The sequence below is a fragment of the Senimuribacter intestinalis genome (genome assembly GCF_943192965.1).
GTDB lineage: Bacteria > Bacillota > Clostridia > Peptostreptococcales > Anaerovoracaceae > Senimuribacter > Senimuribacter intestinalis.
This window is the reverse complement of the sequence record NZ_CALPCF010000003.1, coordinates 1-57,671: the sequence shown is the minus strand read 5'-3', so window position 1 is coordinate 57,671 and position 57,671 is coordinate 1. Positions and strand designations below refer to the sequence as shown.

The following is a 57,671-nucleotide window of genomic DNA, read 5'->3' as shown; positions in this document are numbered from 1 at the left end:
CTCACATGAAGAACATCGTAAAAATTGTGGGTAAGGCAGACCGGCATTCCTTGGTGTTGGTAGACGAACTGGGCGCGGGTACGGATCCGACAGAGGGCGCAGCCCTTGCTATTGCGATTTTGGAAACCCTGTACAGGCAGGGAGCGGTAACGGTTGCCACGACCCATTACAACGAAATTAAAAAATATGCCCTTTCTACAGAGGGAGTAGAGAACGCTTCTATGGAATTTGATGTGGAAACCTTAAGTCCGACTTACAGGCTATCCATCGGCATTCCCGGTAAGTCCAACGCTTTTGAAATTTCAAAGAAGCTGGGGCTTTCGGACAGTCTCATAGAAAGAGCCTCTAAGCTGATTGAGCGAGGCGATATCGAGTTTGAAGACGTCATCGGCGCCATTGAAGCAGATAAGAAAAAAGCTGAAGCTGAGCGTGACGAAGCTATTGCCATTCGCATTACAATGCAAAAACAGCAGGAAGAGGCGAAAGCAAAGCTTGATGAAATCAATAGAAAAAAAGACAAAATTATTGCAGACGCAAGGCAAGAGGCAAGGGAGATGCTCAAAGATGCCAGAGAAACGGCAAGCGAGGTACAGAAAGAGCTGAAAGAGCTTGCTAAGCTTGAAAGCATGGGCGAGCGTAGCAAGCGCTACGATAAGAGCAGGAAGCGTTTGCGGGAAAAAGAAGATAAATATGCAGAGCGAATTGTTGCCAAGGTCAACAGCAACCCGGTCAGTGCTGCAGAAATCAAAGTAGGCGACAGGGTCAAAGTGGTGTCTCTCGATCAGAACGGCGAGGTTTTATCCCTGCCAGATGAAAAGGGAGATTTACAGGTAAAAATCGGTATCATGAAAGCAAACCTGAATGTGGATGATTTAATGCTGATCAATGATGGCACCAAGAAGAAAAAGAAACCGAAAGCCACTGGCTACGGCAGTCTTTATAAGAAGAAAGCCCAGAATATTTCCATCACTATCAATGTACAAGGAAAGTATCTGGACGATGCCATTGTGGAGGTGGACAAATACCTGGACGACGCTTATGTAGCAGGACTTTCCGAGGTGACCGTTATTCACGGCAGAGGCGAAGGTGTTTTACAAAAAGGTCTGCGAGACATGATGAAACGACACAAACATGTGGTCAGCTTCCGCAAAGGAAACTATAATGAAGGCGGCGAGGGCGTGACCATTGTCAGGTTAAAAACGGAGTAAAGAATATGTATGTAATCAGCGGATGTCTTCTTGGACACAATTGCAAATATAACGGTGGCAATAACCGAAATGAAGCGGTCATTGAGTTTTGTAAAGGACGCAGTTTCTGTGTTGTCTGCCCGGAAGCTTTAAGCGGGCTTCCCGTGCCGAGACCGCCTGCAGAGTATATAGGCGGCCATATTGTAGACAAAGAAGGCAGTGATGTTACGAAGGCTTTTGAGAAAGGGGCGCAAATCTCCCTTGAGAAGGCCATAAAAGAAGCCGAAAAGCTCGGCGAACCAATAGATGGAGCAATCCTGAAGGCCAACAGTCCTTCCTGCGGCAGCGGGCAGATTTATGACGGCACCTTTACAGGAACATTAACAGCAGGCTATGGCTGCTTTGCAGGAAAGCTTCGGGACAGAGGAATCAAAGTCATTTCAGAAAAGGAGATTATGGATGGTAAATTTTAAAGAAGAAATTGCAAAGATCATTGCGAAACACGTAGATGGTCTGGAACTTGCAGAAATTATGGATATGGTCGAGGTGCCGCAGGATACCAAAATGGGTGACTATGCGTTTCCTTGTTTTAAACTGGCCAAGGTGCTCAGAAAGGCGCCGCCGCTCATTGCAAAAGGAATCGCTGAGGGAATCAGTGCAGAGCCTCTCTTTGAAAAGGTTGAGCAGGTTAACGCCTATGTGAACATGTTCATTTCCAAAGAAGAATTTGTGAAAGATGTGTTGGATGAAGTTTTGACAACTGGCGAAGATTTTGGAAAATCCAACGTGGGCGAAGGCAAGAAAGTCATCGTGGAGTACTCTTCCCCGAACATTGCAAAGCCGTTCCATATCGGTCACATCAGAAGTACCGTAATCGGTAACTCCATCTACAAAATTTATGATGCCCTCGGCTACGATGTAGTCAGAATCAACCACCTGGGCGACTATGGCACCCAGTTCGGCAAGATGATCTGTGCTTATAGACATTGGGGCAACAAAGAAGATGTCATCAAAGAGCCGATTAAGACTCTGCTCAGCTACTACACTAAGTTCCACGTAGAAGTAGAGGAACACCCGGAACTGGACGATGAAGCCAGAGAAATCTTTACAAAGCTGGAACACGGTGAAAAGGAAGAAACCGAGCTATGGCAGTGGTTCAGAGACGAATCACTGAAGGAATTCAGCCGCGTATACGACATGCTGGGCATTACCTTCGACTCCTACGCCGGCGAAAGTTTTTACTCCGATAAGATGCCGCGTTTTGTAAAGGAATTAGAAGAAAAAGGTCTTTTGGAAGAATCTCAGGGCGCTCACATTGTAAATCTGGAAGAAGAAGGTCTGGGAGTTGCGCTGATTACAAAGTCGGATGGTTCCACCCTTTACATTACCCGAGATATTGCGGCTGCCGTTTATAGAAAAGAAACCTACGATTTTTATAAAAACATTTATGTTGTTGCGTCTCAGCAGAATCTCCACTTCCAGCAGTGGTTCACCATTTTAGGCAAGATGGGCTATGCATGTGCTAAGGACTGCGTTCATGTTCCGTTTGGTCTTGTCAGCCTGGAAGAAGGCACGATGTCCACAAGACATGGTAGAGTGGTATTCCTGGAGGACGTGCTGAACAAAGCTGTAGAAAAGACCAGAGAAATCATCGCAGAGAAGAACCCGAACGCTTCCGAGGAGGATATCGACGAAATTGCAAAGACTGTCGGTATCGGCGCTGTTATTTTCCAGGAACTGTCGAACAACAGAATCAAAGACTATGTTTTCAAGTGGGATAAGGTCCTTAACTTCGACGGTGAAACTGGTCCTTACGTACAGTACACTCACGCAAGATGTGCTTCTGTACTGCGCAAAGCCGGTGATGAAGTTACAGAAAAGGCAGCCGCTCTTGAAGACATCGACTGCAAATATCTGTGCAGCGAAAGCGCATATGAACTTGCTAAGCTGTTATACAAATTCCCAGAAGTTGTTGCTGACGCAGGTGAAAAATATGAACCGTCTATCGTAACCAGACATATTGTAGATATTGCGCAGAGTTTCAACCGCTTCTATCACGATGAGCATATTCTCACTGACAACGAAGCAGAAAAGACTGCCAAGGTAGCGTTGGTACTGGCTGCGAAAAATGCAATCAGAAATGGACTTGCGCTTCTCGGCATGAAAGCGCCTGAACGTATGTAATTTTGAAAAGTCGGAAAGGAAAAGATAAACTATGAGATATGAAGGGGATATTTACAGACCGCCAAGTGAAGCCTACAGTTTGCTGATTCAGGTGACGATAGGCTGTTCTCACAACAAATGTACCTTCTGCAGTATGTTCAAGGACAAAATGTTCCGCGTGCGGGAGGTTTCAGAGGTTATGGAGGATTTGGAAACGGCGAGAAAGACCTATCGCAAGGTAGAAAGAATTTTCCTCTGCGACGGGGACGCCCTTTGTCTGTCAAACGATAAGCTGTTAGTCATCTTGGACAGAATCAGAGAACTGTTTCCGGAGTGCAAAAGAGTCAGCGTATACGGTTCTGCCAAAGACGTACTGCGCAAGACGTCTGCTGAACTTAAAACCCTTCGTGACCACGGCATGGGCATGGTTTATCTGGGGGCAGAGTCGGGCAGCCAGAAGGTGCTGGATATGATTTGCAAAGGTGTCAGCCGCGATGAAATGATTGAGGCTGTTTGCAAAATCGAGGATGCTGGAATTCCCGCATCGGTAACCTTTATTTCCGGTCTTGCCGGAAAAGAGGACTGGGAAGAGCACGCAGTCGAGACAGGCAAGATGATTAGCGAGATGAACGCTTCCTACGTGAGTCTTCTGACACTGATGTTAGATAATCGTGCGCCTATTGTGGGGCAGATTAATAGAGGTGAGCTTACTCTGCTTTCTGCGGAGGAAGTGGTGGCGGAGGCTTATCTTCTCTTAAAGCACGCAAATCCGACAAAACCTTGCATATTTAGAAGCAATCACGCCTCCAACTATGTGTCCCTTAGAGGTAATTTGCCGGCTGATAAACCGAGATTGATGGAGCAGCTGGAGCGAGCCATGGCAGATACCGGACTTCTCAAAGACGAAAGATTCAGGATGCTGTAATGAAAATTTTACTGACGACGCTGAATTCAAAATATGTCCATTCCAATCTGGCGCTGAAATATCTCTACAGTGTGGCGGTTGGCTCCGGGCTTGACATTGCCCTTAAGGAGTTTACCATCAACAACGAGATGGGCTACATCTACGGTGAAATTTTGCGAGGCGGCTATGATTTAGTGTGTTTTTCTACTTACATTTGGAATGTGGAGAAAATCTGCCAGCTGGGCAGGCAGCTGAAACAGGCAAATCCATCAATTCGAATTATGCTGGGTGGACCTGAGGCTAGTTATGAGGCGGCATCCTTTATGGAAGAGAACCCTTGGTCAGACTATATTCTACGCGGCGAGGGAGAACTGGGATTTTTCCAGTTCTGCAAAGAACTGGTTCTTGGCGGCAGCGTGCTTTCTGGACTCAATCCGGAAAAGGTCTGCGGGCTTACCTATCGCAAGGACAAAGAGGTGCGGGAGACTGCAGACGGTCCTGTGCTCGCTATGGAGAAACTCCCTTTTCCTTATGAGATTTTGGAGATGGAGACGGACAAAGTGGTCTACTACGAATCGGCAAGAGGATGTCCATATCGGTGCAGCTACTGCCTGTCGTCCTTAGAAAAGACTATCAGAGCCCTGCCCCTTGAGAGAACTTTTAAGGAACTGGATTTTTTTCTTGCTGAGAAGATCAAGCAGGTTAAGTTTATCGACAGAACCTTTAATTATGATAGAAATCGGGCGAGGGAAATCTGGAAACATCTCATTGAGCAGGATAACGGAGTGACCAACTTTCACTTTGAAATCTGTGCGGAACTTTTGGACGAGGAAACTTTTGCGCTGCTTGGGATGGCGAGGGACGGTCTGTTTCAGTTTGAAATCGGCATTCAGACGACCAATGAGAAAACGCTTACCGCCATCCAGCGAAGCAGCAACATACCGAAACTGCTTTCCAATGTGGAGCAACTGATCGCTCTTGGAAACAGTCATATCCATGTGGATTTAATCGCAGGGCTTCCCTTTGAGGGATATACTTCCTTTGGACATTCCTTCAATGCAGTCTATGCCTTGGGTGCGGACAACCTGCAGCTGGGATTTTTGAAGCTTTTGAAAGGCACAAAGGCACGCAGTAAGGCGGAAAGCTATGGCTATGTGTACCGTAGTGAAGCGCCTTACGAGGTGATTGCAAATGATTTTATATCTGCTGGCGAACTGGTGAGGCTGAAGATGATTGAGCACGTACTGGACCTGTATGCAAACAAGGGCGGATTTTCACAGAGTTTGCACTACCTTTGCAAAGCTTCTTCTGCGACTGCTTTTCGGTTTTATGAGAAATTGTCGGCATTCTTCTATGAGGAAGGCTACCAGCACAGATCGCACAAAAAAGAAGATTTGTACCGTATTTTGTTTCGCTTTGCTTTGCATCTGGAAGAAGATTTTCCGGGCATTTCCGAAAAGACAAAAACGCTGCTTTCTGCCGATTTAGAGCAGACCATGAATTTTGACGCAGTAAAGAAATTTCATAAAAAAGGATGGGAATTTTAATGGATTTTGAACATAAAGAACCGCAAATTTTGCAGGACCGTATCGGTGAATATCTGCTGCCCCATGCAGACCAGTTTATCTTTGATGAACTGTCGGACAGCTACCTTGAAAAAGCAGGCATTGCAGATATTCTGACCGGTGTTCCGGTGCCAATTCGCAAAACTGCCATGACAGGACTTTCGACCTTGGTAATTGCTAAGAATATGGCATTTATTATCGGCTGTGACATCAACTTCAAATATAGAGATCATTATGTGGCATATATTACCAGAACCTTTACCAAGGAGTTTGTAAAGCCTTTGATTAACGAAGGTGTGGAATCTGCTGCTAAAAATGATTTTGACTATGCCTGTATCTGCTTTCGTAGCGCTCTCTTAATTGATCCTGAGTCCGCTGACGCGCTGTACTGCTACGGCAGAGCCTGCAAGGACTCCTATGAAATCGGAGAAGGGGAAGAGTATGTCGGACGCTATAAGGCAGAGTCCCTGGAAGCCTTTGAAAAACTGACCCTGATGAAACCGGACTTCGACATGGGATTTTACTTCTTGGGTTATGGTTATCTGAATATGGGACTTTACGTAAAAGCGAAGCTGACCTTTGATACCTTTATGGAACTTTCGGATAACAAGGAGCAGAAAGAAGAAGTCAGCGGCTGGCTGGAAAAACTGGCTGAGCCTGTAAAAATCGAAGAGGGCTATAATCATGTGCTGGCAGGCCGCTTTGCAGAAGGAATCACCATTCTGGCTGGCTACAAGGAGGACGAACGTTTCAATACCTGGTGGCCTCTGTGGTACTATCTGGGCGTTGCCTACGAAGCAGAAGAACAACTGGAAGATGCCGAAAGCTGTTATCTTCGAGTTCTGCAGCTTTCACCAAGCAATGTAGAAGCGATGGAAAGCCTGGCCGCCTACTATACGGCCTCCGGAGAGATAGAAAAAGCGGAAAAATATACTAAGAAAATTGCAGTAGTTAAACATAACGCGCAGCTGGATAAAGCAGAGAAAAGCAGCAGCCTGTCCTAAGGATAGGCTGCCGGCTTGTGCGCCAGTCGGCGGCTGGTTGCCTGGTTTAATGAGTTGCGGTCAGCGGCTGGCAGCTGTTTGCGGGCATTGAGTCTGTCAAGCAGTCGCCCACATCCCCTCCTGCGTTGACAAAATTGACAAGAAAGCTGAAATTTGTCAATTTAGTCAAAAAATATCCGAATTTCAGTTGTCTTTTGCTGAATTTTTAAGGAAAGATTGACAAAAGTAGCGAAAAATCGAGAATTTGTCAATGCAGGAAATCTATAACCCCGAGGTCTTCTGATAATTTTTTTGGAAATCAGTAAAAAGCAGGAATAAAACCGGAATTTATTGTTATAATAGACTGTAGATGGTGAGCGGAAGCCTAAATTCGAATTGAATCTGAAAATATAAAAAAAGTAGAAAAAGATATTGACAATAACTGTGATACTGGTGTATAATAATATCTGCCGTCAGGAATGACGGAACATTGTTCCGAGATAGCTCAATGGTGGAGCAACCGGCTGTTAACCGGTAGGCTGTGGGTTCGAGCCCCACTCTCGGAGCCATTTTTTTGACAGATTTGTATTGATGTGCCGGAATGGCGGAATTGGCAGACGCACAGGACTTAAAATCCTGCGATCCTTACCGATCGTACCGGTTCGACCCCGGTTTCCGGCACCAATTTCTTATCTGTACAACTTAATATCGCGGGGTAGAGCAGCTGGTAGCTCGTCGGGCTCATAACCCGGAGGTCGCAGGTTCAAGTCCTGTCCCCGCAACCAGAGAAAAAGAAAACACCTTTCTGATGAATGGTGTTTTTTTGTTGCTTGCGATGACAGGGCTTAAACCTTAGAAGGCTTGCGATATGAAGGAGGAAGCTCCATACTGTTTTTTCCATTCTTTTCGAATAAAGGAAATATTCTTTCCAGCGCTTCCGAAACTGGAAAAAAGTTCAATTTCGAGAGAGAAAAAAGCGGCAGCAGACGTATCAAGATAATTTATTTTAAAACTTTTTTCCCTTACATTCCAACGACTATGGGGAAATGTCAGCTTTTTTCCCTTTCTTTTTGGGAAAAAGTCGGATACAATAACGGCAAAGAAAAGAGCAGGGGAGGAATAAGTGTGATAAAAAATAAGATGCAGATGAGATTCATAGTGTGGATGATTTTTGCAATGGTTTTGCTCGTGCAGCTGCACGCCACAGCAAATGCAGCATATGCAGAAGCCGCACCAGTGCTGGAAACAGCTGATATGACGGAAACATTGACATTGGAGGCTTATGCAAAACGTTATCAAAGAGAAGCTTTGAAGCTGCTTAATGCGTATCGCAAGGCTCACGGAGTAAAACCTCTTTCTCTCAATAAGAAGCTGCAGAAAGCAGCAGATTTGAGAGCGACGGAGGCGTTGCAATATCCACAACTAAGCCACAGGCGCTATAATAAAAAAGGAGAACTTCGAAGTTTTTCCAGCGTGTATACAGATTTGAAATTGCGTATCTCTTATCGGGGCACTGGAGAAAACTTAGCATGGAGAGCTTATCAGACTTCGCCGGAAGCCGCAGCAAAGGGAATGTTTCAGCAGTGGAAGAAATCATCGGCTCACCGCAAAAATATGCTGGAATCCAGGTATGACACTGTGGCTACTGCTATCGCTTATGACATGACTGGCAGCAGAGGATACGAGTATGGTGCAGCTTCGGTGCAGCTTTTTATCAGCAGCAGGAAGTAGCGAGGATATTCTTAATAATTCTTAAATCTCAGAAATCCTATATATTTTTCCCTTAGAAAGTTGTAGAATGAATTTTACAGAGAAAACTTTGGGAAAGGGGAAAAACATGAAGAAAATAATAAAAACTATGACGTTAGTAACTTGTATTCTACTTACTATAAGTGTGCTTTGCAGCTGTAGTGAGGACAAGGACGAAGGGCGATGTAATGAGGCGGTGAAAACTGTACTGGAACAGTTTGACACCACGCCGATGGATACAACCGTCAGCTTAGGGGAAGATGTATATGCTGATAATTTTGAAAGGCTGTACAATTTCTCCATAAAGAAGATTGACGGAGGAACTATTGCCTATGCAGCAGATGGTGGTAATGCAGATGAGATTTCCATCGTTAGAGCAGGCGAAAATGCAGACGTTAGCGAAATCAAAAAATACATGGAAGCAAGGCTCGCAAAACGGCTCCATGATTTTGAGAACTACAAGCCGGATGAGGTTTATAAGCTAGAAAATGCAAGGGTTACAGTGTTAAAGAATTACGTATTTCTGGTAATTTCAGATCAGCCGGAAGAGATGATTACAGTAATTCAGGGTGTATTAAATCAGGATTAATAGGAGATGCAGAAAATGACAAAGAAGACAAAAATTTTAACAGGGATTTTAATCGGAATGCAGGCGATTTTGCTTATTTCTGTTGCGGGTGTTTTTTTGCAAAACAATGCTCTGGCAGATATGCTAAAGGAATATGTTGCTTCAAAAGGTGAAATTCACGAGATTTACGATGATACGGCAGTGGTAGAAGCCTACAAGTCAGGAACGACAGAAGGACTCAATGAACAGGATAAATATGTGCTGGAGCAGGCAAAGAAAGTCATCGACGAGAATATAACAGATGGCATGAGCGACTACGAAAAGGAAAAGGCAATCTACGACTGGCAGATGGCATATACGGCATATAATGATAATTCTCTGGCTCCAATTGCAAGCGGCGGACAATACAGCCATCTTCCATACGGAGTTTTCAAGTATCATCAGGCAATTTGCGTGGGTCATGCGACTACCTTTAAACTACTGATGGATATGCTGGATATTGAGTGTCAGATTATTCATTCTACAGAGGAAGGCGAGCATGCATGGGATTTAGTTAAGCTGGACGACGAATGGTATCACTGCGATGTAACTTTTGATGGAGGCACCGGCGAAAAACCGGGATATACATATTTTAATGTGCCTGACAGTGTTAAAGATGATGGAAGTTATCCATGGAATCACGAGGAAATTCCGGCTGCTGACGGTACCAAGTACTGTTACCTTGCAGAAAATGCCGGTGATTTAAAGGATATCTACGATATACCGGAATACGTGAAAACACAGATGGACGAAGGCAGCCGTAGAATTGCTTTTACTTTAAAGAATGCTGAAAACTATAATGAAGATGTTGCAAGCTATATTACCAGTGCGTTTAATGACGGTATGACTGAATTGTGCCAGGGTACAACTATGCAGATTGGGGATAAAACTATTTACACGATAGAAGCATATCAGGCAGATGACGGAATGGGTGGACAGCTTGATCCGGAAATTTTAGAGAAGCTGCAGGAGATCATCGATGGTCTTCAGTAGTACAGTTTTTCTGCTGGCATTTTTGCCAACTGTGATAATCTTGTATTATCTTGTGCCCAAGGGTATGCGAAACGGTGTACTGCTCTTAGGAAGCCTCTTATTCTACGGCTTTGGAGAGCCCAGATATTTACTGATTATGCTGGTGTCCATTCTATTTAACTACGGATGCGGGCTGGCAATACCGTGTTGTAAAAATTTCGGAAATAACGAGCATAGGCCAGCGAGGCTTATGCTCTGTTTCGCTGCTCTTGGAAATTTGATTATATTGGGGTATTTTAAATATGCAGGTTTCTTCTTTGGACGTCTGGGATTTCCGGAGGTGGTACTGCCTATCGGCATATCATTTTACACATTTCAGGCTATGTCCTATGTGATAGATGTGTACAGGGAAAAGGCAGCATCACAGAAGAATCTGCTTCGATTTGCACTTTATATTACTTTATTTCCGCAGCTCATTGCGGGGCCTATCGTGCGTTATGTAACCATCCAGATGCAGCTTGCTGAAAGAGAGAGCAATCTGGAAAATTTTGCGGAGGGCGCACGACGTTTTGTCATGGGTCTTGGGAAAAAAGTCCTTCTTGCCAATCAGGCGGGGCTTATATGGGACGAAATCTCGTCTATGAATATCGATCAGATGCCGGCAGCGACGGCGTGGCTGGGCGCAATTGCCTTTACCTTTCAGATTTATTTTGATTTTGGCGGTTACTCGAATATGGCAATCGGTCTTGGACGAATGTTCGGTTTTCATTTTGAAGAGAATTTCAATTATCCGTACACTGCAAAGAACATTACCGACTTTTGGAGAAGATGGCATATTTCGCTGAGCACATGGTTTAAAGAGTATGTGTACATTCCGCTGGGTGGAAATCGCAAAGGAATGAGCCGTCAGGTGGTAAATATTTTTATTGTTTGGGCGCTGACCGGATTTTGGCATGGCGCCAGCTGGAATTTTCTGTGGTGGGGTGTGTATTTCGGTATTCTGCTGATTTTAGAAAAAGTATTTTTGCTGCGGGTTTTGGAAAAGCTGCCGTGTTTTGTGCAGCATGCGTACGCGCTGTTTTTTATCGTGCTGGGCTGGGTCATTTTTGCTCTGACCGATGGTACAACGTTTTTCACCTATTTGAAGGCCATGGCTTTTTGCAGTGGTCTTTGGAACGGGCGAAGCGGGTACTTCCTTGCAACGTCTGGGATGCTACTTGTCATCATGGCTTTTGCGTCTACGCAGTTTCCATCAAAATGTGCAAGAGCGCTGCTTGGAAAGCTTCAGAGAAAGCCAGCAGTTTATCTGACTGTAAAGAATGTCACATATTTGCTGATTTTAACAGCATCTATGGCGTTTTTAGTCAGCGATACATATAATCCGTTTCTGTATTTCAGGTTCTGATAGGAGGCGTGTGGAAGATGAGAAAGAAAGATGACATTATCATGACTGTGCTGTTTGCTGGATTTCTGCTGATTCTTCTCCTGGGAGGAATCTTCCTGAAGGATAAGGTTTTTTCTGACAACGAAAACCGGATGCTGCAGCAAGCGCCGAAATTTACCGCAGAACGTGTGCTCTCAGGAGCGTTTGAGGAGGATTTTCAGCGGTATATGGACGATCAGGTACCGCTTCGCAACCAGTGGATTTCTGCAAAGACTGCCTTACAGCGGCTGTTATTGAAAAAAGATATCGGCGGCGTTTATCTGGGTAAGGATGGCTGGTTTATAGAAAAACTCACCGAAGAACAGATGGATCACCAACAGTTTTTAAAGAATCTGCAGGGGATAAAATCCTTTTATGAGGAGTTGCCTTCTGACATGGAAAAATCCGTTATGTTGGTGCCGACTACTGGCGCGGTGATGGGAGATAAGCTGCCTGGCGGGGCTGCTTGCTTTGATGAGGCGGCTTACGCAAAAGAAGCAGCGCAGCAGCTGACAAACTGCGGTTATGTGGATCTTTACGAGACCTTTAGCTTCATTGCAGGCCGCGGAAATACCCAGCTTTACTATAGGAAAGATCACCACTGGACCACAGACGGGGCGGCTATTGCCTTTGGTGTGTGGAAGCCGTGGCTGGATTTTTTGGGAACGGAAGAAAACGTGCTGACTGAGGATTTTCAGGGCACGCTGTATTCTAAAGTCCTCTGGGACGATGGTCATCGGGATACCATCAGTGCGTTTACAGCGCTGGAGCAGGATGGCTACAAAGTGACTGCAGACGGCAAGGCGCTGCCGGGAGGCATGTACCAAAGGCAGTTCCTTGAGAAAAAGGATAAGTACGCTGTGTTTTTCGGCGGAAATTACGGCAGACTTGCCATTGAAACAGGAAAGAAGGAAACCGGGCAGAATCTGCTGATTATCAAGGACTCCTTTGCCAACTGTTTTGCACCTTTGGCGGCATACCATTACGACAACGTATATATGGTAGATTTGCGCTATTTCAGTGGCAATCTGGCAGAATACGCAGCGGAACAGGGCATTACCGAGGTGCTGACGCTCTACAGTATGGAAAATATGATAAACGACAGGAACTTGTCAGCGCTTTCAGCAGGGGGAATGATTCTTTCGTAAAAAGAAAACTTCCTCTTGAAAGTCGGGCGGATTTGTCGCATAATAGAAATGATAGGACTGTTTGTCCCAAGGATAGAAGGAGACGGACAGTCCATTTTTTTAGTAGAGGAGGCGTTTGTTTATGCCAATTAAAGTACCAAATAATTTACCGGCAATTGAGACCTTGACTTCGGAGAATATCTTCGTCATGACCGATACCCGTGCCATGACACAGGATATCAGACCGCTGCAGATTTTGATTCTCAACCTGATGCCGACCAAAATAGATACGGAAACGCAGCTGACAAGACTCCTTGGAAATACACCGTTGCAGGTGGAACTGGAACTTTTGCAGACCAGTACTCACAAGGCGTCCAATGCGTCGCAGGAGCATATGATTGCTTTTTACAAGACTTTTGATCAGATAAAACATAAAAATTATGACGGAATGATTATCACAGGCGCACCGGTGGAACTGCTGCCCTTTGAGGAAGTGGACTACTGGGATGAGCTTTGCGAAATCATGGAGTGGTCCAAGCGTCACGTTCATAGCACATTTCACATTTGCTGGGGAGCGCAGGCAGGACTTTACTACCACTATGGCATTGAAAAGAGAAAGCTGCCGAAGAAGCTTTCCGGCGTGTATAAGCATACTCTGGATTACAAAAAAGGCATGCTGTTCCGCGGCTTCGACGATGAGTTTTTTGTGCCTCATTCCAGAAACACTACGGTGGACAGGGAAGATGTGGAGAGAATTTCGGAACTGGAAATCATTTCCACTTCCGACGAAGCGGGAATCTATGCTATCAAATCCAGAAATGATAAGCAGATTTTTATCATGGGGCATTCGGAATATGACGGCGATACTCTGCTGAAGGAATATTTGCGTGACAAGAATGCAGGTCTTAATCCTGATGTGCCGTGCAACTATTTTCCTGAAGATGACGACACCAAAGAACCTATCGTAAAGTGGCGCTCATCGGCCAATCTGCTTTACTGCAACTGGCTGAACTATTTTGTATACCAGACAACCCAGTATGATGTGAATCAGATTAACGATGCGACCTTGTCCGATGCATTTACGCAGAAGGCTGACTGCAAAGTTGCCAAGTTTGGAGGCACTTCGCTTGCTGACAGCGGGCAGTTCAAAAAGTGCGCCGCTATTATTGAAGAGGATACGGCAAGAAAGTATATTGTTGTGTCTGCACCGGGAAAGCGGTCTGCAGATGACGTAAAAGTGACTGATTTGCTCATCGCCTGCATCGAAAAGAAAGGCGAGCAGGCAGAAGAAATTCTTGACAAAATCCAGTCCAGATACAAGGTTTTGGTCAGAGGACTTGGTGTGAAACTCGATATTGATCAGGAGTTTAACCAGATTAGAAATGCGTTGTCAGATAATACCAAATCTGACTATATCATCAGCCGAGGTGAATATCTTAACGCTAAGATTATGGCAGCATATATCGGGGCGGACTTTATCGATGCAAAAGACCATATTTTCTTAAAGGAAGATGGGACTTTCGATGAAGAAAAAACCAAAAAGGTTCTTGGTAAAGCGCTGGCAGAAACTAATCGTGCAGTAATTCCGGGTTTTTACGGGACGCTTCCGAGCGGAGAGGCTAAGACCTTTGCAAGAGGCGGTTCTGATATTACAGGTGCTATCGTGGCTGCGGTAGCAGGTGCAGACCTCTATGAAAACTGGACTGATGTATCGGGACTTCTTATGGCAGATCCTAGGATTGTAGATAACCCACGCAGCGTGCCGGTGATTACTTATAAAGAACTGAGGGAGCTTTCCTATATGGGCGCCGCCGTTCTTCATGAGGATACGGTTTTCCCTGTAGTAAAGCTGGAAATTCCAATCAACATTAGAAATACCAATAAGCCGCAGGAGCACGGCACGCTGATTGTAAAGAATGCGGACTATTACCAGAGCAGTCTGGAAATCTCCGGCATTTCCGGAAAGACAGGCTATACTGCAATCCTAATCGAAAAGGGAAAGATGAGCGAGCAGCCGCAGCTTCGTGCAGAGATTTTGGAAATCTTTGATGAGAGAAAAATCGCTGTCAAGAATATCCTGTCCAGTATCGACTCTCTCAATATCATCGTCCATGAGTTTGACGTGAGAGATTGCATTTCTGTGCTTACCGAAGAAATCTGGGACAAAGTGCCCCAGGGAACAGTGACGGTTACCAGCGATGTGGCTTTAATTGCCATCGTCGGACGGGAGCTTGGCACTTCGCCAGCTGTTGCCGTAAAGGTGCTTGGTGCTCTGGCAAACCGCAAAATTAATGTGAAGCTTATAGACCACGGCGCACAGAAAATCAACATGATGGTCGGTGTGAACAGCGCAGACTATATGGCTGCAATTCAGGCGATTTATACAGAATTTGCGAGGGTGGAACAGTAAACAATGATTATTAAAAAAGCAATTTTACATATTATGGACTTTAACTCGGATATTTGTATCTTTTCTCAGAAAGAGCTGGAAATTGGCGATTATGGAACGGGTGAGTTTATAGAAAAACATTTGCTGCGCATTATGGAAGATTCGGCAAAGAAAAAAGGTGAGTTTTTAGAGTATAGTATTTTAAAACAGACCTTGGACCGGTATCTTTCTGGAAATATCGATTTTGCGGAGTTTTCTACGGCGGCGGGCAATCTGCTTCATGACCAGATTTCTCAGGCTGATGAGCCGGAATCCATGGATTTTCTGGTATGCCAGTTTACTGAAGAAAGCAGGGAATATATCGGACTTCTGCTGCTTCCCAACAAGACTGCTTACACGCACCAGGTAGAAAACGGTCAGGAAGGTGTTGCCAACAAAATTATCCGTTATTTCACTATGCTGCCAGGTACCAACCAGAAGATTTCCTGTTATGCGATTATCGACACAGAGGATTTGTCGGTGGTGGTTTGTGATAAAAAACGTGCTATTAACGGAGATGAAGTTATGGTGCTGCCTGATAAGGTTTTGCAGTGTACTTATGGTCAGTCGGCAAGAGAAACTGTGCGCATGATTAAAAAAATCACCAGTGAAGTGGCAGAGGAATACGGCAGCAATTCGGCTGTGGCTGTGAGCCGAGCGAAAAGCTGCATCATTGAGCGTGCGGAGCAGAACGTACCTTTTACGCCATCGGATCTTTGTGAAGAGGTGTTTCACGACAACGAGGTGATGAAAAAGACTTTCAGGCAGAAAGCAATGGAGGCGGATATGCCGCCGAAAATTTCTGTAGAAAACCCGAAAGTTGTCAAGAGTATTCGCAGCCACAAGATAAAGACTGACACTGGCATTGAAATCAAAATTCCGACGGAATATCTGGAAAACAGTAGATATGTAGAGTTTACCAATAATCCGGACGGAACCATTTCTATTGCTCTGAAAAATATCGGAAAGATTGTGAACAGATAAATGATTTTAAATACAGGAAACAGAACAGACATACCGGCCTTCTACAGCAAGTGGTTTTACCGCCGCCTCAAAGAAGGCTTTGTCTTTGCAAGAAACCCATATCAGTCTCAGCAGGTGACCCGTTATCTCCTGGATCCGACCGTCATTGACTGCATTACCTTCTGCACAAAGAATCCTGCGCCTATGCTGGAAAATTTGGAGCAGCTAGCACCTTTTCGCCAATTTTGGTCGGTGACGATTACGCCTTATGGAACGGATATTGAACCATATGTACCGCCTGCTGATGTTGTAATGGAAAGCTTTTGCGCTCTTTCTGAAAAGGTAGGAAAAAGCTGTGTCAGCTGGCGGTACGATCCGATTTTTATTACGGAAAAGTATTCAGTAGATTTTCATTTGGAAGCCTTTGAGAATATGGCAAAAAAGCTTTCCGGTTACACAGAGCATTGTGTCATCAGCTTTCTAGATCTTTATGATAAGACCAAGCGAAACTTTCCGGAAGGGAAGACCGTGTCAAGAGAAGACCGGCTGCGCCTTGGTGAAGCCTTTGTAACGATTGCGGAAAAAGAAGGCATGAAACTGTACCCTTGCGGTGAAGGTGATGAGCTTGCGCAGTTTGGCGCTGACTGCAGCGGTTGTCAGAGCCAGAAAGTGCTCGAAAAGGCCATAGGACTGCCCTTATCGGTTCCAAAATCTGCCATGACAAGAGATGGTTGCAGCTGTATTTTGGGCAGCGATATCGGTGCGTACAATACCTGCGGACACGGCTGTCTTTATTGCTATGCTAACTACGACAGGGAGACTGTGGAGTACAATATGAAACAGCACGATCCTTTTTCACCTTTTTTAATCGGGGATTTTATGGATGGGGATATTATAAAATCCTGCGAGCAGGAAAGCTGGATTCGCTGGCAGATGTCTTTGGATGAACTGCTGTAATTTTATTTCAGGAAGTTACCTCTTTGGTCAGCTGGCAAAGGGATCCCTACCCCATCTGCCGCTCTAGTGCATAGATTTGGGGAAAATCGTAAAAATATGCACATAGCTGTGCGTAAATTTAAAAGAATCATTAAAAATATGCACATATGGGGCACCTTTCAGCGCATAACTAGCCAGTATTGAGTGGATTTGTGCATATTTTTTGTGATTTACTCGAAAATCTGCATGGATTTCTGAGAAAATGTGCATATTTTGATGGAAAATTTGGATTATATGCACGTGAAGTCTTTGCTATGAAGAAGTGAACGGGCGGGCTTTTCATTGCGCCGTATTTATGATAGAATAATAAATAAGAAAGAAAAGGAGTTTGAGCAATGCAAATTACAGATAGAGTAAAAAATTGTAACGGATGTGAGGCCTGCACCGTCGGCTGCAAGTATGCCTGCATCAAAATGGAAAGAGACGAAAACGGCAATAAGAAACCGGTCATCAACGAGGACGGCTGTTCCAAGTGCAACAACTGTGTTCTTTACTGTCCGGTCTTCAACCCGGTGGATTTGCCGGAGTTTGAGAATTTTTACGAGTATAAAGATGAGTATTATGAAAGGGATATGGCAAAGGTTTATAGAGAAACCATGCGCCAGCTAAAGGCGGGCACTACTACGGAGTTTGTAGGAACTCTGTGTCAGATTGCTGCTCTGAAATCCCTGATGGGAGATAAGCTGAGCCACGACCTTCGGATTTTCCCCCTTCACTGCGATCCGGAAAATCCAAGAAGACCGGAGTGCGCAGCATGTCCTTTTTATAAGTAATGCTTAGTAATTTTATCATAGCCCTGGAAGCGGTACTTCCCATGTTCATCCTCATGGCGATTGGCGTAGCGGTCAAAGAAACAAAGCTGATGGAGCCGCCTGAAATCAAGAAGATGAACCATATGGTCTTTGTGGTATTTTTTCCAGCCATGATGTTTCACAGCCTTTACGGAAAAGACCTTGGGAAAGCCTTTAACGGAAAACTGCTTGCCTTTGGTGTCATTGCAGTGCTGGTAATCTATGCAGTAGCTATGGCGGTGACTTTTGCTGTAGAGAAGAATCCAAAGAGCAGGGGTGCTATGATTCAGGGACTCTACCGGAGCAATTTTGTCATCATGGGGCTTCCCATTGCGGTGAATCTTCTTGGCAGAGAAAACCTAGGTGTAACTGCTATGATGGTAGCGGTGATAGTACCTATGTACAATGTGATGGCGGTGATTACCCTGGAGCTGTTTCGGGGAGGAAACCCCAGCCCCAGCGAGATTGTCAGAAAAGTGTTGACCAATCCATTGATTTTGGGTGCAATGGCGGGACTGGCAACAGTGATTTTTAAGATTCGACTTCCAGAGATGCTGGAAGATGTTATCAGCGATATGGCAGCTGTAACAACCCCTCTTGCACTTGTCATTTTGGGCTCTTCCATTGATTTTAAGGAGATGGGAAACAGGGGCAAGAATCTCTTTATCTGCGTCATCGGAAGGCTGGTGGTGATTCCGGCAGTTGGGCTTTGCGCAGCGGCGCTTTGCGGATTTCGCGGTATTGAGTTTGTGACGCTGCTCGCTATGTTCGCATCCCCTGCGGCGGTATCCTCTTTTACGATGGCGCAGTCCATGGACAGCGACGGACAGTTGGCGGGAGAAATTGTAATTTTTACCACGGCATTTGCAAGTTTTACCATGTTTTTATGGATATTCCTGTTTAAAAACTTGGGAATGTTTTAAAATATGAATGAGAGATAAAGGAGAAAAAAGCGATGAGTGATTGTAATCATGATTGTGGATCCTGCAGTGCAACCTGCGGAGAAAGACAAGAAGATCCGGGCATCAAGAAAGCCCCGATGAACGATTTGTCTGATGTGAGAAAAGTAATCGGTGTTGTCAGCGGTAAGGGCGGCGTAGGTAAATCCTCCGTAACTTCCATGCTGGCAGTCGCTGCAAAGAGACAGGGCAAGAACGTTGCCATTTTAGATGCGGACATTACTGGCCCGTCCATTCCAAAGGCTTTCGGTCTTACTGAAAAAGCGCAAGGTAACGACCAGATGATTCTGCCGTCGGTAACTGGCAGCGGCATTAAGGCGATGTCTATCAACCTGCTTCTCGAAAATGAAACCGATCCGGTTGTTTGGAGAGGTCCGATTCTGGGCGGCGTGATCGAGCAGTTCTGGAGCGATGTATGCTGGGGTGATGTAGATGTGATGTTTGTCGACATGCCGCCGGGAACCGGTGATGTGGCGTTGACTGTATATCAGAGCCTGCCTGTAGACGGCATTATTATCGTAACTTCTCCGCAGGAACTGGTAGGCATGATTGTGGAAAAAGCTGTGAAGATGGCGGAACTGATGGATATTCCTGTTCTTGGAATCGTAGAAAACATGTCCTATTTCAAATGTCCAAGCTGCAATGAAAAGCACATGATTTTCGGTGAAAGCCACATTGAAGAAGTAGCTGCAAAGCACGGCATTCCAAACGTTGCCAAGCTGCCGATGGATATGGAGGTTGCAAAGGCATGCGACAGCGGCCGCATTGAAGATTATGTGAGCGAGGAAATGGAGCGGCTGGCAGCACAGCTGTAAAAGGTGAACAAAATGAAGAAAAGTCTTATAAAAAAGTTGTTGCTATATCTGGTGATTCTGGCTGGTGTTTTCGTTTTTTGTGCCTGTGGAGATGCAGAAGTGACTCTTCAGATGGGAGAGACTTCCGTCATTTCTGAAAAGGCTGAGATTACGCCCAAGAATGTGCTGGTAACGCCGCAGGTTTATGCGCCTCTTACTCAGAACTTCAGTATGGGCTGGGAAGCTGGTAAAGATGAGAGCTTTGTTGTGGTAGAAGCTACTGTAAAAAATCTGGCAGCAGAGGATATGACTCTTGCAGATATCTGCGCTTTCAGGCTGGAAAGAGACGAAGAAACCTTTACAGAACAGATGACGGCAGCCGTTGATGAAGGAGGCAAGACGCTGACATCCTACCCGACTATCAAAGCTGGGAAAGAAAGCACGGTGTATTTTGTCACAAAGCTGGAAGAATCAGAGACTAGTGCAGGCAACATGATAGCAGCATTTGCTTTCGATACCGATAAAGATAAAGCTTCATATAACTACAGACTTCCAATTGATACATCAGAGCCAGTAGCAGTATATCAGAAACTGGAATTGAAAGAGAAGGTTATTGTTGATGGGCTTTGTGAGTTGACCCCAGGTAAGCTGCGCTTTACCACAAAGATTGAGCCGGAAAACCCTGGCTATTTCTACAACTATTTTAAAGCCAGCAACAAGGACGAGAAACTTCTTGTTCTTTATGTGAAGGTGAAGAATCTTTCCAGCGAGAAGAAAGACGCTGACAGTTTTTATGGTGTTCGTATCGTGACGGAGGATGGGGAGAACTATATCGGCAATGTGGTGGCTGACGATGAAAACAAAGCCAACATCACCTCTTACGAGGATATCGGGAAAGGAAAAAAACGCGGGACTTACGGCATGGCAAGCATTCCAAAAGCTGCAGGAGACGGCAAGTGCAGTCTTTACCTGTATGCAGGCGGAAACTATTATTTGTATGAATATGAGAAATAGATGAGAAAGCCCTCGGCAGTATGTCCGGGGGTTTGCTGCTGCTTGCAAGTATGTGAAGAAAGCGCGGAAGATAATACGCAAGTAGGAAGAGGCACTTTAACCTAAATCGCTATTTTTCTAAAAAAGTGTATAAGAAGGTGGGCAATTTTTAACCGAAAAACAGAAAGCATTGAAAAAGTGTATAAGTCAGGGTAAGGTGTATTGCGGTACATCGTGAATTTTCCTTAAATCCTTATAGATTATGCAAGAATATCGAGATGTTGAGAAGTATCTTGCAGAAAATGCAAGCCATGCAGTGATGGAAGGCGAAAGTTTTATACATTTTTCAGGTAAAAATAGAAAATGGGTTAAACGAGGTACTAAAAAACAGCAAATCAACTAACGGTTCCTGTTCAAAAAAACGTATTGCCCTATAATAGAAGGGTAAGGAGGAAGGAATTTTAAATCAAGTAAAAATCGGCAGATTTATAGCAGACTGCCGCAAGGAGAAACACATTACCCAGGCACAGCTTGCGGAGAAATTGAACATTACCAACAGAGCAGTGTCAAAGTGGGAAACCGGAAAGAGTATGCCGGACGTATCCATCATGGTTGAACTATGCGGCATTTTGGGTATTACGGTCAATGAGCTTTTGAGCGGAGAAAGGATTTCCATGGAGCATTATCAGAAAAAAGCAGAAAAAAATTTAATTGAACTGCAGGAGAAAAAAGAAAAAGCAAGAAAGGCCCTAAACAGGGTGGAATTGATTTGGACTATCGCTACCGTATTGCTGGCACCTGTTCATTTTATGATTAATTATTATTATCCGCAAAATAATGGAACAGGCATCGGCCTATTAATCTTACTGATTGGTCTGTTCCTGTTCACGGGATATTTTCTGCGATATTATGAATTGCGGCTGAAGTAGTCTGGGAGCGCTAGACTTATGCATTGTCGGTCGGCTAAGTGCAGCAAGCTGACCGGCATAAACGCCTAAAATACAGCAAAAAACGCTGAGCACAGCGAAAATGATTCCGATGGGAATTTTCCTTCTTCAAACAGGGTTAGCGTTTCCAGTGAAAAAGTGGAAAAGGTTGTAAAACCGCCGCATACGCTGACTTTCAGAAAGAGCATGAGGGTCGGCGATACGTCTTTTTTGACTGAAGTCATACCGAACAGAAATCCTTACATGGTTTTCATAAAATAAATGAAAACAAAAATTACAATGAAAGCAAAAGCTAAACAGCCGTAATGGAACTCTTGATTTCTGTAAGATGACTGCGATGAATAAGATGGCTTTTTTTGAAGAGGCTCTTGCTTTGGCTTCATGCATCTCTTGCTCTGCTGCTGTTTATAAAGCAATGCCAGCGGATCAGTTTGATTTAAAATCCGCAGGTAAAATGAACGAACCCAGTCTATGTCTTCCTGATCACATAGATCTTCAGAAAATGCATCTTCTTCATGGGCCAGATAGTTTCGTATGTGGCGAAGGTGTTTCAGCTGCTTCAAATCAGAGTACCAGTTTGGAATGCCCTGACATTCCCGCGCGTAGGTTTTTTGCATTTTATCAATATAAAGCGTCACACCGTGGTTTTCACCATAGAGGTCGCCGCACAGCTTGTCCAGTCGTTTGAATTCTTCAAAGAATGTATAATTTAAATTTCTCATAACAAATCCTAACAGAAACGTTACAGCTTTTCGATATGTTTTTTAATCGCTTCAAAGCTGGTGTCGCTGATGCAGTGTTCCATGCGGCAGGCGTCTTCGTAAGCAAGGGATTCCTCTACACCCAGAAGTATCAGTGCTTTTGCCAGCACATTGTGCTTCTCATAGGTTTTTTCAGCGATAAATAGTCCCTGTTTTGTCAACTCAATCTGTCCATCACTGTCCACTGTCACAAAACCGTTTTCGCGAAACTTTTTCATGGCGACACTGACGGTAGGCTTAGAAAAACCCATTTCATTGACGATATCGATGGAACGGACCGAACCGTTTCTCTTCTTTAAAATATATATGGTTTCAAAATAATCTTCTGCAGATTGTTGGATTTTCATAACATGTCCTCATTTCATTTTTTCCTATTCTATCATAAAAAAAAAGTATTGACAAGAAGGTTAGGGTGTGCTAACCTATAAAAGCAATGAGTTAGAATAAACTAACTGGAGAGGAGGATAGGTCGATGAGTGTGGTAATTATTGGAGGACACGAGCGAATGGAGCGCAGGTATCAGAAAATATGTGAGGAATACGGGTGTACTGCCAAAGTTTACACCAAGGAAAAGGGCGCCATGAAGAAAAAAATCGGCTCACCGGATTTATTGATTTGTTTTACTACTACAGTATCGCATAAAATGGTACATGCGGCGTCTCAAGAGGCAAAGCGAGGCGGATTTCCGATTGCACATTGTCACAGCAGCAGCGGCTACGCTTTGGCAGAAGTGCTGAAGCAGCAGATACCTGCGTCTTTGAATCCGTTAGTTAGGTAGTGCTAACTATTGCAGCAAGAACACATGTAAGGAGGAATTATGATGCCTTTATCCATGGCAAAACCGGGTGAAACCGTAACAATAAAGAAAATCGGCGGTAAGCCTGAAGTCCGTCAGCATATGGCAGAACTCGGGTTTGTGGTAGATGAGACGGTAACCGTTGTCAGCGAAGTCGGTGGAAATATGATTCTGCAGGTAAAAGATAGCAGAATTGCTTTGGGCAAAGATATGGCCGGAAAAATTATGTTTTAAATTGGGAGGTAATGATGCGTACTTTAAAGGAAGTAAACGTAGGAGAAACTGTTTCAGTGGAGAAAATTAACGGAGCAGGCGCAGTAAAAAGAAGAATTATGGACATGGGGTTGACAAAAGGAACGACTGTTTATATCAGAAAAGTTGCTCCGCTGGGTGACCCTATTGAATTGACTGTCAGAGGATATGAACTCAGTATCAGAAAAGCGGATGCTGAAATGATAGATGTTAAATAAGGGAGGAAGAAAGAATGCAGTACAAAATAGCCCTTGCCGGAAACCCAAACAGCGGTAAGACGACTTTATTTAACGCCTTGACAGGAAGCGCCCAGTATGTGGGCAACTGGCCTGGCGTAACCGTAGAAAAGAAAGACGGAAAACTGAAAGGACATAACGATGTTATTATTCAGGACTTGCCGGGCATTTATTCCCTGTCCCCATATACCTTAGAAGAAGTTGTGTCCAGAAGATATCTTGTCACTGAAAAACCGGACGCAATTTTAAATATTATCGATGGCACCAACATCGAAAGAAATCTGTACTTAACCACACAGCTCATCGAGCTGGGGATTCCTGTGCTGGTGTGCGTCAACATGATGGATCTTGTCAGAAAGAACGGAGATAAGGTTGACCTTGACAAGCTTAGCAAAGAACTGGGCTGCCAGGTTCTTCCAATCAGCGCCTTGAAAGGGGAAGGCTGCATCGAGGCAGCAGAAAAAGCGCTGAAAATCGCAGAGAAACATAAGACAGTAGATATGCCTCACGTATTTACTGGAAGCGTGGAACATGCCATTGCGCATATTGAAGAATCCATCTCACTGATGGTCGATCAAAATTTCCTGCGCTGGTATGCAATTAAAATCTTTGAGAGAGATGAAGATGTTTTAGATACGCTGAAAATAGATGCCGATTTATTAGAACATTTGGAAGAACATATCAAAGACTGCGAAACGGAACTGGACGATGAAGCGGAAAGCATCATCACCAATCAGAGATACGCCTATATCAGCAAAATCGTCAGCAGTGCAGTCGTAAAAAAAGAAAGACGCGAAAATCTGACTATTTCTGATAAAATTGACAGGATTGTTACCAATCGAATTCTAGCACTTCCAATTTTTATCGTGGTTATGTGGCTGGTATACTATATCGCCATGTCTACAGTCGGTGCTATGGCAACGGATTGGACCAACGATGTACTCTTTGGAGATATTGTACCACCTGCAGTTTCCGGATTCTTAGAAGGAATCGGCTGTGCAGACTGGCTGGTCGGCTTAATTGTAGATGGCGTCGTTGCCGGTGTAGGCGCAGTGCTTGGATTTGTACCGCAAATGTTAGTGCTGTTCATTCTGCTGGCGTTCCTGGAAAGCTGCGGCTACATGGCAAGAATTGCCTTCATTATGGATCGAATTTTCCGCAGGTTCGGACTTTCTGGAAAATCTTTTATTCCGATGCTGGTCGGTGTTGGCTGTGGTGTGCCGGGCGTTATGGCTTCAAGAACCATCGAAAGCGACCGGGACAGAAAAATGACTGTTATGACGACAACCTTTATTCCGTGCGGCGCAAAGATGCCGATTGTAGCGCTCATTGCAGGCGCGCTCTTTGATGGAGATGCATGGGTGGCAACAAGTGCGTACTTTGTAGGTGTTGCCGCTATCGTAATTTCAGGAATCATCCTGAAGAAGACAAAGATGTTTGCGGGAGAACCTGCACCGTTTGTGATGGAACTTCCGGCATATCATATGCCGACCATCGGTACACTTCTTAGAAGAATGTGGGAAAGAGGCTGGTCTTTTATTAAAAGAGCTGGTACAATTATCTTATTATCCACAATCGTAATCTGGTTCCTGTCCAACTTCAGTGTACAGGGCGGATTCCATATGATTTCCGACGTATTGGAACAGGATACGACACTGCTTGCAAATCTGGGGACACTTCTTGCATGGATTTTCGTTCCACTGGGATTCGGAAGCTGGAAAGCGACCGTTGCGGCTATTACCGGTCTTGTAGCGAAGGAAAACGTAGTTGGTACATTCGGCGTACTTTATGGATTTGCAGAAGTTGCTGAAGATGGTGCAGAATACTGGAGTGCATTGTCCGCAGACTTTACCGCAGCAGCAGCTTACGCATTCTTAGTATTCAATCTGCTCTGCGCTCCATGCTTTGCGGCAATGGGTGCAATTAAGAGAGAAATGAACAACACCAAGTGGTTCTGGTTTGCAATCGGTTATCAGACAATCCTTGCTTATCTGGTATCTATGTGTGTATATCAGTTCTGGACAGCTTTCGCCGGCGGCGGATTCGGAATCGGAACAGTCGCAGCAATTGTAGCGGCAGCGTTCATCATTTATATGTTGGTTCGTCCGGCTTCTCAGAGCACTGAAAGTATTAAAAAAGTTGCGTATAAGAATAATAAAGCGGCATAAAAAATATGGAGGGGTGATAGCATGAATGCAGCAACGATTGGCGTATTACTCATTGTAGTAATACTGGCAGGGCTTGCGCTTTGGTCGATTATCAAGAGCAAGAAAAATGGCGGCGGCTGTGCAGGCTGCGATGGCTGCGGCGGTGGCTGCAGTCACTGCAATGTTGAAAAGGGAAATTGAAGAGAACATGAAAGAAAAGGACGGTGCGCCAAATGACGTACCGTCCCTTTGATATTGTACTAGATAATCTCTGCGATTTCTTCAAAACTCTTTTTCTTTAGTATAGGAAGTTTGTAGTTAGGATCAGGTTTACCCACGACAAGAACCATAACCGGAGTTTCCCCTTCCGGACGCCCGAGAAGGGTGCGAAGGAAGGTTGGCGGTGCCGGTGTATAGGTCAGACTGGCAAGACCGGCGTTTCGCAGCGCATTGATCAGAAAACCGATGGAAATACCGATGGATTCGTTGACATAATAATTCTGATCTTTGGTACCGTCTTCCAATGTTTTGTACCATTCCTTGAAGATAACGATGAGACAAGGTGCTTGTGTAAGGAAAGGCTTTTCCCAGTTGACGTCCAGCTTGTCAAGGTCAGCTTGCCATTCGGCAGTAATTTTGCTTTCGTAAAATTTCTTTTCGACTTTTTCGGCTTCTTCTCGAATTTTTGCTTTCATAGCCGGATCGGTTACGATACTAAAATGCCAAGGCTGCTTGTCTGCACCGTTAGGGGCAGTTCCCGCAGTTAAAACACAGTTTTTAATCACTTCCATGTCAATGGGATCTGGCAGGAATTCTCTGTATGTACGGCGCTTGCGGGATTCTTCCAAAAGTTTTTTCGATTTCTCTTTCATGAAAAAATACCTCTTGTAAAATAACTAAGAAAAGAATAGCACAGTTTTTTTGACAATGCAAGGTATAATTGTTATACTTGAACAAAAAATATTCATATATATTGTGGTTTATAAACATGAAACGCTGTTTCTCTGTACAGTGGAACAGTGCATGCATTCACCAAAAATACACAAAAACATCATAAAAAAATGTGAAAATCCTGTTGACATTAGGGCAGAATAGGACTATATTATATATTGTGATTAGCACTCAAAAGAAGTGAGTGCTAATAAGGAGAAGCGTTATGGAATTAACAGATAGAAAATTGAAGATTTTACAGGCCATTATCAGTGACTATGTCAGATCAGCAGAGCCTGTGGGTTCCAGAACCCTCTCGAAGAGATTTGATCTAGGTATCAGTCCAGCCACAATCAGAAATGAAATGAGTGACCTGGAGGAGATGGGATATCTGACCCATCCGCATACTTCGGCTGGTAGAGTTCCTTCTGATAAGGCGTACAGATTATATGTGAATAAGCTGATGGAGAAACGTGAGCTGAGCCCGATTGAGAAAAATCTCATTGCAGAAAAACTCAGGGCAGATGTCAGCGAATTTGATGAGACTATCAAGCACGCTGCCAGAATCCTTTCAGAGATTACCAATCTGACTTCTTTTGCGATGACGCCGACCAAAAATGAGGATACCCTGAAGTTCATCAACCTATTGCCGGTGGATGAGACTACAGTGGTTTTGATGATCGTGTCAGAGAGTGGAAAGATTTCTAATACAGCCCTAAGAATGCGGGTACCATATACCGAAGAAGGACTGCAGATTCTGGCAAAGAATATGACCTATAATTTTAACGGCAAGAAGATTACAGATGTTCTGAAAGAACACATTATCGCAAGTTTTGAGTCTGACATAGAGGCGATGAGCAAGCTGGCTGAGAATATCATGCCAAACTTTATGAAGACATTGGAAGATATGCTCAATGTGAATCTCTATATGGATGGACTTACTAATATATTCGACATTCCGGAATATAACGATCTGGAAAGGGCAAAGAGCTTTCTTTCGCTTCTGGATAAGAAAGAAGACTTTGCGAAGAAGTTAATGGAGAGAGAAGATGGTATCATCGTTACCATTGGAGATGAAAATGCTGATGATTTGATGAATGATTGTTCCATGATTACGGCAACCTATCATGTAGATGGCAAGATGGTCGGCAAGATTGGCGTTATCGGACCGACTCGTATGAAGTATGGAGAAATTACTTCTATCATCGAGTATCTGACTGACAATCTCAGCAGCACATTTCAACTAGAAGGCGGTGAAGACGAAGAGTGAGTGAGGAGACTAAGGTGAACCAGGAAGAATTAAAAGAAGAACTGAACCAAGAAGAAGCAGTAGAAATGGAAGAAAAAGAAATTCCGGAAGATGATAATGCTGAGGAATCCTGCGAAGAGCAGACTGAAACCAAAGAAGAGACATCTGAGGAAGACGAGGCGCTGAATACCAAATATCTTAGATTGATGGCAGACTTTCAGAACTATAAGAGACGGGCAGAAAAAGAGAAAGGCGATATTTATGCCTATGCCAATGAGAAAATTATTGTAGAACTTTTGACCGTCATGGATAATTTTGAAAGAGCGCTGCAGCACGAATCCGCAGACGAAAGCTTTGCAGAAGGCATGAAAATGATTTTCAAACAGCTGACTGACGTATTAGAAAAAGCCGGTCTGGAAGAGATCAAGGCACAGGGCGAGGATTTCGATCCGAACTTCCACAATGCTGTCATGACTGAAGACAATGCAGAGTATGAAAGCGGCAAAGTGACAGAAGTGCTTCAAAAGGGATATTTGCTTAATAAGAAGGTTATTAGACCTTCGATGGTTAAAGTCAATAATTAACTTGTCAAATTGTCCCACAGCGTTGTTGCTCTTGATGTTTCGCTTCTCACGTACCAGGAGTACGCTCCGAGGCTCAACATCTTCGGCGCCTAGCTGTGAAACAATTTTACGGCGTTAATTAAAAGGAACGGCTTTAACGAAACTAATGTAAAAAAAGAAAATTTATTATAATCCAAAAGGAGGAATTTTAAATGGCTAAAGTAATCGGTATAGATTTAGGAACAACAAACAGTTGCGTATCCGTGCTGGAAGGTGGCGATCCTGTCGTAATCGCAAATGCAGAGGGTAACAGAACTACACCATCTGTAGTGGGTTTTGCAAAGAATGGTGAAAGACTGGTAGGTGAAACTGCAAAGAGACAGGCAGTAACCAACCCGGACAGAACCATTGCGTCCATCAAGAGACACATGGGTGAAGACTACACTGTAGAAATCGACGGCAAGAAATATACGCCGCAGGATATTTCTGCAATGATCCTTTCCAAGCTGAAGGCGGATGCAGAGGCTTATTTAGGTGAAAAAGTAACAGAGGCAGTTATCACTGTTCCTGCTTACTTCTCCGATGCCCAGAAGCAGGCAACTAAGGATGCAGGTAAAATTGCAGGTCTGGAAGTAAAGAGAATCATCAACGAGCCGACTGCTGCATCTTTGGCATATGGTCTTGACAAGGAAGAAGGGTCTCACAAGATTCTGGTATATGACCTGGGCGGTGGTACTTTCGACGTATCTATTCTGGAACTGGGCGACGGCGTATTTGAAGTACTGGCAACCAACGGTGATACCCACCTGGGCGGTGACGACTTTGACAATGCAGTGATGAACTTCCTGGCTGACAGCTTTGCGAAGGAAAACGGTGTAGATCTTCGTGCAGACAAGATGGCACTGCAGAGACTGAAAGAGGCAGCTGAAAAAGCGAAGAAAGAATTATCCAGTGCACAGACCACTAACATCAATCTGCCGTTTATTACAGTAACCGCAGACGGTCCGCTGCACATGAATATGGATCTGACCAGAGCGAAATTTGACCAGCTGACTGCTGATTTAGTAAAGAAATCAATCGAGCCAATGAAGAAAGCTATGGCAGACGCAGGTGTTACCAATGCTGACCTGGCAAAGGTTATCTTAGTCGGCGGTTCCACCAGAATTCCGGCAGTACAGGAAGCTGTTAAGAATGTAACCGGAAAAGATCCGTTTAAGGGTATCAATCCTGACGAATGTGTATCTATCGGTGCTGCTATTCAGGCTGGCGTATTAACCGGCGAAGTTAACGATGTACTGCTTCTGGATGTTACACCGCTGTCTCTGTCCATTGAAACACTAGGCGGCGTAGCTACTAAGCTGATTGAAAGAAATACAACGATTCCAACTAAGAAGAGTCAGATTTTTTCCACAGCTGCTGACAATCAGACTGCTGTAGATATTCACGTAATGCAGGGTGAACGCGAAATGGCTTCCGGCAACATTACACTGGGTCGTTTCCAGCTGACCGGCATTGCACCGGCTCCTCGCGGTATTCCGCAGATTGAGGTTACCTTCGACATCGACGCAAACGGTATCGTAAATGTTAGCGCAAAAGACTTGGGTACCGGCAAAATGCAGAACATTACTATCACTTCTTCCACCAATCTGTCTGAAGATGAAATCAACCAGAAGGTAAAAGAAGCAGAACAGTACGCAGAAGAGGACAAGAAGAGAAAAGCTGAAATCGAAGAAAGAAACAAGGCTGAAAATCTGGTATACGAAACAGAAAAGGCGCTGGGTGAATTAGAAGGCAAGATTTCTGATGATGAAAAGAAATCTGTAGAAGACGCAAAGGAAGACCTGAAGAAAGCATTAGAAGCAAACAATCCGGATGATATTAAGGCAAAGACTGAAGCTTTAACTGAAAAGTTCCATGCAATTTCCACCAAGCTTTACGAGCAGGCTGCGCAGGCACAGCAGGCGGCAGGCGGAGCAGGTTTTGATCCGAATATGGCTGGCGGATTTAATCCGAATGCAGGCGCAGATAGCGCAGCAGGTCCTGCAGGGGATAATGTTGTGGATGCAGATTACGAGGTTGTGGACGACGACAAATAAAATGCTTGCTAAAATCGCTTGTGGCGTTGTTGAAGCCCTAGCCCGATTTGCATGAGCAAATCGATGGTTGGCAAACCTGTGCACTACGAAAATTTTTCGACGTGAAAACAACTAGCTGCTAAATGAAATTTATGAATTTGCTCACGGCGGAGGGACTCCGTCGCGGGCAAATTTCTGCGTTATTGTAAATTAAGTAATGGAAGGTGAAAGTAATGGCAGAAAAACGAGATTATTATGAGGTCCTGGGGCTACAAAAGGGTGCCAGTGACGATGAAATAAAGAAGGCCTTCCGAAAGATGGCGATGAAGTATCATCCTGACAGAAATCCGGGTGATAAGGAGGCCGAAGAAAAATTCAAAGAAGTCAATGAGGCGTATGGTGTATTATCGGATGCTGATAAGAAGAGTAAATATGATCGCTTCGGTCATGCCGGTGTGGATCCAAATGCCGGTTTTGGCGGAGGTGGCTTTGGCGGCTTCGGCGGAAGTGGTGGCTTTGATGATATCTTTGATATTTTCGGCAATATGTTCGGTGGCGGAGGCGGCTTTGGCGGCGGCAGTGCCAGAAGGAACGGACCGAAAAAAGGTCGGGATCTGCAAAAGGCGATTACGATTGAATTTGAAGAAGCTGCTTTCGGAACAAAGAAAGAGATTAGTATTAATAAATATGTAAAGTGCAGCACCTGCAACGGCGAAGGAAATGCGCCCGGAACCGAGAAGAAAACTTGTGCAAACTGCGGCGGAACAGGTCAGGTTCATACCGTGCAGAGAACGCCGTTTGGGCAGTTTCAGAGCACAGGTCCGTGTCCTGAGTGCGGCGGTAAAGGTACTGTGATTGAGACACCGTGTCCTGACTGCAGCGGTAGCGGTAGAGTTCGCAAGACCATTAAAATCAACGTGGATATTCCTGCCGGCGTGGACAACGACAGCGTAATTCCAATCAGAGGGCAGGGTGAACCGGGAGAAAACGGCGGACCAAACGGAGACCTCTACGTTGTAATTACTGTAAAACCGCACAAGGTTTTCAGACGTGAACGTGACAATTTATACTTAGATATTCCAATCACATTTAATCAGGCGGCGCTAGGCGATGAAATCACCGTGCCAACTCTGGACGGCAAGGTTTCCTACAAAGTGCCTGCCGGAACACAGCCCAACACAGTATTCCGGTTAAAAGGCAAAGGGATGAAGAATGTACGCAGCGGCCGCATGGGTGACCTCTATGTGAAAGCAGTGCTGGAAGTTCCAACCAAGCTGAACGCAAAGCAGAAAAAGGTCATTGAGGATATGGGAAAAGCAGTAGACCATAAGTGCTATCAGAAAAAATCCAGCTTTGCGGAGAAGATGAAGGAACTGTTTAAATAGCAATTTTCGAGAGAAAAATAAGCGTGTATATGCTAAAAGCATATGCACGTTTTTTTGTAGATAAGAAAGTTAAGCTGGCATATTTCTTGCTTTTTTATTGATTAGAAACAAATGGAGGTACAGATATGTTTGATTTTCATTTTAGTATACCGACGGAAATCTATTTCGGAAAGGGATGTGAAGAGCGGGCTGGCGCTCTCATGGGCCAATATGCCAGCCGGGTACTGATGGTGTATGGAAGCGAGCGGATTTTTCAGATGGGGCTGGGTGAAAAACTGGTCTCATGGCTGGAAGAAGCGGGCTGCACTGTATTTCGATTAGGCGGAGTGAAGCCTAATGCGAGCACAGACTATATTCGCAGCGCGATAGAGCTGGTTCGCAGGAAACAGATTGACGGCATTTTGGCCATTGGCGGCGGCAGCGTCATGGATTCAGCGAAAGCCATTTCCGCAGGCGCTTATTTTGAGGGAGACATCGTGGAATTGTATTCGGATCCACAGGCTGAGCCGAGTCGATTCTTGCCTGTGGGTGCAGTGGTGACGATGCCGGCTACAGCCAGTGAATCCAATGAAATGTCGGTAATCAGTGACAGTATATCGGGAAAGAAAATTGCCCGGGCATTTGCCCAGTCAAAGCCTAAGTTCGCGTTACTTAATCCGGCGCTGACCCTTAGCATCAGCTGTTTTCAGACTGCCAGCGGAGGTTTCGACATCTTTGCGCACGCCTTTGAGCGGTATTTTGACTTAAACAGAAAGAGTAGTCTCTTGGATCGTATGACACTTGCGCTCATAAAAGAAGTGGTGGAAACTTTGCCTAAAGTGCTCAAAAATCCGGAAGACGAAGGGCTGCGCGCAGAACTCATGCTGGCGGCGACAGCAGCGCATAATGACATGCTTGGCCCGGGCGGTGATTTTGCCTGCCATGAAATCAGTCACCAGATCACAGAGACCTTCGGCGTGGCGCATGGCGCTGCTCTGGCCATACTAATTCCGGCTTGGTGCGAATCTGTCAGTCATCGCGCGCCACAACGCTTTTGTGAATTTTTCCGGGAAATCTTTGGCGTTGAGGGAACCTGCGAACAAGAGATTATCCAAAATGGAATTGCTGCCTTAGAGCGTTTTATTGCGGAGATTGGCCTTTCTCAAAGACTGGAAATAGAGGAAAGAGATTTTGCTAAGTTGGCTGAACAGACGCTGAATGGAAGACCGTTTATCGGATGGGGCCTGGCAGGGCTTTCTGCCGCAGATATAGAAAAAATTTATAGAAAATGCCTGGTATGTGTTGCATAAGCGCAACAGGTTTGCGAGTACACGCAACAAGATTTGTTATTTTCATAACAATTCCTTGCAAAAATCACATTTTTTCTTTGGCACAGTTTTTGCTCTAGTTAGAAATGTAATTATAAATTATGTCGGAATTTTTAAGGAGGAGAAAAATGAGTAAAGCGAAATCACTGGTTGCTCTTGCAAAAGGCGATGATATTCAGGCAAATGTAACAAAGGTATTTGACCTGATGGGCGGTGTTACCAATGTCATTCGCAAAGGGACTACTGTGGTTCTAAAACCAAACGCAGGACATGCGGAACCACCAGAAACTTCTGTATGTACCAATCCGGAGGTAGTAAGGGCGGTTATTCGCGAGGTAAAAAAGGCAGAACCGAAGAGAATTATCGTAGCGGAAGCTGCTGCAATTGGATGTGATACGATGGAATGCTTTAAGGTCAGCGGCATTCAGGCTGTTGCTGAAGAGGAAGGCGTTGAACTGATGGATATCAAACGCGACAAGGATTTGGTAAAGGTCGCAGTTCGCGGATTCCGCTCTAATATCGATTCCGTAAAGCTGCCTAGATTCCTGCTGGAAGCGGATCATCTAATCAACCTGCCGATTCTGAAGGCACATGCTTCCATGGTATTCTCCGGCGCGCTGAAGAATATCAAGGGAGTGGTACAGGACAAAGTACATATGGATATGCACAAGCAGAACTTGACGATGGCGATGATGGACGTGTGGTCCGTATGCCGCGCTGATATCAATATTATGGATGCGCACCGTGCAGCGTCTGGGTACAGCCCGCATATGCCGGTTCCAATTGAATCTCATATGATTTTGGGCTCTAAAGATCCGGTTGCCATCGACCGTGTTGCTTGTGAAGTGACCGGTATCGATACGACAGCCGTAGATTATTTCAAAGTAGCAGAAGAAACCGGTTTAGGAAACTATGCCATGGATCAGATTGAAGTCGTGGGCAATACCATCGAAGAGTCCTTCATGAAGATGTGGATTCCGTATATCGGAGATATGAGCACCAGATGGCCGGAATACGATGTAAGATGCAAAGGCGGATGCTCCAGCTGTCAGGCGCTGCTTGCCATTAATATGGAAGAACTCAAGGCGGTAAACGCTTACGATGAGAATGCCGGAATGACTGTTGTAATCGGCGGACTCAACGAAATTCCGGAAGACATTCCAGATGAAAAGATTGTACTTCATGGAAACTGCACCAAGAAATATCTGAAACAGCATCCTGGCGCATATCATATCCTGGGATGTCCTCCGAATGAACCGGCTCTGTATTTGACCATTCAGAGGCATGAAACAATTGATGGAACAGGTGATCAGGAGGATGAAATCATTCGTCCGTGCATGGCAAGAGATGCACAGGTATGGCACGATTACGTTTTCGCTAAATTTGAAGAATACAAAAAAGAAAATCCGGAGGCAAAATAATGGACGGTTATATCAGAGTAAAAGCTGGGAAGGAATTTTGGGATATTCTGAATCTCATTTTTACCGATGAATTCATGCAGAAACATACCAACTTTGAGAACTTTGAGTACTTCCGTTATTCCAGCGCGGTAATGTGCAGTTGGAGCGGGGAATATATGATTTATCCGGAAACTGTCTTCAATAATTTTGTGGTCGAAAGCACTGTTTTCAAGACTTGGGACGAGATGGTCATGAAAGCGGCGGACGAAAAATTTGAGAAGAAAATAAGCTAAAACTAAAATGATAAAGAGGAGATATAGATATGGCTGACAACAAACAAAAGCTCCAGTCTGAAAACACCAAATCTAACTTTGGTAAAGGCTGGCTGATCATATTTTATTCAATGATTATGTTTTTCTTTCTGATTGGCTTCTCTATCGATGGGCAGAATATCGTAATCGATCAGTGGATCAATGCGAACGGCGGCGGAGCTGATCCAACCGAATTAAAACCGCAACTGCTGAAATTGGCCATGTATGCCGGATTCATCGGCGTAGTTGCTTACTTTGTCATCGGTAGAATCCTGGTCAAGGTTGGAGGAAGAGCGCTCTCTGCAGCATGTCTTGCTTTAGCAGGCGCTTCCTACATCTACTACGGACATTCAACGACAACTACAGGATATTTCATCGGTTTAACGCTGGTTACAGTATTTATCAACGGCGCTGCTTACATCGGAGGCGGCAACCTGGTTACGCAGTGGTTCCCGAAGAAAAAGGGTCTGGCAAACGGATACACCACCATGGGTCACAATCTGGGCTCTGCATTTTATGTACCACTGATTAGCGGATTGATCGGTGCATTCGGCATTGCGAAAGGGATGATGATGCCTGGTATCGCTGCGATTATTATCGCTGTAATCGCTTACTTCATCATAAGAAACACACCGCAGGAAAGAGGTATGTATCCCGATAATGTATCAAAGGAAACATATGAATCCGAATATGCGCAGGAGACAGAAAACGGCGAACCAAGATGGACCGTCGCGAAGCTGTTAAAGACCAAAGAGATGTGGTTCGTTGCCATCATCATCGGCATCAACCAGCTGGTTACCACCGGCGTAATGAGCCAGATGGTTCCAAGAAACATCGAACTGGGTTTTGCGCCTGAAAAGGCTGTATGGTTAATGACAGTCTGCGCCGTTGTCGGCGTCTGCGGATCTTACGGATTCGGCTGGCTTGACCAGAAGCTGGGTGTTAAGAAGGCGGTCATCATGTTCCTGGTATGGTATTGTGCAGCTCTGGCTGTAAACTACGTCCTGAACAGTATGTTAGGCGGATATATCTGCGTGGCAATGGTAGGCGTAGCCATCGGCGCTGCCGCCAACTTCATGACTTCACTTCCTGCATCCGTATTCGGAAGACAGAGTTTTGACGTTGTATACTCCATCTACTTCCCGGTGATGCAGATCGTATTGATGATGAACTACTACATCAACGCGAAGGCCCTGGAATTGACCGGATCCCTGAGAGGCGCTTACCTGGTATTCATCGGTCTTTTAGTTGTCAATGTTGTACTGATCAACTGCTTCGATACGAAGAAGTACAACCTGGACTACAAGAGAGAAGAAGAGCTGGGTGCGTAAACAGTTTTAGAAAATCTGGACAGGCTGCTTCCGTAGTGAAGCGGCCTGCCCGTATATATAAACGGAAAGGTGGAATTTCACATGAGAAACGTAGTGATTACAGCGGGCTGCAGAACGCCGATTGGAGCGCTTGGCGGCCAGTTTAAAACTTTGACATCCTTAGATCTTTCTATTCCGGTCATGCAGAACCTCATCGAGCGCGCAGGCATTGATCCGGTTATCATCGAGGACGTAATTTGGGGATGCAACTATCAAAGAACCTATAAAGAAAACAATCTAGCCAGAGTAGCTGCAGTCAAAGCGGGGCTGCCGGTGACCGTTCCCGGTATCACCATTCACAGAAACTGCACCTCCTCCATGTCTTCCATTCAGTTCGGCTATTATCAGATTAAAGCTGGTGAAGCGGACTGCATCATGGCAGGAGGCGCGGACAGCATGAGTACGGCGCCGCATATGGTATTCAACGCTCGCTACGGGCAGAAATACGGCCATATGGAGCTTCGGGATTCTATGTGGGATTCTCTGACTAATCTGGGTGTAGGCCCTGCCATGGGTATCACGGCAGAAAATGTGGCGGACGAGTACGACGTGACCAGAGAACAGATGGACGCCTATGCTCTGCGTTCTCAGCAGAGAGCCGTAGCTGCCATTGACGCCGGCAAGTTTCAGGACGAAATCATTCCGATTACTATAAAAGGTAAAAAAGGCGATACCGTCATCAATACAGACGAGTATCCGCGTCGTGATGCCAGTCTCGAAAAGCTGGCAAAGCTGAAGCCGACTTTCAAAGAGGACGGCAGGGTAACGGCAGGCAATGCCTCCGGCATGAACGACGCGGCTTCCGGCGTGATTCTCATGGCGGAGGATAAGGCAAGGAAGCTGGGTGTTCCGATTCTTGCCCGCATCAAAGCAGTGGCAACCACAGGCGTGCGTCCTGAGGTGATGGGAATCGGTCCAATCAGCGCATCCCAGAAGGCGCTGGAAAAGGCAGGTCTGGCAGTGGACGACATCGACCTCTTTGAAATCAACGAAGCTTTTGCAGCGCAGTGTCTCGCCTGCCAGAAGACGCTGGGTATCCCTGATGAAAAGCTGAACGTCAACGGCAGTGGAATTTCTCTGGGACATCCGGTAGGTGCGACCGGTTCCCGTCTTGTCATTACCTGTATGTACGAACTGATGAAGCGGAAGCAGAAGTATGGACTTGCAACCCTTTGTGCTGGTGGCGGTATGGGAACTGCAGTCATTATTGAGATGGTATAATGAACGCAAATAACCATATCAGCGTTGCTGCTAGGAAGCGTTCATTGAATCATGACTTGCGATTCTATATTCAAAGGAATCGTCATGGTATAATGGAACAAAATGTTGAAAATGGACTGAAATATCAGCTGGACGACAGGGTGCCTTTTGGAGAAAATATGATGTACGGCTTTCAGCAGATTGTCCTGTTTGTCGCGTCGGCTGTGGTGATGCCGGTTGTCGTGGGATACGCCTTAGGACTGGCGCCGGCGGCGGTGGCGGCTATGCTGCAGAGAACCTTTGTCCTCTGCGGTGTGATGACGTTGCTGCAGGTTAGATGGGGTCATCGCTTTCCCATTCAGGACGGTCCGGCAGGTCTCTGGTCGGGACTGTTTCTGCTGATGGTTTCCTCCGCACCGGCCCTTGGCATTTCTTTGGAGAGCCTTCGGACAGATCTGGAAATGGGCATGCTGCTTGCAGGAATTCTGGTCATGGCGCTGGCGGCAAGCGGTTTGATTTGTCGGATGGCAAAGCTGTTTACACCAATCATCAATGGACTTCTGATTCTTCTCATGGTGCTGCAGATCAGCGCCAGCATCATGAAAGGCATGCTGGGCGTCAGCGAGGAATCGCCGGGCATTGACGGAACAGCATTTCTCGTAGCAGTCTTTACCATGGTAGTAATTCTTTTCATCAATCTGTTTACAAAGGGATTCATCCGCAGTATTGCGACCTTTATCGGCATGGTGGCGGGATGGATTTTAGCGGTGGTGCTGGGGATTACAGAAAAGGTGAATTTTCTGCAGAACGGGATCGTGACGATGCCTACGCTTTTAGCCTGGGGAAAACCGACCTATGACGGTGGTGTCGTTTTGACCTGCATGATTAGCGCTTTTGTACTGATTTCTATGGTGTTTGCCAGTATTAACGGCATGGGCGCTATGGTAGGAGAAACGATTACGGAGAAGAAAATGCAGCGTTCTATCTTCTTTCACGGGATGGCGACCTTTATGACCGGCGGATTTTCTTCGATTGCATTTATGCCGTATGTTTCTTCTATCGGGGTGGTGGAAATGACCGGCGTAGCATCCAGGAGACCCATGTATCTGGCGGCGGGCGGTATGATTGTCATGGGATTAATCGCGCCCTTCGGTGCGCTCTTTGCGACTATTCCTGCCTGCGTGGGAAACGGTGCGCTGATTATCATCTTCGCGCTGTGCATCGGGCAGGCGCTCAGGGAATTTCGTAAAGTGGAATTTGAGAGTAGAGAAAACCTGATCGTAGGATTGTCTATGATTATCGGCTGCGGCATCATGTTTCTGCCGGCGGGCACGTTCAGCAAGCTTCCGGCTACGGCAGCCTGCCTCTTGTCTAATGGACTGATTGTAGGAATGGCAGCAGCGTTTTTGCTAGAACATGTGGTAATGCGGAAGAAATCATAGATTTATATAGTTTCAAAATTTGAAAAGCTGTTTGCAGGTAGGGATGAACTGCAGACAGCTTTTTCTTCTTGTGTTTTTTATATGCGATTATTTCGCTCCCGGATAGTCGATGCCGTACTGCTTGATCTTGCGGGATATGGTAGAGGCGTTGACACCCAGCTTTGCACCGGCGTCCCGAAGACTTCTGGAGTTTTGCAGAGCAGACTCTATCAGACTCTTTTCGTAGTTTTCCAGCGACTGAGACAGGGAACTGCCAGAAGACGGGAGCATATCATCACCTTGGGAGATATCTAAAAGACCGTAAAGCATTTCATCGGCGACTTCTTTTGTGCCGGAGGAGCAGATGGTCAGATATTCGATGACATTTTCCAGCTCACGGATGTTACCTGGCCAAGAATACTGTTTCATAATCGTAAGCTGGTCGTCGGTAAGCGTAAAGGGACGATTGTGCTTTTCGGTAAAATATCTGACAAAGTGTCTGCAAAGCTCGTCCAAATCGTTGAGCCGCTCTCGAAGGGGCGGAATGGAAATTGGGATGACGTTGAGACGGTAGTAGAGATCCTGGCGGAATGTGCCGTCTGCAATCTTCAGTTTCAGATTGCTGTTCGTTGCAGCGATAAATCGAATGTCCAGTTTAATTGGTTTTGTTCCGCCTACGCGGGTGATTTCTTTGTTTTGAATCGCGCGAAGGAGCTTGACCTGCAGATCCATGGACATATCGCCGATTTCATCCAGCAGCAGGGTACCGCCGTTTGCCATTTCAAACAATCCCTGTTTGCCGCTTGCGTTTGCACCGGAAAATGCGCCCTTTTCGTAGCCAAAGAGCTCACTTTCCAGAAGATTCGCGGGGATAGAGGCACAGTTGACTTTGACAAAGGTTTTGTCGGAAAGTTTGCTGAGCCGGTGTATTTCATCGGCAACAACTTCTTTGCCTACTCCTGATTCTCCTGTAATCAAAACGGTTGCATCGGTAGGAGCGGCCATTCTGATGGTGTTCCAGACCTTCTGTAGAGAATAGGAGAATCCAACCAGTCGCTTGGAATTTTCTGTGCTTTCGATAATGCGCACATTTTCGCGGCTCTTGTCCAAGGCATTGGCCTCTGCCAGAAATTTACCGAAATCCTCCTGCAAGGATTGCAGAGACAGAATGGGGCGGCTGCTGACCACCACCTGGTGCAGAGTGCCATTTTGGTTAAAAATCGGTACACCTACTGCATAGCCGACGCTGGGCGGATTGGTTTTCTGTACGGTGGAAAGACGAAACACTTTTTTCTGTGTTCTGAGAACGTCTAGTGTGGCGCCACCGGTGAACAAATGCCCATCTTCCACAATGTCAGACACTTTGTGCCCAATCACTTCTTCCGGCAATATGGTCGTGTTGCGCTGATGGGCGGGATTTACGTATAGGCAGACGCCGTCCTTGTCGGTGATAAAAATGCTGTCATCCAGCGCATCGACAACAATCTTAAAATCGACACCCTGTGCCAGGAATACCGATAAATCCTGATAGATTTCCCGCAAGATGTGTGCGCTTTTCTCCGGACTCTGATGGTCGTTTGCTTCTAGTGAATGTTTGATTTTTTCCTGTACCTTCTGAATTGCTAAAACCTGATCCATACGACTGTCTCCTTTATGAAATTACTATTAGTATAACAAAGTTGTTGCTTTGACGCAACAGTGATTTGACTGATGCAACGCAAAGCAGAAAAATTGGCTGAATTTCAATCATTATGCTTTGGCATGGTATTTGCTTTTAATATTGATAACAGATAGAAAAGGAGGCGGCGTTTCGTGAAAAAACTGTATATCAATTGCCAGTCAGGCGTCAGCGGCGATATGATGCTGGGCGCAATGCTGAATTTAGGAGTACCGGAGGAATATTTGACGGAAAATCTGTCCCATCTGAAGCTTGATGAATTTCAGCTCGCTGTAAAGAGGAAAGAAACTGGCGGTGTGGTCGCAACCGATGTAGATGTAGTGCTGAATCAGCCGAGCGATTTGACTACTGCGCCTTACAGTGGAAACTACAGGAATTATGGCCAGATAAAGAAGATAATCGCGGGGAGCAATCTAAGCAACAACGCAAAGGCATTGAGTCGCAGAATTTTCGATATCAAGGCGAAGGCAGAAGCGAAGGGTCACCGTGTATCAGAAGATGAGGTGCAGTTTCATGAGGCGGGTGCCGTGGATTCTATCGTGGATATTGTAGGCATTGCCATCTGCTGTGACTATTTAGATGCCGGTGAGATTATTGCAAAGGAAGTTCCAACTGGTTTTGGCACAGTACAATGTGCCTGTGGAGAACTGCCGGTTCCGGCTCCTGCAGTCAGACAGATTTTGAGCGATGAACAGATTCCGCATTATCGTTCAGATATTCACCAGGAAGTTTTGACGCCAACCGGCGCGTCAATTTTAGCAGGTCTAACCGATACGTTCGGCTGGGACGAAATTCGAGAAGATATATTATCCAGAGGCTACGGAACGGGGAAACGAGATACCGGTCTTGCGCCGCTGGAACTGATATTAGTAGAAGCAAAGGAGAGTTAGAATATGTTTGAAACCAGAAGATTAAATCACAAAAGTAAAGTGATTATTTCGGCAGCTTTGACGGGTGCCGTTACGACAAAGGAGAATAATCCCAATTTACCGACGCAGCCAGCGGAAATCGTAAAATCTGCGATCGCTTGCTATGAAGCTGGTGCTGCGGTAGCGCATATTCACGTCAGAGATGATGAAGATAGGGCCAGCATGCGCTTTGATAAGTTTGAGGAAACGGTTAAGTTGCTGCGCGAGTCCGGCTGCCCGGTTATCATCAATCTGACATCTTCCGGAGGACAGGGCTTTTCCTGGGAAGAAAGAATCCGTCCGTTTAAAGAATTGAAACCGGACATGGCTTCCTTCGATGCAGGAACGATGAACTGGCTCAATTCAGTAGTGTTTATGAATGAGCCGGGATTTCTGGAACTATGCGGCAAGGAAATGATTGCGGCAAACGTAAAGCCCGAAATAGAGGTTTTCGATATGGGCATGCTGAATACCGCCAAATACTATATTAAAAAGGGTTTGATCAAAGAACCTGCCCATTTCCAGCTGTGCCTTGGTGCGCCGGGCGGTATGGAAGCAACCACAGAGAATCTGGTATATCTTGTAAATCATTTGCCGGAAAACTGTACCTGGAGTGCTTTCGGCATCGGTAGAGGCGCCAACGAGATTCTGCTTTCTGCCCTTGCCATGGGCGGAAATATTCGTGTCGGTCTTGAAGATAATGTTTATTATAATGCGGGACAGTTGGCAGAATCCAATGAACAGTTTGTGGCTCGTGTGAAACGGCTTGCGGAGGAAATGGGCAAGTCCGTCGCAACCCCAGATGAAGCCAGAGAAATTCTGGGTCTTGGAAAATAAGTAAGAAATTGTCTGTGTTGTCCTTTCGCAACGGAGGTGCCGCTTTGCAACAGAAAAAGCCTGTGATAGAGAAAAGGCGGGCGGGACATCCTTTGATGGAAAAAGAGCAATTTCAGGGCAAGAGAGTTTTTTTGAGCCCTGGTTAAAACTTTGGCACAACCTTTGCGATACAATATAGCATCAAGAATTAAAATTTCTCTTTTGGTGTCGGAGGAAAAATTGCTACACCAAAAAATATAAGATGAAAAGGAGAACTTATCATGTCAGAAATCGCTGTAAGACACACGCGCGAAGAGTGCTTCGCTCATACAAATGATTGGAAAAAACCTTATGATGGAAGTATCTTTGATATGTTTAGAGATGGCTCATTTGAGCTGATTGATCTTTCAAACCCGTTTGGCAGAGGTAATCCGCTCTGGCCGTCCAACGGAGATTTTCATATTGACAGAGTACAGCATATGCCGATGCACTACAGATTACTACAGACTTTCAATGATTTTCATATGCACAATTCTACTCATGCGGATTCTCCGTCCCATGTCATTCCGGAGAGTCCGTTTACCCATGAGCTGCCAATTCAGAACTATTTTGGCGAGGCAGTTTGTCTGGATATTCCAAAGGGAAAATGGGAACTGATTACTGTTGAAGACATTGAAGAGGCGGCAAAGAAGGTTCCGGGCGGTATCAAAGAGGGTGACTGGGTGCTTCTGAACACCGGCACACACAGACGCTGGGGTGAAAACGATGACTACTTCGCATATAGTCCTGGTCTTTCTATTGATGGCGCGAAGTGGTTTGTAGAACACCATGTAAGAGGTGTTGGCTTTGATATGCAGGCTATTGACCATATTTTGTACACCTATGCTGCAGATCATGGCCCTGGACCATATGTACCGCGTATCGTAGAAGAGTATGAGGAACAGTTTGGACATCCTGCATTGGAAGATTTCCCGGAATGGGAGCCATGCCACGATATTTTGATGGCAAACAACGTCATGGGAATTGAAAATCTGGGCGGAGATTTGGACAAAGTAACCAATCAGAGATTCCTGTTCTGCGCGTTCCCACTTCGCTGGTACATGGGTGATGGTACCATCGTTCGTGCCGTTGCATTTGTTCCGTCTGACAGAATTGACAGAAACGTTCCGGATAAAGAATATCCGTACGGCGTATATTAAAAACTTCATGGGAAATTCCGCACGCAGGAGTTTCCCATATTCATAGGAAAGAAGATGGAGAAAGGAAAAACTGACATGAACGAAAAGAAAAGGATTGCGGTTTTGGGCGCCGGCGTCATGGGCACGGGAATCGGACAGACCTTTGCGATGAAAGGACATGAGGTCATGATGATCTATGTCTATGATGACAAATTGCGGGCAAAACCGATTGAAACCATGACTGAAAATTTGAAGATACTGGCTGAAAACGGCGTCATTGAAGAAGCTGCAATACCGGAAGTTATAGGAAGAGTCAGATGCACAGAAAGCCTAGAAGAAGCAGCAGAATTTGCAGATGTAATCTTTGAATGTATCGTAGAAAATTTGGCGGTGAAGCAGGATTATTTTGCCAAGCTGGATGCGATGTGCAAAGAGAGCACGATTTTGGCTACCAATACATCAGCAATCAGTGTGACGGAAATTGCGGAAAAATCAATACATAAGGAAAGAATTATCGGGACTCACTTCTGGAACCCGGCATATTTGGTGCCGCTGGTCGAAGTCATTAAGACCAGATATGTGGCGGAGGATATCGTGCAGGAAACCTATGATCTCCTTGAAAAGGCTGGGAAATGTCCGGTTATCGTACAGAAGGATGTTCCGGGATTTCTTGCCAATAGAATGCAGCATGCTTTGTTTAGAGAAGCGATTTCCATCGTGGAAAACGAAATCGCGACTGCAGAGGATGTGGACAAGGCGATTAAATATGGGTTTGGCATGCGCCTTGGCGTGAGAGCGCCGATGGAAGTCATCGATGCAGGCGGTACCGATTTAACCTACAGTATTCATGAATATCTGTTTCCGCATATTGAAAACAGTAAGGAACCGTCTCGGCTGCTGAAACAGAAAATGGAGGAGGGAAAATTGGGCTTTAAGAGCGGCGAAGGCTTTATGAAGTGGTCCAAAGAAGAAATCGAAAAATCCCAGAAAGATTTGCTGGAAGGTCTGATTAAAGTGGCGAGAGCCCTGGATCGTATTTAGGAGGTAAAACAGATGGCATTGATGACAGCAGCAGAATATATCGAGAGTCTGCGTAAATTAAAAACTAGAGTATATATGTTCGGAGAAAAGGTTGATAACTGGGTGGATCATCCGATTATTCGCCCGTCTATCAACTGTGTGGCGATGACTTATGCACTGGCGCAGCAGCCGGAATATGCAGACATTATGACAGCGAAATCCAGCATTACAGGTAAGACTATCAATCGTTTTACGCACCTGCACCAGAGTGCGGATGATTTAGTGAAGAAGGTAAAGATGCAGCGGCTTTTGGGGCAGAAAACAGCAAGTTGCTTCCAAAGATGTGTGGGAATGGACGCATTTAATGCAGTATTTTCTACCACCTTTGAGCTAGACGAAAAGTATGGTACTGACTACCATCAGCGCTTTGTTAAATTCCTGGAAATGGTGCAGGAGGAAGATTTAACGGTAGATGGAGCCATGACTGACCCGAAGGGTGACCGTGGTAAGGCGCCGCACCAGCAGGAGGATCCGGATCTTTTTTTACATATCGTAGAGCGAAGAGAAGATGGCATCGTAGTCAGAGGTGCAAAAGCACACCAGACAGGCTCCATCAATTCCCATTGGCATATTATTATGCCGACCCAGGCCATGAAGGAGGCCGATGCGGATTATGCCGTTTCATTTGCTTGTCCAAGCGATGCGGAAGGTCTGTATATGATTTACGGCAGACAGTCCTGCGATACCAGAAAACTGGAAGAGAAAGCAGATATCGATCTGGGCAACCGGAAGTTTGGCGGGCAGGAAGCACTGGTTGTCTTTGATGATGTCTTTATTCCGAATGCATACATCTTTATGGCAGGCGAATATGACTTTGCGGGCATGATGGTAGAACGGTTCGCAGGTTACCACAGACAAAGCTACGGTGGATGCAAAGTCGGCGTTGGCGATGTGGTCATCGGTGCAGCAGCATTGGCGGCGGAATACAACGGCGCAGAAAAGGCTTCTCATGTAAAAGATAAGCTGATTGAAATGACCCACTTAAATGAAACCCTGTATTCCTGCGGCATTGCATGTTCCTGCGAAGGATGTGCGACCAAAGCAGGAAATTATCAGATTGACCTTTTACTGGCAAATGTCTGTAAGCAGAACATTACCAGATATCCTTATGAAATCGTCAGACTGGCAGAAGACATTGCGGGAGGCTTGATGGTTACCATGCCGTCTCAGGCGGATTTTGAATCCGATACGGTAGTAGGGAAAAACGGAGAAACCGTCGGTGAAATCTGTCAGAAATATTTTGCAGGCAGAAGTGATGTAAGCACGGAAGACAGAATGCGCGTCCTTCGTTTCCTGGAAAATATCTGTTTGGGCTCCGCCGCGGTAGGCTACAGAACAGAGTCGCTTCACGGCGCAGGATCTCCGCAGGCTCAGAGAATTATGATTGGAAGACAGGGAAACATTGAGGGAAAGAAAGACTTGGCGAAGACCATTGCAGGCATAAAAAAATAAAGAACCTTCTAAGTAAAATACGAAAACAGGCGGAACCGCTATGGGGCTGTCTGTTTTCGCTTTTTTCTTTCTTCTATGATTGCCAAGTCGGCGGTTTTACGGTAGAATAGTAGAGCAGGAGGACAGGAACATGAAATATTTGGAAATTAACATAGAAACTTCAGCCGCCGGAATCGAGCCGGTAGTCAGTGCGCTTTTGAACCTGGGTATTACGGATACGGTGGTAGAGGATCCCAGAGATATCGAGGATCTGATGGACAAGAAGCAGACCTATGACTGGGATTATCTGGACGACAGTATTATCGAAAAGATGAAGGAAAGTCCAAAGGTGACGGTCTACTTGGAGGATACCGAAGAAAACAGAACCCTGGCAGAGCAAATTGCGCCGGCTATGGAGGAATTACGCTCGAAGGCAAGGGAAGGCATCTTTGGAGAAGGCGCCGATTTTGGAAGCCTGCGTGTAAGCAAGAAACAAGAAGACGACACGCAGTGGAAGGACAAGTGGAAGGAGTACTTTAAGCCGGCAAGGATTGCAGAGAACATTGTCGTAAAGCCGACTTGGGAGAGCTACGAAAGGCAAGGCGATGAAAAGGTCATCGAAATTGACCCGGGTATGGCTTTCGGCACAGGCACCCATGAAACGACTTCCCTCTGCGTGAAAATGCTGGAAAAGTATCAGAAAGAAAGCGATAAGGTACTGGACGTAGGCTGCGGAAGCGGTATTCTTTCCATAGCGGCGGCGCTCCTTGGAGCAGAAGACGTATTGGGCGTGGATATTGACCCAGTTGCTGTGGAAGTTGCGGCGGAAAACATCGAATTAAACGGTGTTGCCAATGTGGCAAAGGCACAGTATGGAGATTTGACCAAGGGAATCGACTATAAGGCGGACATTGTGGTCGCTAATTTGATGGCAGACCTTGTTATGATGTTATCAGAAGATGTGGCAAGGCATATGCAGCCGGGTGGGCTTTTTATCTCCTCCGGTATTCTGGTGGAAAAAGAAGTGCAAGTCACAGAACATCTGCGCAGTCAAGGCTTTGGTATTGTAGAAGTTAGAGAAGACGGCGGTTGGTGTTGTATTGTCTGCAGAAAATAGCACATGGGAGGAAACTATTTGAAAAAGGGTAACGCAAAACAAAGAAACGATATTATATTTATGCTGTTTGCGCTGGTTTTGGGACTGTTCATGGGATGGGCAGCTTATGACCTTGAGGGCATCGGCATTGCCGGTGCAATTATAAAAAATATTGGAATTTGGGTATTTGTTTCGGCTCTTCTTGCTGTGTATACTCCAGAGGCTTTTAAAGCGGCGCTTCACGTGCTGCTGTACTTTATCGGCGTGATTGCTGCATATTTTACGAATTTTGTCGTTATGGGCGGCAGCGTATCTTTCCGGACACTGATTTATTGGCTGATATTTGGCGCAATCGGGGCGCTGGTCGGCTTTATCGACTGGCATGCCTGCGGAAAGGAATGGCTCGGGGCAGCCTGTGCGGCGGTGCCGATTTCTCTTCTGGTGGCGGAAGGCTACTATATATATAAGGGATTTTCTATTTCCCTGGCTTTTGATATCGTGTGCGCAGTGGTGCTTTATATCATCATGGCACCGGGTAAAATGCAGAAGTTGATGGCGCTTCCGTTTATCATTGTCTTTACTTTTGCACTGGTGTATTTTCATGTTCTGTCAGGGATTTTAGGAGGATGGATATGAAGATTTTTACAGATGCAGCTAATATAGAAGAAAGTCTGATTCGTATTACCGACAAAGGAGACATTCGCCATATGATTAAGGTCATGCGCATGAAAGAAGGCGATATGCTTGATGTTTCTGATTCGACAGAATGGGAATATCAGGCAGAGATTCTGTCTATCGATGAAGATTTGGTGTTGCTGTCTGTTTTGGATAAGCAGAAATTTGCCAGAGAGCCGCGGCTTCAGGTGACTTTATTTCAAGGCGTGCCAAAGGCGGGAAAGATGGAAACCATTATTCAAAAGTGCGTAGAACTGGGGGTGTCTTCTGTGGTTCCAGTCTTTATGGACAGAACAGTTGTGGTCGAAAAGGGAAATTTTGCAAAAAAATTGGAGCGCTGGCAGAAGGTAGCAGACGAGGCGGTCAAACAGTGTAAGCGCGGCGTTATTCCAAGTGTTTGCCAGCAGATAAAATTTGCAGAGATCGGTGAGCAGTTGGCAGAATTTGATCTAGTGTTGTTTCCGTACGAAAATGAGGAAAATTACTCTATTAAGGATTGCCTGCGAGGACTTTCCGAAAATCCGCAATCTGTTGCTATTGTCATTGGACCGGAGGGTGGTTTTTCTGATAAGGAAGCAGCGCTGATGAAAGAGTGGAATACCTCTTGCGTGACTTTGGGAAAAACCATTTTACGTACGGAGACTGCCGGTATGGCGGCTCTTGCCATGACTATGTACGAACTTGAACTGTAACCGAAAAGGACTGTTATAAAACAGTCCCTTTTAGTCGTTAAGACATTCTGCGATATTAGAACGAGGAGTTCTGATATTACGTTTTAACAAGAATAATCCTTCTGTATCGCCTTGTTGGATTTTGTTGACACCGCCGTTACAGCTGAGACTTGCCTCAAAGCCAAGAGTTTTCAGTAAACTGCGGCAATCCTTCGTGTAAGCACCATAGGGCCAGGTGAATGTGTTGGGAACAGTATTCAATGTTTTTTTTAGCTCTGTCTGAAGTGAAGACAAATCTTCTTTGAGCATCTTTTCGTACGCTTCTTCGGCTTCACCGGCTTTGCGACTGGCGCCTTTGCGTCCTTTGTTTAGATCGTGCAGATCATAGGTATGATTCTGAACTTCCCAGACACCGGATTTTTGCATCTCTGAAAGTTCTTCCCAAGTGACAGCACAGGTCTTTTTATTCTTATAAAGCGTATTTGACATCTCTTCGGTGGCGCTGCCGATGACGGAGATGACAGCTTTCATTTGATATTTTTTCAGAAGATCCGTACCATAGGTATGATTATTGAGAAATCCATCGTCGAAGGTGAGGATGACAGGCTTTTCTGGAAGGGCCATTTTTCCTGTTTTATCATAGACATAGTCTATGAGTTCGCTCATGGTAATGGTAGTATAACCGTTTTCTTTCAGGTATTTCAGGTCACTTTCAAAAGCTGCTTGACTGACATAGTAATCTCCCATAGCGATGCTGCCGTCGCTTAAGCCATGGTACATCAAGATTGGAACCTCTTTCGTATCGGCAGGATCAGCTGGGATTTCTGTTTCTGCGGCGGCAGGGGCAAGAGCCTGTGAACGGTTTGCAGAGAGCAGACGAATCAGCGGATATGTGTCAATCCAGATCTCCGAAAGACATTCTTTTTGAGATTCGTCAAAGATGAGCTGCATGCCAAAATGTAGATGCGGCACATTGATATTATTGACGTTTTCTTTGATACTGTAACCGGTTTGACCGGAGTAGCCAATGACTTGACCTGCTTTTACACTGTCTCCGATCTTTAGATTTTTGATGTAAGGAGTGTCTTTTCGCAGGTGCGCATAATAATAGTAACGCTGTCCGTCACCGGAGCGAATGCCGATACGCCAGCCGCCGTATTGGTTCCAACCTAACGCTTCAACTTTTCCGTCTTCTACGGCGATAATCGGTGTGCCTACAGAGCAAAACATATCGTGTCCCAGATGTTTTCTTGCAAAACCGTAGCTGCGGCCGTTGCCAAAGTCATCGCTTTCGGTGTACCAGTAGCCGGCAGCGACAGGAGAATAGGCGGTAAGCCCGTAGGTGCCGTCTTTGCGAAGTCCCAGCAGGTTGCCGATGACAGCTGAGTATGCGTTGTAATAATAATCGTAGACCTTTAAGTTTTTGGTCAAATCGTCCATGGAACTGCCTGCCTGGCGGGCTTCTGCAAACTGCTGCAGATTCGTTTTTTTATAACTTTTAAAGTTTCCGCCATTTTGAGCTGCCAGATAAGCCAGACTTTCTACCCAGGGCAGGTGCAGATCCTGCTCAAAGGTTTCAATATCCAGTTCCATAGCGTCTTTTAAAGCTTCGTAAGTGATATTAAAATCCACCCATTTGATATAGTCTGTCTGTTTGCTTGTACTTGCGACAGCAGAGACGGCAGTGGCAGAAGATTCGGCGGGCGGTGTGGATTTTTCTGCGGCCGTTACAAAAACCAGCAGACATAAAAGAAAAACAGAAAAAAATTTTTTTAGCATGATACTATCCTTTCAAGATAATATATCGGGAAAAGACAAGATTATTCTTGAAGAAAAGGGAAAAAGGTTGTACTATTTATATAGAAAGAGCAGAAAGGAATTTTATGAGAATTGCATTTCACACATTGGGCTGCAAGGTCAATCAGTATGAAACGGAAGCCATGAAGGAGCAGTTTGCTGCTGCAGGGCACCAGATTGTAGGAGAAGAGGACTTTGCTGACGCCTATGTTATCAATACATGTACGGTAACGAATTTGGCAGACCGTAAGTCACGCCAGTATATTCGCAGAATGAAAAAAGTAAACCCAAAGGCGCTTGTAGCGGTAACGGGATGCTACGCTCAGGTCAGTCCTCAGGAAGTACAGGCTATTGCAGAGGTAGATATTGTTGCAGGAACTGGCGAAAAGCAGAACTTGCTCAGCTATATTGAGGCTGGTGTTTCCAGTTGTCATGTGCTTGCCTATGAGGAGCTGACCGAATATCAGTCTACAGGGATTATTACGTCTATGGAATCTCGTACGAGAGCTTATATCAAGATTCAGGAGGGCTGTAACAGGTTTTGTTCTTACTGCATCATTCCCTATGCCAGAGGCAAAGTTCGCAGCCGAACTTTAGAGGAAATTGTTGAGGAGGCCAAAGGGCTTATTGAGAAAGGGTTCAAAGAAATCATCTTGACCGGCATTAATACCGCCCTTTACGGAGAGGATTTAGGCTACGATGGAATAGAGCCGCTGATAGCAAGACTGAGCGCTCTTGCCGGTGATTTTCGCATACGCCTCAGCTCTCTTGAGCCTACGGTTATCAACAAAGATTATGTAAAGGGACTTTTAGGCTACGAGAAGTTGTGTCCGCATCTGCACCTGTCCATTCAAAGCGGTGCTGACAGCGTACTTTCCCGCATGAACAGGCATTACAGTCGGGAGGAGTATCTGGATATTGTGAAAGTTCTACAGGGTTTTGATTCCCTTTACGGCATTACAACGGATATTATTGTAGGTTTTCCCGGGGAAACGGAGGACGAGTTTGCTGACAGTCTGCGCATAGTGGATCAAGCCGGTTTCTTAAAAGTACACGTCTTCAAATACTCTCCGCGCAAAGGCACCAAAGCTGCTGACATGACCGAACAAGTAGGTGGAACAGTTAAGAATGCGCGCAGTCAGAGACTTATAGAAAAAGCCGACGCTGCCAGTCAACAGTTTTTTGAAAAGTGTACCGGCGCTGTTCGCAGGGTTTTGTTCGAGGAATTGACAGAAGATGGACTTCTGACGGGATATTCGGATAATTATGTTAAGGTTTATGCTATGGGAACGCCCGAAATGCTAAATCAGTTTTACTGGGTAAAACTTTTAGAACCATATCAAGACGGCATGAAAGGAGAGATTGAAAATGGCTGATTGTATTTTTTGCATGATTGCAAATCACGAGATTCCTTCCAATGTGGCATATGAAGATGATCAGATTATTGCATTTCATGATTTGGATCCGCAGGCGCCAGTTCACGTGCTGGTGATTCCGAAAAAGCATATTGCGTCTCTGGATGATGTTAAGGAAGAGGACCGGGAGCTGATGGGACACATCATGTTCAAGATTCACGAAATTGCGACCGATTTGGAGCTGGAAAATGGCTACAGAGTTGTCAGCAATAACGGCGAAGATGCTTTCCAGACTGTAAAGCATTTGCATTTCCATATCCTTGGAAAACGTAAGCTGACCTGGCCACCAGGCTGATAGCGGGCTGCGGTGCGGAACAAAGCGAATATCGACGCATGTGCATATTTTGGAGAAAAAGTCCCGAAATATGTACAGCGACGTACATATTTCAAGAGAAAATCAAAAATATATGCACGTTTGTAACTGCTAGACACGAATTTTACGTCTGTTTAGCAGTTATTTTATTGGAAATTCACATATTTTGAAGGAAAATCCAAAAAATATGCACACCTTTCGAGAAGAATGTGCATATTTTTGAGGTTTTTTGTTGAAATATGTATGGTCATGAAGTTGATGACATCGCCACGCACTACAGCTTAAAGGTCTGGAACTTTTCCTCGGTTCCCTCTTCCTCACTGAACTCGTAGTCGTTGCCCGGCAGAATTGCGTTAGCAACGATGCCGACGATTGCAGCAATAGCAAGTCCGGATAAAGTGATGGTTGCACCTGCGATGGTGAAAGAAATACCTCCTGCAGCGTTAAAGCCCAGTGCGCAGACCAGAATCAAAGCTGCGATGATGGTGTTTCTTGATTTTGTGAAATCAACCTGATTTTCGACTACGTTGCGGATTCCGATGGCGGAAATCATGCCGTAGAGAATCAGGGAAACACCGCCGATGACAGCCGCCGGAATAGAAGAAATTGCAAAGCTGATTTTTGGAATAAAGGAAAGCAGAATTGCGAAGCAGGCTGCGATTCTGACAACGCGTGGATCATAAATCTTTGTTAGAGCAAGAACACCGGTGTTCTCACCATAGGTAGTGTTTGCAGGACCGCCGAAAGCTGAGGAAAGGCAAGTAGCAAGTCCATCGCCCAGAAGGGTTCTGTGCAGTCCCGGATTAGAAATATAATTCTTTCCTGTGGTAGCGCCGATAGCGGAAATATCTCCGATGTGCTCCATCATGGTTGCAAGAGCAATCGGCATAATAGTGATAATGGCGGAAATGTCGAATTTCATCACTGTCAGGTGAGGAAGTCCGATGATGGCTTCTTCACTGATTGCTGACAAATCGACTTCGCCCATGAAGATTGCTGCAATGTAGGAAATGATTACACCAAGAATGATCGGAATGATTTTAACCATGCCTTTTCCCCAGATGTTAAAAATAATGATGGAAAGCAGGGCAATCAGTGCAAGGGGCCAGTTGGTCTGGCAGTTAGTGATAGCAGTCGGTGCCAGAATCAGTCCGATGGAAATGATAATCGGACCTGTTACAACCGGCGGAAAGAAGCGCATAACTCTTCTTGCGCCGAAAGCTTTAATTAGCGCCGCCATAATTACGTAGATGATGCCGGCAGCAAAGACACCGCCGCATGCGTAAGGCAGCATCTCTTCGTTAGGCGTGCCGTCTACCATCGGTGCAACAGCAGCATAACCGCCAAGGAATGCAAAGGACGAACCTAGAAAGGCAGGAACTTTGCCTTTGGTCAGTAAATGGAATAAAAGGGTTCCAAGACCTGCCATCAGCAGGGTAACAGATACGTCAAGACCTGTCAGAATCGGAACCAGTATGGTCGCGCCAAACATGGCGAAAGTGTGCTGCAACCCTAGAATCAGCATTTTTGGCATGCCTAGGGAAGAAGCGTCATAGATACCGTCAGCTAGTGTTTCTTTCTCAGTCATATATTGATTCTCCTTTATTGAAACGGTAGGGATAATTACTCAACTATTCATACTACTTTAATTTTGGGAAGATGTCAATATAAAATACGGCATTAGTGTGACTTCTCTCTATAGCGTTAGCACATGGAATAAAGCTTGACAAAATGTATGGGGGGGGGTTACAATTTATTATGAGATAAAGAGCGATTTTTCTGTAATAAGACAGAAAGAGAAAGCAAAGTCAATACATGCTTTCCCTAATGAATGGTAAAAGTGACGCTGCGTAAAAAGTAATAATTTTTGTGTAGCGTATATTGTCTTGCTGCTTTTTATTGATATTTTAGTATACTTTATTAAGAAAGGAGAAATGATGAAAAGTAAATCATTAAAAAAGAAAGCAATTAGTATGTTGCTATGCTTTATGGTTGTTTTTGCTTATTCGGCTGGATTCAATGATTTATTCCTAGTCAATGCAGAAGGAAACACTGTAAGTGATAGTGAGAACGGAGTTACTGTGACTCCAGACCATACCAGTGGTGAACCATCAGAAGAGAACAAGCCGGGCATGGAACTCTCAGGCGATGATACTGAGAACAGAGAACCTATTGTAATTTCTTCTTGGAAATGGGTAGATGATTCTGAGATATTGACCTATGACAAGAAGGCTAAAATATGGTGGGTGAGCCCTACGGCAGATGAAGAGAATCCTGTTACAGCAGAACTTCTGAAGGAGTATTTACCGAAGTCTATCGAAGCAGTACTTGCGGATGGTACAGAAAAGAGTGTTGAAATCACTTGGGATTTCGGCGAAATCGGTGATGGCGTAACCGCGGGAGAGTACACCTTTACGGCTTCTTTGCCGGAAGGATATGCTTTGACAGACGATGTGGAAGCGCTTGTAGCAGTTGTCAGAATAGACAGTTCGGCATTATTGGATGCAAGCTATAGCGCTGGTGGCTTAACCATTACAGCAGATGATGGGCAGGAACTGACTTCTGGTACGACCAACGACAGCGAAGTTTACCTGAGCGGCAATGTCATTTATATCAACACCAACAGAGCACTGACGCTGGCAGGAACCAGTACTACGCATACGCTTGCAATTGCACAGGGGGTGAAGGCAAATCTGACATTGGACAATGTGTCTATTAAGAATGCCGCTGCTTCTCCGATTAATTTGATTCCTAACACTGTGGCGGATCAAACCACTTTATATTTAACACTGAAGGATGGAAGCAGTAATACAATGGACCCGTTAACTGGGACTAACAATGCAGGTATTCATGTTTCTTATGGAGCAACGCTTACCATTGATGACAGTGTCAAAAACCCAGTTGCGGTCTATGGCGGCAGACTGACGAAGGATTGTACCATAAACGGAGAGGCGGCAAAGAAAGATGATCCTGCATGGCTGATGGACAGCAAAAATCCTGGCTCCCTCACTGTGTATAGCGGTACTAGTGCTGCTTGTATCGGTGGTAATAATAGAGAAAACAGCGGTAAAATTACCGTAAATGGCGGCAATATTGTGGTAAACGCATATAAGAATGGCAGAAGCAGCAGCGCGGGTGCTGGTATTGGAGGCGGCGATTATGGCGGCGCTGGTTGTTTGCTGGATGGCGGCGGTGTTGTTATCAACGGTGGTATTATCGATGCAACTGCCAGCTACCACGGTGCTGGTATTGGTGCTGGTTGGCATGCGAATATTGTAGGAACAGGACATAGTGGTAATAAGCCTGGAGATATTACTATCAATGGCGGATATATTACTGCTACAGGAAAGGATCATGGAAATGCCTTCGGCGGTGCGTGCGGTAGTGCAGCTAATATAGGGCATGGAGATGCAAGTACACCGCACGAAATCGTGATTACAGGCGGTACGTTATTACCAAAATCAAACAATAATGGTACGCAGTACGATGTTGGTGCAGTGGGCGGTAAAGTTATCGTTACCGGTGGCTCTTTCTGCCCGGCTGCGAATTCAGGAACTGCGACTAAATATAGTATTCAAGGGGCGTCGGTTATCAGTTCCGACGGTACTTCCCTTACTATGGTAAAGGTAGACCTTTCCAGCTATGCATATGAAGATAAGGACGGCGTAAGTCATACTTTACAGCCTGGCGATTATCTGCACAGCTATTCTGTTGCAGTTGATGGCGTGCCTGTGAGCCCAGAATACGGTCTTGCTATGAAGCTGGACAGCACGAAGCAATTGTATTTCTGGCTTCCTACGTCTGCTATAGGAAAAACTGTAGCAATTTCCAATCTAAAGCTTTTGGCAGCTGACGGCACACTGATAGATACAGAATATCCGTTTACGAACCTAGTTCCTGTGCCAGGAAATCCAAGTGAAACCAAGCGTTACGTTACATTTACCGTAGATACGGACGAGTTTAGTGCGGAGCTGAAAAAACAGCTGAACAAGCGTTATGACGGACTGACCTTTAACTGGGATCAGCTCAAAGAGGAGATTGCGAAGCAGGAGATTACAGTACCGCAGCCGCACGGTGGTAAAATTTCTAAGGTTGAAGAGATGAAGCCTTCCGCAGTGCGTTTAACCGGCGCTGACGGAAAACCGACAGGAGAAGGTAGCAGTGATGCCGGAATTAAAAATGCCGGAGGATATTCAATTACAGTAAACTACATGGAATATGCGAAGGATGCAGATTTCAGCAAAACTTTCTGGGGACATCAGACTAGCCTGTCAGCATCCATTACACCAGCAGATACTCGTCTTGTAGATGTGACTTACAAACCTACGATGGAAGAAGTTACAGACGCTGATGGAAAGAAAGCGATGAAACTGACACAGATGGACTTTACAGCAACTGTTCTACCGAAAAAGGGAGAAGCAACAACTTGTGAAGCGCCGGATGGATTTATTCAGTTCTATATCAATGGCGTAAAGGTGGGAAATCTGGTCAGTCTCAATGACAGCAAAACCAGAAGCGCGGGTACAGTAGAAACCGGAACCACAGATGGCTATAACTCAAAGACAGTTACGAAGAGTGTTTCATTCAGAACAACTACGCCGCCGGTTCCGGAGGCAGGAGAGTTTGTTGTTGAAGCGAAGTATTACGGAGGAACAAACTATACTGGCTCAGAGGCGCAGGCAACAAAGGTAGAGGATGATACAACAAAATTTGATCCAGATAAGGATTTTCCATATATTGCACCGCCAACACCTGTTTTGAAGCCTGCGGGATCAGATGGTGAGATAAATCCGGACGATCCAGATCAGGTAATTCCGGGTCAAAAATTACCGCCGGTAGAAGTAGAACGAATTGATCCACCAGGCGGTGCGACAGCGGATGAAAACAATTATAGACTTCACGGAATCTACAGAGACAGCGTTTCACAAAAAACAGAAAAGGATGCAACGGCAGATGTATCTTACTTTGAGACGCTGCTTAATACAAGATATGCCTTTGTTGATAAGGCAGGGCATCCTTTGCTTGGTGCAGATAAACAACCGTTGAAGATTAAAAAAGATGATATTGTGATTACCGATGCTACGGGCAAGAAGATTGACGAGATTGATCTCTCTGAAAAGGGCAAGTATCTTATCACTGCAGAGATAGAAGATGCCAATGGGAATAAAACAACGATAGAGTTGACTTTCAATCTTCGTTCACCAGTGCTGATTGACCCGGATATTAACAAAGATACCAACGATGACGGTATTCCGGATATCAATATCGACACAGATGATGACGGTATCCCAGATATCAACATCGACACCGACGGAGATGATAAGCCGGACATCAACATCGACACCGATGGGGACGGTAAACCGGATGTAAACATCGACACAGACGGAGACGGTAAACCAGATATCAACAAGGATACAGATGGAGATGGCAAACCGGATGTGGACATCGACACAGATGGAGACGGCAAACCGGATGTGAATGTAGATACCAATGGAGATGGCAAGCCGGATATCAACAAGGATACAGATGGAGATGGCAAACCGGATGTGGACATCGATACAGACGGAGACGGTAAACCAGACATCAACAAGGATACAGATGGAGATGGCAAACCGGATGTGGACATCGACACAGATGGAGACGGCAAACCGGATGTGAA

Annotated in this window: 53 protein-coding genes and 3 tRNA genes (1 of these 56 running past the window's edge); 49 read left to right on the top strand and 7 right to left on the bottom strand. The window is 45.3% G+C overall.

The annotated features are described in order from the left end of the window. From NFR88_RS03690 to NFR88_RS03580, 23 genes are all read left to right on the top strand, one after another. A protein-coding gene (locus tag NFR88_RS03690) for an endonuclease MutS2 (RefSeq protein ID WP_251613614.1) crosses the window boundary here: on the top strand, window positions 1–1,208 show its 3' portion. The gene continues 1,174 nt to the left of window position 1, outside the view; the window shows 1,208 of its 2,382 coding nt (coding positions 1,175–2,382); its start codon lies off the left edge, out of view; its stop codon occupies window positions 1,206–1,208. A 5-nt stretch (window positions 1,209–1,213) separates the two neighbouring features. Further along, a complete protein-coding gene (locus NFR88_RS03685; protein WP_160200504.1) occupies window positions 1,214–1,660 on the top strand; it encodes a 2-thiouracil desulfurase family protein in 447 nt (148 codons plus the stop codon). Continuing rightward, a complete protein-coding gene (argS, locus tag NFR88_RS03680) occupies window positions 1,647–3,371 on the top strand; it encodes an arginine--tRNA ligase (protein ID WP_161909261.1) in 1,725 nt (574 codons plus the stop codon). Before NFR88_RS03685 ends, argS begins: the two co-directional genes overlap by 14 nt. A 31-nt stretch (window positions 3,372–3,402) precedes the next feature. Continuing rightward, a complete protein-coding gene (locus tag NFR88_RS03675) occupies window positions 3,403–4,275 on the top strand; it encodes a radical SAM protein (protein WP_251613611.1) in 873 nt (290 codons plus the stop codon). Continuing rightward, a complete protein-coding gene (locus NFR88_RS03670; protein ID WP_251613609.1) occupies window positions 4,275–5,801 on the top strand; it encodes a B12-binding domain-containing radical SAM protein in 1,527 nt (508 codons plus the stop codon). The genes NFR88_RS03675 and NFR88_RS03670 overlap by 1 nt, the downstream gene beginning before the upstream one ends. Further along, the gene (locus tag NFR88_RS03665) at window positions 5,801–6,823 is read left to right on the top strand and encodes a tetratricopeptide repeat protein (RefSeq protein ID WP_160200500.1); all 1,023 of its coding nucleotides are present in this window, start codon (window positions 5,801–5,803) and stop codon (window positions 6,821–6,823) included. The genes NFR88_RS03670 and NFR88_RS03665 overlap by 1 nt, the downstream gene beginning before the upstream one ends. Window positions 6,824–7,296: 473 nt before the next feature. Then, window positions 7,297–7,371: transfer RNA gene (locus tag NFR88_RS03660), tRNA-Asn, on the top strand. Between the two features lie 26 nt (window positions 7,372–7,397). Next, a tRNA-Leu gene (locus NFR88_RS03655) sits at window positions 7,398–7,486 on the top strand. A 25-nt stretch (window positions 7,487–7,511) separates the two neighbouring features. Beyond that, window positions 7,512–7,587, top strand: a tRNA-Met gene (locus NFR88_RS03650). 340 nt (window positions 7,588–7,927) lie between these two features. Next, complete coding sequence (locus NFR88_RS03645) at window positions 7,928–8,533, top strand: CAP domain-containing protein (protein ID WP_160200499.1); 606 nt, start codon at window positions 7,928–7,930, stop codon at window positions 8,531–8,533. 106 nt (window positions 8,534–8,639) lie between these two features. Continuing rightward, on the top strand, window positions 8,640–9,140 hold the full coding sequence (locus NFR88_RS03640) for a DUF4358 domain-containing protein (protein ID WP_251613606.1): 501 nt from the start codon (window positions 8,640–8,642) through the stop codon (window positions 9,138–9,140). 15 nt (window positions 9,141–9,155) lie between these two features. Beyond that, window positions 9,156–10,151, top strand: coding sequence for a transglutaminase domain-containing protein (locus tag NFR88_RS03635; RefSeq protein ID WP_161909257.1), 996 nt, complete (start codon window positions 9,156–9,158; stop codon window positions 10,149–10,151). Further along, window positions 10,138–11,535, top strand: a complete 1,398-nt coding sequence (locus tag NFR88_RS03630) for an MBOAT family O-acyltransferase (protein WP_251613603.1) — start codon at window positions 10,138–10,140, stop codon at window positions 11,533–11,535. The genes NFR88_RS03635 and NFR88_RS03630 overlap by 14 nt, the downstream gene beginning before the upstream one ends. A 17-nt stretch (window positions 11,536–11,552) precedes the next feature. Then, window positions 11,553–12,701, top strand: a complete 1,149-nt coding sequence (locus tag NFR88_RS03625; RefSeq protein ID WP_161909255.1) for a DHHW family protein — start codon at window positions 11,553–11,555, stop codon at window positions 12,699–12,701. Window positions 12,702–12,822: 121 nt separating this feature from the next. Next, the gene (gene metA, locus NFR88_RS03620) at window positions 12,823–15,090 is read left to right on the top strand and encodes a homoserine O-acetyltransferase MetA (protein ID WP_251613601.1); all 2,268 of its coding nucleotides are present in this window, start codon (window positions 12,823–12,825) and stop codon (window positions 15,088–15,090) included. A 3-nt stretch (window positions 15,091–15,093) separates the two neighbouring features. Continuing rightward, complete coding sequence (locus tag NFR88_RS03615; protein WP_160200493.1) at window positions 15,094–16,092, top strand: nucleoid-associated protein; 999 nt, start codon at window positions 15,094–15,096, stop codon at window positions 16,090–16,092. Then, window positions 16,093–17,028, top strand: coding sequence for a DUF1848 domain-containing protein (locus tag NFR88_RS03610; RefSeq protein ID WP_251613599.1), 936 nt, complete (start codon window positions 16,093–16,095; stop codon window positions 17,026–17,028). It abuts the gene before it with no gap. 374 nt (window positions 17,029–17,402) lie between these two features. Continuing rightward, window positions 17,403–17,840 carry a 4Fe-4S dicluster domain-containing protein gene (locus tag NFR88_RS03605; RefSeq protein ID WP_160200491.1) on the top strand — a complete coding sequence of 146 codons (438 nt, stop codon included), beginning with the start codon at window positions 17,403–17,405 and terminating at the stop codon, window positions 17,838–17,840. Next, a complete protein-coding gene (locus NFR88_RS03600) occupies window positions 17,840–18,781 on the top strand; it encodes an AEC family transporter (RefSeq protein ID WP_251613597.1) in 942 nt (313 codons plus the stop codon). The genes NFR88_RS03605 and NFR88_RS03600 overlap by 1 nt, the downstream gene beginning before the upstream one ends. Before the next feature lie 32 nt (window positions 18,782–18,813). Continuing rightward, window positions 18,814–19,632, top strand: a complete 819-nt coding sequence (locus tag NFR88_RS03595) for an Mrp/NBP35 family ATP-binding protein (protein ID WP_160200489.1) — start codon at window positions 18,814–18,816, stop codon at window positions 19,630–19,632. 12 nt (window positions 19,633–19,644) lie between these two features. Continuing rightward, window positions 19,645–20,625, top strand: coding sequence for a hypothetical protein (locus NFR88_RS03590; protein WP_251613595.1), 981 nt, complete (start codon window positions 19,645–19,647; stop codon window positions 20,623–20,625). 241 nt (window positions 20,626–20,866) lie between these two features. Then, window positions 20,867–21,007, top strand: a complete 141-nt coding sequence (locus tag NFR88_RS03585) for a hypothetical protein (protein ID WP_251613593.1) — start codon at window positions 20,867–20,869, stop codon at window positions 21,005–21,007. Window positions 21,008–21,062: 55 nt separating this feature from the next. Further along, on the top strand, window positions 21,063–21,533 hold the full coding sequence (locus NFR88_RS03580) for a helix-turn-helix domain-containing protein (RefSeq protein ID WP_251613895.1): 471 nt from the start codon (window positions 21,063–21,065) through the stop codon (window positions 21,531–21,533). Window positions 21,534–21,598: 65 nt separating this feature from the next. Here the strand turns inward: NFR88_RS03580 and NFR88_RS03575 are convergent, their stop codons facing one another. From NFR88_RS03575 to NFR88_RS03565, 3 genes are read right to left on the bottom strand one after another with little or no spacing between them, the layout of a single operon-like run. Next, complete coding sequence (locus NFR88_RS03575) at window positions 21,599–21,775, bottom strand: fluoride efflux transporter FluC (protein WP_160200486.1); 177 nt, start codon at window positions 21,773–21,775, stop codon at window positions 21,599–21,601. 15 nt (window positions 21,776–21,790) lie between these two features. Continuing rightward, window positions 21,791–22,273, bottom strand: a complete 483-nt coding sequence (locus tag NFR88_RS03570) for a DUF6548 family protein (RefSeq protein ID WP_251613591.1) — start codon at window positions 22,271–22,273, stop codon at window positions 21,791–21,793. 20 nt (window positions 22,274–22,293) lie between these two features. Beyond that, complete coding sequence (locus tag NFR88_RS03565) at window positions 22,294–22,659, bottom strand: metal-dependent transcriptional regulator (RefSeq protein ID WP_251613588.1); 366 nt, start codon at window positions 22,657–22,659, stop codon at window positions 22,294–22,296. A gap of 125 nt (window positions 22,660–22,784) precedes the next feature. Here NFR88_RS03565 and NFR88_RS03560 point away from each other — a divergent pair, with 125 nt between their 5' ends. Genes NFR88_RS03560 through NFR88_RS03540 form a run of 5 tightly spaced genes read left to right on the top strand, consistent with a single transcriptional unit; the run spans window position 22,785 to window position 25,944 of the window. Then, window positions 22,785–23,090, top strand: a complete 306-nt coding sequence (locus tag NFR88_RS03560; protein ID WP_251613585.1) for a DUF2325 domain-containing protein — start codon at window positions 22,785–22,787, stop codon at window positions 23,088–23,090. Window positions 23,091–23,129: 39 nt separating this feature from the next. Beyond that, window positions 23,130–23,342, top strand: coding sequence for a FeoA family protein (locus NFR88_RS03555; RefSeq protein WP_160200482.1), 213 nt, complete (start codon window positions 23,130–23,132; stop codon window positions 23,340–23,342). Window positions 23,343–23,356: 14 nt separating this feature from the next. Beyond that, window positions 23,357–23,578 (top strand): FeoA family protein, encoded by a 222-nt coding sequence (locus tag NFR88_RS03550; RefSeq protein ID WP_160200481.1) that lies wholly within the window; start codon window positions 23,357–23,359, stop codon window positions 23,576–23,578. A gap of 14 nt (window positions 23,579–23,592) precedes the next feature. Then, a complete protein-coding gene (feoB, locus tag NFR88_RS03545; protein WP_160200480.1) occupies window positions 23,593–25,764 on the top strand; it encodes a ferrous iron transport protein B in 2,172 nt (723 codons plus the stop codon). Between the two features lie 21 nt (window positions 25,765–25,785). After that, window positions 25,786–25,944 (top strand): FeoB-associated Cys-rich membrane protein, encoded by a 159-nt coding sequence (locus NFR88_RS03540; protein WP_160200479.1) that lies wholly within the window; start codon window positions 25,786–25,788, stop codon window positions 25,942–25,944. Between the two features lie 59 nt (window positions 25,945–26,003). On the opposite strand, the gene NFR88_RS03535 is transcribed toward NFR88_RS03540, so the two are convergent. Then, the gene (locus NFR88_RS03535) at window positions 26,004–26,615 is read right to left on the bottom strand and encodes a nitroreductase family protein (RefSeq protein ID WP_160200478.1); all 612 of its coding nucleotides are present in this window, start codon (window positions 26,613–26,615) and stop codon (window positions 26,004–26,006) included. A gap of 284 nt (window positions 26,616–26,899) precedes the next feature. On the opposite strand from NFR88_RS03535, the gene hrcA reads away from it, so the two are divergent. From hrcA to NFR88_RS03485, 10 genes are all read left to right on the top strand, one after another. Then, window positions 26,900–27,943, top strand: a complete 1,044-nt coding sequence (gene hrcA, locus NFR88_RS03530) for a heat-inducible transcriptional repressor HrcA (protein ID WP_160200477.1) — start codon at window positions 26,900–26,902, stop codon at window positions 27,941–27,943. Window positions 27,944–27,957: 14 nt separating this feature from the next. Beyond that, a complete protein-coding gene (grpE, locus tag NFR88_RS03525) occupies window positions 27,958–28,506 on the top strand; it encodes a nucleotide exchange factor GrpE (RefSeq protein ID WP_251613582.1) in 549 nt (182 codons plus the stop codon). A 191-nt stretch (window positions 28,507–28,697) separates the two neighbouring features. Then, on the top strand, window positions 28,698–30,581 hold the full coding sequence (gene dnaK, locus NFR88_RS03520) for a molecular chaperone DnaK (RefSeq protein ID WP_160200475.1): 1,884 nt from the start codon (window positions 28,698–28,700) through the stop codon (window positions 30,579–30,581). 212 nt (window positions 30,582–30,793) lie between these two features. Beyond that, window positions 30,794–31,945 carry a molecular chaperone DnaJ gene (gene dnaJ / locus NFR88_RS03515; RefSeq protein WP_160200474.1) on the top strand — a complete coding sequence of 384 codons (1,152 nt, stop codon included), beginning with the start codon at window positions 30,794–30,796 and terminating at the stop codon, window positions 31,943–31,945. Between the two features lie 125 nt (window positions 31,946–32,070). Continuing rightward, window positions 32,071–33,234: an iron-containing alcohol dehydrogenase gene (locus NFR88_RS03510; protein WP_251613579.1), complete on the top strand. Its 1,164-nt coding sequence runs from the start codon at window positions 32,071–32,073 to the stop codon at window positions 33,232–33,234. Window positions 33,235–33,380: 146 nt separating this feature from the next. After that, window positions 33,381–34,673, top strand: a complete 1,293-nt coding sequence (locus tag NFR88_RS03505; RefSeq protein ID WP_160200472.1) for a DUF362 domain-containing protein — start codon at window positions 33,381–33,383, stop codon at window positions 34,671–34,673. Further along, the gene (locus NFR88_RS03500) at window positions 34,673–34,945 is read left to right on the top strand and encodes a hypothetical protein (protein ID WP_160200471.1); all 273 of its coding nucleotides are present in this window, start codon (window positions 34,673–34,675) and stop codon (window positions 34,943–34,945) included. Before NFR88_RS03505 ends, NFR88_RS03500 begins: the two co-directional genes overlap by 1 nt. A gap of 29 nt (window positions 34,946–34,974) precedes the next feature. After that, the gene (locus NFR88_RS03495; protein WP_161909241.1) at window positions 34,975–36,294 is read left to right on the top strand and encodes an MFS transporter; all 1,320 of its coding nucleotides are present in this window, start codon (window positions 34,975–34,977) and stop codon (window positions 36,292–36,294) included. Window positions 36,295–36,375: 81 nt separating this feature from the next. Then, the gene (locus NFR88_RS03490; RefSeq protein ID WP_160200469.1) at window positions 36,376–37,554 is read left to right on the top strand and encodes a thiolase family protein; all 1,179 of its coding nucleotides are present in this window, start codon (window positions 36,376–36,378) and stop codon (window positions 37,552–37,554) included. Window positions 37,555–37,646: 92 nt separating this feature from the next. Continuing rightward, window positions 37,647–38,975 carry a uracil-xanthine permease family protein gene (locus NFR88_RS03485; protein WP_161909240.1) on the top strand — a complete coding sequence of 443 codons (1,329 nt, stop codon included), beginning with the start codon at window positions 37,647–37,649 and terminating at the stop codon, window positions 38,973–38,975. Window positions 38,976–39,062: 87 nt separating this feature from the next. Here the strand turns inward: NFR88_RS03485 and NFR88_RS03480 are convergent, their stop codons facing one another. Next, the gene (locus NFR88_RS03480) at window positions 39,063–40,592 is read right to left on the bottom strand and encodes a sigma-54 interaction domain-containing protein (protein WP_251613576.1); all 1,530 of its coding nucleotides are present in this window, start codon (window positions 40,590–40,592) and stop codon (window positions 39,063–39,065) included. 174 nt (window positions 40,593–40,766) lie between these two features. On the opposite strand from NFR88_RS03480, the gene larC reads away from it, so the two are divergent. The 8 genes from larC (at window position 40,767) to NFR88_RS03440 (ending at window position 48,508) form a co-directional block, all read left to right on the top strand. Further along, window positions 40,767–41,522: a nickel pincer cofactor biosynthesis protein LarC gene (gene larC, locus NFR88_RS03475; protein ID WP_251613573.1), complete on the top strand. Its 756-nt coding sequence runs from the start codon at window positions 40,767–40,769 to the stop codon at window positions 41,520–41,522. Between the two features lie 3 nt (window positions 41,523–41,525). After that, the gene (locus tag NFR88_RS03470; RefSeq protein ID WP_160200465.1) at window positions 41,526–42,377 is read left to right on the top strand and encodes a beta-keto acid cleavage family enzyme; all 852 of its coding nucleotides are present in this window, start codon (window positions 41,526–41,528) and stop codon (window positions 42,375–42,377) included. A gap of 260 nt (window positions 42,378–42,637) precedes the next feature. Next, window positions 42,638–43,555 (top strand): cyclase family protein, encoded by a 918-nt coding sequence (locus NFR88_RS03465; RefSeq protein ID WP_160200464.1) that lies wholly within the window; start codon window positions 42,638–42,640, stop codon window positions 43,553–43,555. Window positions 43,556–43,630: 75 nt separating this feature from the next. Continuing rightward, window positions 43,631–44,575: a 3-hydroxyacyl-CoA dehydrogenase family protein gene (locus NFR88_RS03460; RefSeq protein ID WP_160200463.1), complete on the top strand. Its 945-nt coding sequence runs from the start codon at window positions 43,631–43,633 to the stop codon at window positions 44,573–44,575. Window positions 44,576–44,587: 12 nt separating this feature from the next. Continuing rightward, window positions 44,588–46,066, top strand: a complete 1,479-nt coding sequence (locus tag NFR88_RS03455) for a 4-hydroxyphenylacetate 3-hydroxylase family protein (protein WP_160200462.1) — start codon at window positions 44,588–44,590, stop codon at window positions 46,064–46,066. 130 nt (window positions 46,067–46,196) lie between these two features. Next, a complete protein-coding gene (gene prmA, locus NFR88_RS03450) occupies window positions 46,197–47,162 on the top strand; it encodes a 50S ribosomal protein L11 methyltransferase (RefSeq protein ID WP_160200461.1) in 966 nt (321 codons plus the stop codon). An 18-nt stretch (window positions 47,163–47,180) separates the two neighbouring features. Further along, window positions 47,181–47,777 carry a hypothetical protein gene (locus NFR88_RS03445; RefSeq protein ID WP_160200460.1) on the top strand — a complete coding sequence of 199 codons (597 nt, stop codon included), beginning with the start codon at window positions 47,181–47,183 and terminating at the stop codon, window positions 47,775–47,777. Continuing rightward, window positions 47,774–48,508: an RsmE family RNA methyltransferase gene (locus tag NFR88_RS03440; protein ID WP_161909236.1), complete on the top strand. Its 735-nt coding sequence runs from the start codon at window positions 47,774–47,776 to the stop codon at window positions 48,506–48,508. The genes NFR88_RS03445 and NFR88_RS03440 overlap by 4 nt, the downstream gene beginning before the upstream one ends. A 30-nt stretch (window positions 48,509–48,538) precedes the next feature. On the opposite strand, the gene NFR88_RS03435 is transcribed toward NFR88_RS03440, so the two are convergent. Then, window positions 48,539–50,266, bottom strand: a complete 1,728-nt coding sequence (locus NFR88_RS03435; protein ID WP_251613570.1) for a polysaccharide deacetylase family protein — start codon at window positions 50,264–50,266, stop codon at window positions 48,539–48,541. A 104-nt stretch (window positions 50,267–50,370) separates the two neighbouring features. Here NFR88_RS03435 and mtaB point away from each other — a divergent pair, with 104 nt between their 5' ends. Next, window positions 50,371–51,660, top strand: a complete 1,290-nt coding sequence (mtaB, locus tag NFR88_RS03430) for a tRNA (N(6)-L-threonylcarbamoyladenosine(37)-C(2))-methylthiotransferase MtaB (RefSeq protein WP_251613567.1) — start codon at window positions 50,371–50,373, stop codon at window positions 51,658–51,660. Continuing rightward, the gene (locus tag NFR88_RS03425) at window positions 51,653–51,994 is read left to right on the top strand and encodes a histidine triad nucleotide-binding protein (protein ID WP_160200456.1); all 342 of its coding nucleotides are present in this window, start codon (window positions 51,653–51,655) and stop codon (window positions 51,992–51,994) included. Before mtaB ends, NFR88_RS03425 begins: the two co-directional genes overlap by 8 nt. A 292-nt stretch (window positions 51,995–52,286) precedes the next feature. Here NFR88_RS03425 and NFR88_RS03420 read toward each other — a convergent pair whose 3' ends face one another. Continuing rightward, the gene (locus NFR88_RS03420) at window positions 52,287–53,600 is read right to left on the bottom strand and encodes a uracil-xanthine permease family protein (protein ID WP_161909233.1); all 1,314 of its coding nucleotides are present in this window, start codon (window positions 53,598–53,600) and stop codon (window positions 52,287–52,289) included. Between the two features lie 400 nt (window positions 53,601–54,000). Here NFR88_RS03420 and NFR88_RS03415 point away from each other — a divergent pair. Further along, window positions 54,001–57,671: Ig-like domain-containing protein (locus NFR88_RS03415; protein WP_251613564.1), on the top strand; the 3,671-nt coding region annotated here is incomplete at its 3' end.

Bases quoted from the DNA above. Each gene is read 5' to 3' on its own strand.
- NFR88_RS03685 (WP_160200504.1), top strand. From the start codon at position 1,214: ATGTATGTAATCAGCGGATGTCTTCTTGGACACAATTGCAAATATAAC.
- argS (WP_161909261.1), top strand. From the start codon at position 1,647: ATGGTAAATTTTAAAGAAGAAATTGCAAAGATCATTGCGAAACACGTA.
- NFR88_RS03675 (WP_251613611.1), top strand. From the start codon at position 3,403: ATGAGATATGAAGGGGATATTTACAGACCGCCAAGTGAAGCCTACAGT.
- NFR88_RS03670 (WP_251613609.1), top strand. From the start codon at position 4,275: ATGAAAATTTTACTGACGACGCTGAATTCAAAATATGTCCATTCCAAT.
- NFR88_RS03665 (WP_160200500.1), top strand. From the start codon at position 5,801: ATGGATTTTGAACATAAAGAACCGCAAATTTTGCAGGACCGTATCGGT.
- NFR88_RS03640 (WP_251613606.1), top strand. From the start codon at position 8,640: ATGAAGAAAATAATAAAAACTATGACGTTAGTAACTTGTATTCTACTT.
- NFR88_RS03635 (WP_161909257.1), top strand. From the start codon at position 9,156: ATGACAAAGAAGACAAAAATTTTAACAGGGATTTTAATCGGAATGCAG.
- NFR88_RS03630 (WP_251613603.1), top strand. From the start codon at position 10,138: ATGGTCTTCAGTAGTACAGTTTTTCTGCTGGCATTTTTGCCAACTGTG.
- NFR88_RS03625 (WP_161909255.1), top strand. From the start codon at position 11,553: ATGAGAAAGAAAGATGACATTATCATGACTGTGCTGTTTGCTGGATTT.
- metA (WP_251613601.1), top strand. From the start codon at position 12,823: ATGCCAATTAAAGTACCAAATAATTTACCGGCAATTGAGACCTTGACT.
- NFR88_RS03615 (WP_160200493.1), top strand. From the start codon at position 15,094: ATGATTATTAAAAAAGCAATTTTACATATTATGGACTTTAACTCGGAT.
- NFR88_RS03610 (WP_251613599.1), top strand. From the start codon at position 16,093: ATGATTTTAAATACAGGAAACAGAACAGACATACCGGCCTTCTACAGC.
- NFR88_RS03605 (WP_160200491.1), top strand. From the start codon at position 17,403: ATGCAAATTACAGATAGAGTAAAAAATTGTAACGGATGTGAGGCCTGC.
- NFR88_RS03600 (WP_251613597.1), top strand. From the start codon at position 17,840: ATGCTTAGTAATTTTATCATAGCCCTGGAAGCGGTACTTCCCATGTTC.
- NFR88_RS03595 (WP_160200489.1), top strand. From the start codon at position 18,814: ATGAGTGATTGTAATCATGATTGTGGATCCTGCAGTGCAACCTGCGGA.
- NFR88_RS03590 (WP_251613595.1), top strand. From the start codon at position 19,645: ATGAAGAAAAGTCTTATAAAAAAGTTGTTGCTATATCTGGTGATTCTG.
- NFR88_RS03585 (WP_251613593.1), top strand. From the start codon at position 20,867: ATGCAAGAATATCGAGATGTTGAGAAGTATCTTGCAGAAAATGCAAGC.
- NFR88_RS03575 (WP_160200486.1), bottom strand. From the start codon at position 21,775: ATGACTTCAGTCAAAAAAGACGTATCGCCGACCCTCATGCTCTTTCTG.
- NFR88_RS03570 (WP_251613591.1), bottom strand. From the start codon at position 22,273: ATGAGAAATTTAAATTATACATTCTTTGAAGAATTCAAACGACTGGAC.
- NFR88_RS03565 (WP_251613588.1), bottom strand. From the start codon at position 22,659: ATGAAAATCCAACAATCTGCAGAAGATTATTTTGAAACCATATATATT.
- NFR88_RS03560 (WP_251613585.1), top strand. From the start codon at position 22,785: ATGAGTGTGGTAATTATTGGAGGACACGAGCGAATGGAGCGCAGGTAT.
- NFR88_RS03555 (WP_160200482.1), top strand. From the start codon at position 23,130: ATGATGCCTTTATCCATGGCAAAACCGGGTGAAACCGTAACAATAAAG.
- NFR88_RS03550 (WP_160200481.1), top strand. From the start codon at position 23,357: ATGCGTACTTTAAAGGAAGTAAACGTAGGAGAAACTGTTTCAGTGGAG.
- feoB (WP_160200480.1), top strand. From the start codon at position 23,593: ATGCAGTACAAAATAGCCCTTGCCGGAAACCCAAACAGCGGTAAGACG.
- NFR88_RS03540 (WP_160200479.1), top strand. From the start codon at position 25,786: ATGAATGCAGCAACGATTGGCGTATTACTCATTGTAGTAATACTGGCA.
- NFR88_RS03535 (WP_160200478.1), bottom strand. From the start codon at position 26,615: ATGAAAGAGAAATCGAAAAAACTTTTGGAAGAATCCCGCAAGCGCCGT.
- hrcA (WP_160200477.1), top strand. From the start codon at position 26,900: ATGGAATTAACAGATAGAAAATTGAAGATTTTACAGGCCATTATCAGT.
- dnaK (WP_160200475.1), top strand. From the start codon at position 28,698: ATGGCTAAAGTAATCGGTATAGATTTAGGAACAACAAACAGTTGCGTA.
- dnaJ (WP_160200474.1), top strand. From the start codon at position 30,794: ATGGCAGAAAAACGAGATTATTATGAGGTCCTGGGGCTACAAAAGGGT.
- NFR88_RS03510 (WP_251613579.1), top strand. From the start codon at position 32,071: ATGTTTGATTTTCATTTTAGTATACCGACGGAAATCTATTTCGGAAAG.
- NFR88_RS03505 (WP_160200472.1), top strand. From the start codon at position 33,381: ATGAGTAAAGCGAAATCACTGGTTGCTCTTGCAAAAGGCGATGATATT.
- NFR88_RS03500 (WP_160200471.1), top strand. From the start codon at position 34,673: ATGGACGGTTATATCAGAGTAAAAGCTGGGAAGGAATTTTGGGATATT.
- NFR88_RS03495 (WP_161909241.1), top strand. From the start codon at position 34,975: ATGGCTGACAACAAACAAAAGCTCCAGTCTGAAAACACCAAATCTAAC.
- NFR88_RS03490 (WP_160200469.1), top strand. From the start codon at position 36,376: ATGAGAAACGTAGTGATTACAGCGGGCTGCAGAACGCCGATTGGAGCG.
- NFR88_RS03485 (WP_161909240.1), top strand. From the start codon at position 37,647: ATGGAACAAAATGTTGAAAATGGACTGAAATATCAGCTGGACGACAGG.
- NFR88_RS03480 (WP_251613576.1), bottom strand. From the start codon at position 40,592: ATGGATCAGGTTTTAGCAATTCAGAAGGTACAGGAAAAAATCAAACAT.
- NFR88_RS03470 (WP_160200465.1), top strand. From the start codon at position 41,526: ATGTTTGAAACCAGAAGATTAAATCACAAAAGTAAAGTGATTATTTCG.
- NFR88_RS03465 (WP_160200464.1), top strand. From the start codon at position 42,638: ATGTCAGAAATCGCTGTAAGACACACGCGCGAAGAGTGCTTCGCTCAT.
- NFR88_RS03460 (WP_160200463.1), top strand. From the start codon at position 43,631: ATGAACGAAAAGAAAAGGATTGCGGTTTTGGGCGCCGGCGTCATGGGC.
- NFR88_RS03455 (WP_160200462.1), top strand. From the start codon at position 44,588: ATGGCATTGATGACAGCAGCAGAATATATCGAGAGTCTGCGTAAATTA.
- prmA (WP_160200461.1), top strand. From the start codon at position 46,197: ATGAAATATTTGGAAATTAACATAGAAACTTCAGCCGCCGGAATCGAG.
- NFR88_RS03440 (WP_161909236.1), top strand. From the start codon at position 47,774: ATGAAGATTTTTACAGATGCAGCTAATATAGAAGAAAGTCTGATTCGT.
- NFR88_RS03435 (WP_251613570.1), bottom strand. From the start codon at position 50,266: ATGCTAAAAAAATTTTTTTCTGTTTTTCTTTTATGTCTGCTGGTTTTT.
- mtaB (WP_251613567.1), top strand. From the start codon at position 50,371: ATGAGAATTGCATTTCACACATTGGGCTGCAAGGTCAATCAGTATGAA.
- NFR88_RS03425 (WP_160200456.1), top strand. From the start codon at position 51,653: ATGGCTGATTGTATTTTTTGCATGATTGCAAATCACGAGATTCCTTCC.
- NFR88_RS03420 (WP_161909233.1), bottom strand. From the start codon at position 53,600: ATGACTGAGAAAGAAACACTAGCTGACGGTATCTATGACGCTTCTTCC.